This is a genomic window from Shewanella sp. NKUCC06_TVS (assembly GCF_019345515.1).
GTDB classification, from domain to species: domain Bacteria; phylum Pseudomonadota; class Gammaproteobacteria; order Enterobacterales; family Shewanellaceae; genus Shewanella; species Shewanella oncorhynchi.
This window is the reverse complement of the sequence record NZ_JAHKQX010000006.1, coordinates 173,014-230,684: the sequence shown is the minus strand read 5'-3', so window position 1 is coordinate 230,684 and position 57,671 is coordinate 173,014. Positions and strand designations below refer to the sequence as shown.

Genomic DNA, 57,671 nt, shown 5'->3' with positions numbered 1-57,671 from the left:
ATGTCTCGCAGTTGGCGGCAATCTTTGAGGCGAGTGTAATGCAAGGTTCTGGTGAGTTTTACTCCTTCGCCGAGCGCTCTGCATGGGCTTATATTGAAGGTGAGACCCGCAGCGAGAGTTATTGGCTTGAACGCTTACAGGGAACCACTATTTGGGTTGCCGAAACCGATAATATGCTGGTGGGTTTTATCAATCTTAAGATAGGCGCCGACAGCGATGTTGAAGCCGCTGCTGAAGTGGAATGTTTGTTTGTTCATCCAGAATATGCCCGTTCTGGGGTGGCTACCTCTTTGTATTTTGCGTTGTTTGAGGAAGTTAAAATCTTAGCGCTGAAACGATTAACGGTTGAAGCATCCTATCTCGCGCGGCCTTTTTTTGAGAAACAGGGATTTCGCAGTATTCGTCGTAATGAACATAAGCGTTTTTTGAATGCGACGGATAAAGCACAGGGCCAAGCTCAAGTGTTGGTTAACTTCAGTATGACGCTCGCCCTCTAACTCAGCTTATCAAGGTGCTGATCTGGTTAGCTAAACGAGGCCGTTAGCACTGCTTTATAACATCGCCTTATAACATCGCCATAGAAGCGCCAATAAAAAACACTGCCAAAGATGACTTGTGGCAGTGCTTCTCGGTGAGTGCTTATTAAGCTGGCATCTAATCACTTACTCAATCGTTTGCTTGGTAGTTTGCGAATAACGAATAACTAATAAATAGTGAAGCCGCATTATTTAATCGCTTTGTTAAATCATTTGTATTACGCGTTAGGCGACAAGTCGAACACCAATGCGGTAACTGGGCCGCTTGTCGCAGTAAAGTCGACACTCGCGAGTTGTGTCAGATGTGCGCCGTCCCCAGCCGTGAGTGTTGTGCCATTGATATCCAACGTACCTTCAATTAATTGAATATATAGATGACGATTTGCTTGAGCGGCGTTTCTACTCATCGTTACTTTTTCGCCTTCACTCAACACTAAACGATATAGGGTCGCATCTTGTTGCACTTTGAGCGTGCCATTTTCACCGTTTGGTGTCACCACGGCCGTCAGTGGTGAGCTTTGCTCAAATGCCTTTTGCTGATAACCCGCATCTATGCCTAAAGTATCTGGGCGGATCCAAATCTGTAAAAAGTGCAGCGGCTCGGTTTTAGAGGCATTAAACTCGCTGTGGTAAATGCCTTTACCTGCGGACATCAATTGAAACTCACCTGCGGGTAAGGTTTTGATATTGCCGAAGCTATCCTTGTGAGCGATAGTGCCGGATATTACGTAACTGATGATCTCCATGTCTTTATGACCATGGGTATCAAAACCTGCGCCGGGTGCCACTCTGTCATCGTTGATGACTCTTAGGGATGATATCCCCATGTGCTCTGGGTCATAATAGCTAGAGAAAGAGAAGGTATGTTGACTCTTTAGCCAGCCTAAGTCTGCTTGACCGCGATCCTGTGCTTTTCTTAATGTGATCATCTTGCTTCCCCCTTTATTTGATGCGGTTAGCGAATAGGTTATCTACAGCGAATTTGCCTGCACCTGATACCGTCAATGAGACTGTGGCTGCTAATAGGGCGAGACCAAATTCGTAGCCGTTATTGGCAAGGAACAGACCGTTGCCTATATGTACCGAGAAAATCGCCACAACCATAGTGAATGACAAGACGAGGGCCGTTGGGCGAGTCAGTAGGCCGAGCAATAGGAACAGGCCGCCGAAGAATTCACTTGAACCTGCCATCAATGCCATTAAGTAACCTGGTGTCAAACTAATGGATGCCATCCATTGTCCAGTGCCTTCTAAGCCGTAACCGCCAAACCAGCCAAACAGTTTTTGTGAACCATGGGCGATTAAGATGATCCCGATAGGAATGCGCAGTGCCAGTGGGGCAAAACTCGGGGCTGATTTCAGTGTTTTTGTGATCAGTGCTTTCATGGGATATTCCTCATTTCAAATTATTTAACGAATAGTTAAGGGTATTGTTCACTCAGTCTTAAGTCAGTTTGGCTGCAGTTCCGAAGAACTTCTCCATTGCTAAGCAGTGTAGACTTGACCTTTGGCAAAGAAAATCGGAACATTTTCAATTTCCATTTCAAATAATTTGAATATGAGGTTTATATGTTGCCATCTATTAGTCTTGATGGATTAATCGTGCTCGATGCCATTGATAAAAAAGGCAGTTTTTCCGCTGCTGCCGAGTCCTTGTTTCGGGTGCCGTCGGCACTGACCTACACAGTGCAGAAACTGGAAAGCGATTTAGGCACAAAATTATTTGAACGTAAGGGCCAGCGCGCCGAGCTGACCTTAGTCGGTCAACTTGTACTGCGCCAAGGCCGAGAAATCCTTGCGGCAACATCAAGGCTCGAAGAGGCGGTGCGTCAACTCGAGACAGGCTGGGAGTCTTCATTGACCTTAGCTATAGATACAGTGGTGCCGGATTTACCTCTGCTGCAGTTGATTGGTGAGTTTACTGAGCTGGGTAAGCAAGTGACTGTGAATATCAGCGAAGAGTCCTTAGGTGGTGGCTGGGATGCGCTCTATTCTGGCCGTGCCGATATCGCTATCGGCGTAACAGGGGAGTTGCCCAAAGGCCAATATCATGTGGTTGAAATTGGGGAGTTGGAGTTTGTATTTGCTTTAAATCCCGCGCACCCATTGGCGCAACATGCAGGTCCAATTCCGACCGAGGCATTGCTGCAATTTCCTTCTATTGTGGTGGCAGATAGTTCGACTGCCCTAGCACAGCGATCAAGTGGTTTATTTGATAGTCGCCAAGTGATCCGTGTGCCGAACATGCAGACCAAAATTAAGGCGCAGCAATTGGGATTAGGTGTGGGTTACATTCCAAAGCACTTGATCTTAGATGCGTTGGCGGCGGGAAGCCTAGTGGCTTGTCATGTGGAAATGCCGCGCCCAACTCAAGCTGTGTTTATGGCATGGCGTAAATATGCTGAAGGCAAGGCGCAGGATTGGTTTACTGCACGTTTACCGCAATGTGATTGGCAATTTTAAGCTCAGGTTTGGTTAGTGCTTTGTAAGCAGCCACTCACTTTGTTCCTCACAGCATTAATGCTTACGCCATGAGGAGCATAGCGCCTAACCTATACGTTGGCTGTGGCTGGTGTAATGCACATGCTGTGACAATAAATCAGACAGATTCGGTGAGCGATTCAAGAATCGAATAAAGGCCTGTGGCAAAGTCAGTGACTCCATCGACTCCTGCCAGCGGGCTTGCAGCAATGGAGAATAACCTTCTTTACCAGCGGCGGTATAAGATGTTGAAACTCCTACGTAAAGTGACTCAGGTTCAACGGGATACCATAGTGATTGGCTGTCCTGCTGCATCATCTCCAATCTAAATAAACGCTCACCCAGTGGGCGTCGCCCATCGTAGTAATACCGTAGGCCGTAAGTGTAGGGGAAGCTTCCAGCACCTGTACCACGGACACTGTTGTTGGTTGCCGCGTTAATCGCCGATTCGAGCGCTTGATAGAGGAACTGGCCTTGAATTTCATATTTAACTAATGGCAATTCGAAGGGCAGCAACTGCCCCATCACATCCGCTAGCGTCAACTGACCTTGGGCCACTGACTGGCGTACACCGCCGGCATTATGCAGAGCAAAGTTCACCCTAGGGTCGACCAGTTTGGCTTCTTGGAACATGCTGCGACTCACCCAAGGGGCTATTTCACTGCCGTGGGGCAGGGCTTTAGAGGGTAAGCGGGTATGGACTAAGTTCTTCGGCACCAGTGCTAACACTTTGTTTTCCATCTCTGCGATAGCGGGTTTGTAGATATCTCGGATCACGCCATCGATATCGGCATCGGCATCATCCCAAAAGATATTCGGATGCTGATTAAGCTGCTGGCGCACAGCTTGGTAATCTTGGTTATCGACTGCCGTGTTAGCACTTAAGATAAAGTGTTGATCTAGCATGAAGTAGTTGCCGCCTGTTAAGCTCAGCATTTTACCTTCAGCGTCAAATACTACCTCGGCCAAGCCGACGACTTCGGCATACTTACCCGCATGCACTATGGGCGTGTTATTGATGACTTCACCGTAGGGCAGGTTGCTCAAACCTAAGGCGCGAAAATCCCCCTGTAGCGTATGCGTGTGACCGCCGACGATAAGGCTAATACCATCGACTTCGGCCGCGAGGCGTTTATCCTGATCTAAGCCTAAGTGACTGAGCACGATAATATGCTTAATACCTTGATTTTTAAGGTGCTCAACCGTGCGCGCGGTAGTGGCGATAGCATCGACAAAATGGGTGTCGGGATCGGGACGAGCGATCTCTTTCATCTGATCTAAGGTAATACCGACAATGGCTAATGTCTTATCGTGGAAGGGCTTAAGCAGGTATTTCGCGCGTTTTTGCTCATGATCATAATCCAAGATATTAGGCAAACCCCGCAGACAACCGGGTTTGTTGAGATCTTCTTGGCTTAAATCCATATTGCCCGCAAGCAATGGGAAATCAATTTGCTTGGCAAACTCGGCAAGTCTGGCGTTACCTTCATCGATATCGTGGTTGCCAATGACCATAGCATCAGGTGCCAACAGATTGAGTAAGTGGGCGTTGGCCTTACCTTTAAAATGGCTGAAATACAGCGTGCCCTGGAAGCTGTCACCACCATGCAGGAAAATAAAAGGCGTATTAGTTTGTGCAGCGGTGTGACGCGCTTTTGTGATGTGATGGCCGATGCGGGCATAACCACCGCTATGGCTGGTCACATCTAGCTTATGTTGGCCTATGTTAAGGCTAAATTGGACGCGGCAGGGTTCAAAATTCGAATGGGTGTCATTAATGTGCGCGAGTGAGAGTGTGTAGCTCTGTGTCATAACTTACCTCTATTACGGCGGGTGAGTATATACCCAAGCAACCTGAAAATGCGAGTTTCAGAGGGTTCTGAGTCATCCGCATTCTAAAAGAATAAAGGGAGCTAGGCTCCCTTTATATTAACAAGCACTAAACTTGGTTAGCCTTCAGCCGGATTTGGCTTCGTCATCATCGGATGCGGCTTCAAAATCACCGTCATCGGATAGGCGAATGCCTTTTTGCTTCATGCGCTTAGTCCAAAGTTTACGTGCCAATTGCTGCATATCGGTCGCTGGGTCGTTTAGATCGACAATCTCTAATCCTAACATAGATTCGATAATATCTTCTTGAGTTACGATTCCTTGGCTACTGCCGTACTCGTCGACCACCATCGCAATTTGGGTGTTACGCTTAATCATACGCTCAAAAAGTGGCAGAATTTTTGCGGTTTCAGGCACCACAAATAAACTTCGTTTAAGTTCACCAATCGGTGCTTCTGGCGTGTAACGCTCTGCTAGCAATACATCGGTGCGGGTAATGTAACCAATCACATCATCATGATCTTGGTCGTAAACTGGAATTCGGGTAAAAGGCTTGTCGCGGTATTGGCGCACAAACTCATTTTGGGTGAGATCTATGGGCAAAGAAAACATCACAGTGCGTGGTGTCATGATCGCCGTAACTGGCATATCTCGCACCTTCAGCATTTGCGTCAGAATTTTTGACTCTTGCTCATCAAGCTCACCGGATTCATGGCCAATTTTGGCCATAGCACTCATCTCTTGGCGTATGTAGTGGCCTTCATCACCTTTGCCCATTAGGCGAGTGACTTGCTGTGACATCCAGATCAGCGGTTTAGTGGTACGCTTCATCCACAGCACGGCAACAGAAACACTTGGTGCGAGGCGACGCCAATGGTTTGCACCCAATGATTTAGGAATGATTTCTGAGAAAAACAGGATAATAAAGGTTAATACGCCCGAGAAAACACCTAACATATCGTCACCAAATACTTTAGCCGCTTGCGCACCTGCAACGGCGGCACCGACGGTATGAGCGATAGTATTTAGGGTAAGGATTGACACCAAAGGGGCTTCGACATTCTCTTTCAATCTACGCAAGCGCGCGGCTGCGGCACTGTCAGTTTGTTCGAGTGATGCGATATAACTTGGGGTAACCGATAACAGAACAGCTTCGAACACACTGCACAGAAAAGAAACAGCAACAGCGACAAGCACTATAATGATGAGGGTTAACATATAGGTGGAATTACAACTCCGTATTTTAGGCCAATATTAGCCCTTGGAGATTCTATCATAGGTGAATTGAGTTACTGGCTAAAATTTATTTGCGTCTGTATAATTCGCCGCCCTGTTGCAGGATCCGGTTTTTGGTGTTGAGGTTAGCTATATGAGTGAAAAGAAGATCAATTTATTAGACCTTGATCGTAAGGCGATGCGCGCATTATTTGCGGAAATGGGTGAAAAACCCTTTCGTGCCGATCAGCTCATGAAATGGCTATATCATTTCGGTGTCAGTGACTTCGAAGAGATGACCAACATCAACAAAGTGTTACGTCAAAAGTTGGCGGCCCGCTGCGAGATCGTTGCACCAGAAATTTCGAGTTTCCAAAAATCGACCGATGGTACGATAAAATTTGCAATCAATGTTGGCCAAGGCCAAGAAGTGGAAACGGTTTATATTCCTGAGGATGATCGTGCGACCTTGTGTGTATCTTCACAGGTTGGCTGTGCGCTGGAATGTACTTTCTGTTCGACGGGTCAGCAAGGTTTTAACCGTAACTTAACGGTTTCTGAAATCGTCGGCCAAATCTGGCGCGTGTCGCACTTTTTAGGATTTGCAAAAGACACGGGCGAGCGTCCGATCACTAACGTCGTGATGATGGGCATGGGTGAGCCATTACTCAATTTAGCCAATGTGATCCCTGCGATGGACATCATGCTCGATGATTTTGGTTTTAGTTTATCAAAGCGCCGCGTGACTTTATCAACCTCAGGCGTAGTGCCAGCGTTAGATAAACTGGGCGATGCCATCGATGTGGCACTTGCTGTCAGTATTCATGCTCCCAATGATGAGTTGCGTGACATTCTGGTCCCGATCAATAAAAAGTATCCGCTGGATGAGTTTTTAGCGGGTATTCGTCGCTATATTGCTAAATCAAATGCTAACCGCGGCCGCGTGACGGTTGAATATGTGATGCTAGATCATATCAACGACAGCACAGACCAAGCCCATGAGTTAGCTAAGTTAATGAAAGATACACCTTGTAAGGTAAATCTGATCCCATTTAATCCGTATCCTGGCTCGCCTTATGGCCGCTCATCTAATTCACGTATCGACCGTTTTTCTAAGGTTCTTATGGAATACGGTTTTACTGTCATCGTACGTAAAACCCGTGGAGATGACATCGATGCCGCTTGCGGTCAGTTAGCAGGTGATATTCGCGACAGAACGAAACGTTTAGCGAAAAAACGCATGCAAGAAAACCAGATTTCAGTCACAATGAATTAACTCTTTGTTTGCACAGATTTATAGGCTTGCCCATGAAGCATGGATTGCCAAGGTTTTCGTTGATTTTAAGCCTGTCGTTATTGATGGCAGGATGCGTCACTGAGCGTACTTATACTGGGACAGATATTCCTGTTTCGGAACGAAAGTTAGACAAAGTCGCCGCCGCAAGAGAGCGGATGCAGCTCGGTTTAACCTATTTAAATCGAGGTAGCACGGAACAAGCCAAATACAATCTTGATAAAGCATTAGAATATGCTCCAGAGCTCGAAGATGTGCATACCGCTCTGGCTTATTACTATCAAACCGTGGGCGATTTAGTGCGTACCGAAGAGTCGTACATGAATGCCATTAGTACTAAGGACGCCTCTGGCGATTCCATGAATAATTTCGGGGTGTTTTTGTGCCAACAAAAGCAATACAACAAAGCTGAAAAAATGTTTTTGGCCGCAATTGAAATGCCCAAATATACGCGCACTGCCTCAAGCTATGAGAACTTAGGTCTTTGTAGTCGCGAAGCAGGACAAGCAGAAAAGGCACGACAGTATTTTCAGATGGCGTTAAAGTATGACCCGAGACGCTCGGTGTCATTACTGGAGTTGGCAGAGTTAGAAGTCGATCAAGGTGATTTTATTCAGGCGCGAAACCAATTAGCGCGCTATCACCAAGTGGCTGAGCAAACTCCAGAAAGTTTAGCGCTCGGGATCAAAATAGAGCAGGCAGTGAATGATGATGCCGCTGTGAAGAGATTTGGTATTTTATTGCTTGCCAAATTCCCAGCATCACCTCAGGCCAAGCAATACAGAGTTAATTTGCATCAATGAAAGATCATGAAACCAATGCGCCAGTTGAGTCGGTAGCACCGCAATCAGTCGCGCTAGATGTCACGCTTGGTACTTTATTAAAAGCCGCCCGCGAAAAAATGGGCCTTAGTATTCAAGATGCCGCTGTAAAGCTGCATCTACGTCCTCGTATTATTGAAGATATTGAAGCTGACAATTTTACAAATATTGCCTCATCGACTTATGTACGTGGCTATGTGAAAAACTACGCGCGTATGGTCAGTGCCGATGCGGCTTTGATTGAAGCTTGTCTTGTGCAGCAAGTGCCAGTTGTGACTGAGCCTGCAATGCAAAGTTTTTCACGCAAAACCACATATCAAGCTCGCGATACACGTTTAACTTGGCTGAGTATTTTTATCGTCATAGTGTTACTCGGTTCGTTAGTCGTCTGGTGGATGCAAAAAACGACCTTGCTGAGCACTATTGATGTGTCGCAACCCACGGCTGAAGAGGTCGCAGCAGCGAATCAGACGCTGCCAGGTGATGTGTTATTGACCGAAACGGATGCCAGTCCTCGTTTGACTGAGATTGCCGCAAACGGCTCAATGTCTATCGATGGTCCAATTAAAGATACAGATGCAAGCACTATTGATGTCAGCACAGGACCAACGGACAATAATTATCCTCAGACCGTTGATACGAGTAATGAAGATGGCGGTTCAGCAATCGCAGCCACTACGACAACGCCATCGGTTCCGCAAACGACAGCTCCTGTGGTCCAACAGCCTGTTAGTGCAACGCCTTCACCGACCACAACATCAACGACCACTGCCACTGCAGCAAGTACTTTAGTTGCTGTTGCAGGACAATCGATTATAGATGTCCAGTTGACGGGTGATTGCTGGATAAACATTGTTGATGCTAAAGGTAAAGCGTTAGTCGATGGTGTTAAAGGCGCTGGCGCAACAGTGCAAGTGAGCGGTGTACCGCCGTTTAAAGTCATTTTAGGTGCGCCCCATGTAGCGACTTTAAGCTTAGATGGACAAATTGTTAGCCTAGCGGATTTCCCCAAGGGACGAGTCGCGCGTTTAACCTTGCCTAAAGCCTAACGACCGCGTAATGATCTGCAGCACGTACCGAAATAGAGCGTATTAAGCATGTATAATGAAACTCCCATAAAAAGACGTCCTTCCACCCGCATTTATGTGGGTAATGTACCGATTGGTGATGGGGCGCCGATTGCTGTTCAGTCAATGACCAATACTAAGACCACAGATGTTGAAGCGACAATTGCTCAAATTCGTGCCTTAGAGAAAGTCGGTGCCGATATAGTGCGTATCTCTGTACCCACTATGGATGCGGCTGAAGCCTTTAAGCTCATTAAGCAAGCGGTCAATGTTCCTTTAGTGGCCGACATTCATTTTGATTATCGCATTGCTCTAAAAGTTGCCGAGTACGGTGTCGATTGCCTTCGAATCAATCCGGGCAATATAGGCAATGAAGAGCGTATTCGTAGCGTGGTGGAATGTGCCCGTGACCATAATATTCCCATCCGTATTGGTGTGAATGGTGGTTCATTAGAGAAAGATCTAATGGACAAGTACAAAGAACCCACACCTGAAGCCTTGCTTGAATCAGCTATGCGCCATGTGGATATTCTGGACAGATTGAACTTTGATCAGTTCAAGGTCAGCGTTAAAGCCTCCGATGTATTTTTAGCGGTCGAATCCTACCGTTTATTAGCGAAACAAATTCGTCAACCCTTGCATTTAGGCATTACCGAAGCAGGTGGCGCGCGCGCGGGTTCAGTGAAATCGGCCGTAGGCTTAGGCATGTTATTGGCCGAAGGCATAGGTGATACCCTACGTATTTCCTTGGCCGCTGATCCGGTCGAAGAAATCAAAGTCGGTTTTGACATTTTAAAGTCGCTGCGTATTCGTAGCCGTGGCATCAACTTCATTGCCTGTCCATCTTGTTCTCGTCAAGAGTTCGATGTGATCAGTACAGTCAATGAGTTAGAGCGTCGCCTCGAAGACGTGACTACCGCCATGGATGTGTCTATTATCGGCTGCGTAGTTAACGGCCCAGGTGAAGCCTTAGTGTCGCACATCGGTTTAACTGGTGGGCACAATAAGAGCGGTTACTATGATGAGGGTGAACGTCAAAAAGAACGTTTTGACAACGACAACATTGTCGATTCCCTCGAAGCGAAAATTCGCGCAAAAGCCAGTCAAATGGCGAATCGTATTCAAATCAAAGATACAACTGAGTAATATGTACCCGCATTTGGGCATAGATTACGCCTAATGATGTTGAGCTAGGCCCCGAAACCGACGGGGTCGTTTTACGTTTTACGCTCAAAAGCCTATAATGCGTGACATTTTTATTAATTTAGCGAAATCGGACGAGTCGATACAGTGGCAAAACAGATCCAAGCGATTCGCGGAATGAATGACATTCTGCCAACTCAAAGTCCTCTATGGCAAAAAGTGGAAGCGGTACTACGTTCGAGCGTCAGTGCTTACGGTTACAGCGAAATCCGCACTCCAATAGTGGAAAATACCGATCTTTTTAAACGCTCTATCGGTGAAGTAACTGATATTGTTGAAAAAGAAATGTATACCTTCGCAGATAATAACGGTGATAGCTTAACGCTGCGCCCAGAAGGTACCGCGTCGACAGTGCGTGCAGGTAACGAAAACGGTCTGCTATATAACCAAGAGCAACGTCTTTGGTATATGGGTCCTATGTTCCGCCACGAACGCCCACAAAAAGGCCGTTATCGTCAGTTTAACCAATTTGGCGTTGAAGTGTATGGCATTGGCTCGGCTGATATTGATGCTGAAGTCCTAATGCTATCGGCACGTCTGTGGGAAAAACTCGGTATTAGCGAGCACGTCTCGTTAGAGCTAAATACCTTAGGTGATCCTGCTGAGCGCGCTGTTTATCGTGATGCCTTAATAGCGTTTTTAGAGCTGCATAAAGATGCGCTCGATGAAGACAGTAAGCGTCGCATGTACAGCAATCCGCTGCGAGTATTGGATTCAAAAGATCAAAATGTCCAAGCCATATTGGTTGATGCACCAGAGTTAATGGATTTTCTCGGTGAAGAATCGAAGACACATTTTTCACAATTACGTGAACTACTTGACGCTGTGGGTATCAAATACACCATTAATCCGCGTCTAGTACGTGGTTTAGATTACTATAATCGTACTGTATTTGAATGGGTTACATCTAGTTTAGGCTCACAAGGTACTGTACTTGCGGGTGGTCGCTACGATGGTTTAGTCGCCCAGTTAGGTGGTAAAGATACTCCAGCGGTCGGTTTTGCTATGGGCTTAGAGCGCATCGTCTTGCTGCTTGAAACCTTAGAGCTGACCAAAGATATTCCGCCAGAAGTGGATGTGTATGTCACTGCCATGGGTGATAGCTGTCTGGTTGAAGCCATCAAGGTCGCGCAGGAATTACGTAACGCACTGCCAAACCTTAAAGTGATGAGTCACTGTGGCGGCGGTAACGTGAAGAAACAAATAAAGCGTGCCGACAAAAGCGGTGCGAGTGTGGCACTACTGATAGGTGAAGATGAACTTGCCGAAGGTATGGTTACGGTTAAACATTTACGCAATGACATCGAACAACAACGGGTAGCTCGAAGTGCCTTAGGCGCATTTTTGGCTGAACTGATCAAATAAAGGGGACGTGCGCGTGGAAATTTATAGCACAGAAGAACAACAAGTTGATGCTATCAAGCAGTTCTGGAAAGATTACGGAAATTCAATTTTAATCGGTGCCGTAGTGGGTTTAGGCGGCCTATATGCGTGGAATTATTATTCTGACGTTAAAGTGGCGCAAGCGGAAGAAGCTTCAAAAGCGTTCCAAAATTTGACCACTAAATCTGCCGATGAAGCCGCAATGCTTGCAGGTGTTGCCGAGTTTTCTAAAAATCACGATCAAAAGGGCTATCAAGCCTTGTTAGAACTGATCGTGGCCAAAACTGCGGTAGAAGCGAAGGATTATCCAAAAGCGATTGATGCTTTGAACAAGGTGATTGCGGCTAAACCCGGTGCTGGTTTAGATGTGATTGCGACTTTGCGTTTAGCACGAGTACAAGCAGAGCAAGGTCAAATTGATGCAGCTCTAGCGACCTTAGATCAAGTAACAGATAAAGCTTTCTTTGCTCAGCGCGATGAGTTGAAAGGTGATTTATTAGTTCGTCAAGGTGAAGTTGAGAAGGCAAAAACAGCTTATCAAGCTGCCATGGACAATGGTGGTGTGGTGACAAGCCCTGCGCTTAAAATCAAACTTGATAGCCTAAATCAGGCATAAGGGATCCCTTGATGAAGTCTTGGTGCAAAAACCTGCTAGCCGCTGGATTAAGTCTGGCCATGTTATCCGCCTGTTCGTCGAGCGATGTTGAAGAAGAACCGGTAAGTGAGTTAACTGCCATTCAGGCGACAGTGTTTCCTGAAGTGAGTTGGAGCACCTCTGTCGGCAATGGTGTTGGTGATTATTATTCTCGCCTCGCCCCCGCCGTTAGTTATGGAAAAATTTTTGCCGCCGACCGTTATGGTGAAGTGGTTGCCTTCGATGAGGCCACTGGCGAGCGCGTTTGGACTAAAGATTTCAGCGAAGAGTTTCGTGATAACGCTTTAGCTAAAAATAAAGGTGCGCGTATTGCTGCTGGTGTGACTGCTGCGCGTAATAAAGTCTTTTTAGGTGGTGAAAGTGGGCTGCTTGCTGCACTGAACGCTGAAGATGGTCAAGTGTTATGGCATGTCGTTGCGGGCGGTGAATTACTGTCTGCTCCCACTGTGGCCGATGACGTCGTGGTGGTCAGTACCAGTTCTGGTTCACTCGAAGCGTTTAACGTCGATACTGGCGCTAAGCTGTGGGTGTATGAAATGCAATTGCCGAATCTAACCCTGCGCGGTACAGGTTCTGCAGCTTACGAAGCGGGTGGTTTCTTCATAGGTACCGCCGATGGCAAAGTGGCTGTTGTGATTAAAAACAATGGTCAAGCTGCGTGGGAACAGGCGATTTACAATCCAACGGGCGGTAACGAGTTTACGCGTATGGCCGACGTGGATATGACGCCCTTGATCCTTGGCGACAACTTATATGCAGTGAGCTACAACGGTAACTTAGTGTCGATGGAACTGCGCACGGGTCGAGTTGTGTGGACACGTAAGTATTCTAGCTTTAACGAGTTAGCATCAGCGGGCCTAAGCTTGTACTTAGTTGACGATCACAGCCGTATCTACTCAGTTGATAAACGTAACGGTTTGGAACTGTGGAGTAATTCTGAGTTAGCTAACCGCACTCTGACATCTCCGGCTGTATATAAAGACTATTTAGTTGTGGGTGATTTCGAAGGTTATTTACACTTCATCGATCGCAGTACAGGGACGATTGTGGGTCGTGTCCAAGTGGACAGCTCAGGATTATACAGCCAGCCGTTAGTGGTGGATGATAAAATCTATGTTCAAGGTCGCAGCGGAAAGTTGGCTGTTGTAACACTTCCATAGTTAAAAGTGTTATCCTTGCTGAGCCCCTGGAAGTGTGTTCCGGGGGCTTTTTATTGAAAAGTTTTTTAGAGGCAAAATCATGATCCCTGTAGTGGCCCTTGTTGGTCGGCCGAACGTCGGTAAATCCACCCTATTTAATCGTCTTACGCGCACGCGTGATGCGCTGGTTGCTGACTTTCCTGGCCTAACACGTGACCGTAAATATGGTCGAGCATTCTTATCCGGCTATGAGTTCATTGTGGTCGATACCGGCGGTATCGATGGCACTGAAGAAGGGATCGAGACGAAAATGGCTGAGCAATCCCTTGCTGCCATTGAAGAGGCCGATGTCGTTTTATTTATGACCGATGCGCGTGCGGGTTTAACCGCTGCGGATCTGTCGATTGCACAGCACTTACGTAGCCGTGAAAAAACCACCTTTGTGGTTGCTAACAAAGTTGACGGTATTGATGCTGATTCTGCTTGTGCCGAGTTTTGGTCTTTAGGTCTTGGTGAAGTTTACCAAATGGCGGCGTCCCAAGGACGCGGCGTGACCAATATGATCGAATACGCGCTGACCCCTTATGCCGAAGCGATGGGCATTGTGCGTCAAGGTGAAGACGAAGTTACTGAAGAGCGTGAATATACCGAAGAAGAAGCCGAAGCTGAGCAAAAGCGTCTGCAAGATTTGCCTATCAAGCTGGCGATCATAGGTAAACCTAACGTCGGTAAGTCAACCCTGACTAACCGTATTCTAGGTGAAGAGCGTGTCGTGGTATTCGATGAACCCGGCACTACCCGTGACAGTATTTACATTCCAATGGAACGTGAAGGTCGCGAATACGTGATTATCGATACCGCGGGTGTTCGTCGCCGCAGTAAAGTACATCAAGTCATTGAGAAATTCTCAGTGATCAAAACCTTGAAAGCAGTTGAAGATGCTAACGTGGTGTTACTTATCATCGATGCCCGTGAAGGTATCGCCGAGCAAGATTTGGGTCTGTTAGGTTTCGCGCTCAATGCGGGTCGCGCTTTGGTTATTGCCGTCAACAAGTGGGATGGTATCGACCAAGGCATTAAAGATCGCGTGAAGAGCGAGCTTGACCGTCGTCTTGGTTTTATCGACTTTGCCCGTATTCACTTTATTTCGGCGCTGCACGGTACCGGTGTTGGCCATTTATTTGAATCGATTGAAGAAGCTTACGACAGTGCTACACGCCGCGTCAGCACTTCTATGCTGACACGTATCATGCAAATGTCGCAGGACGATCACCAGCCACCATTAGTGAATGGTCGCCGTGTGAAGCTTAAATACGCTCACGCCGGTGGTTACAATCCGCCAATCGTTGTTATTCACGGTAACCAAGTGAGTAGACTGCCTGACTCGTACAAGCGCTACATGATGAACTACTTCCGTCGTTCGTTGAAAGTGGTGGGTACGCCAATCCAGCTACGTTTCCAAGAGGGTGATAACCCATTTGAAAACAAGACTGAAAAATTGACTATGAGCCAAGAGCGCCGCCGCAAGCGCGCACAAAGCCATATCAAAGACAGAAAAACCAAATAGTGTTTTTTACCAGACACATTTGAAACAAAAGGAACCTTAGGGTTCCTTTTGTGTTTTAAGACTATTTCAGCGTCATGTAGATTTATTCGAGCGGTTTTATTTGAGTGACGGTTGATATCACTTGTCCATGGCGCAAGCGGGTCTGCAAACTATCACCTATGGCCAGTTTATCGGCAGAGTCGACCACTTGATGGTGGATGTCAGTGGTAATGCTGTAACCACGGCTTAAAGTGGCAAGCGGGCTGACGGTTTCAAGCTGATGGGCCGCGTATTTCATCCGCTGTTCACTTTGGCTGAGTTTGTCCTGCAATGCATCCTGTAAGCGGCTCGCAAGATAACTTAGGCGGTTACCCTCAATGGCGAGTTTATGCTTGGGAGATTGCTGTTCAAGGCGGCTTGCGAGCAACTGCTGACGGCGGCTGAGCAGATGCAAGCGATTCGACAGCGCGGACTCCAGTCGTAATTGCATCTCATCGAATCTTTGTTCGAACTGCTGTAAAGTCCGTTTAGGGTCTTGGCGTTGCAGTCTGTGCTCTAGCAAACTAAGTCGTCTTTCTTGTTTAAGCTGATAATGTTTCGCGCTTTGTTGCAGGCGCGATAAGGCTGTGGCGAGTTTTTGCGCCTTATTATCACTGTCTTGTGATAATAGCTCCGCGCCCGCAGAGGGTGTTGGGGCGCGGATATCAGCAACATAATCACTGATAGTCGTATCAACTTCGTGGCCGACGGCGCTGACAATGGGCAGGGCGCTATTATAAATCGTATGGGCGAGGGCTTCGCTGTTAAAACACCACAAATCCTCAAGCGAACCGCCGCCGCGGGTGAGCAGTAATACATCGACTTCTAAACGTTGGTTGGCGATATTGATTGCCTGACAAATACTCTGCGCCGCGGTTTCGCCCTGAACTTGGGTCGGATAGATAATGACTTCAATCGAAGGATCGCGCCTTGCCAATACATGTAACACATCACGGATCGCCGCACCCGTAGGTGACGTAATAACGCCAATGCGTTGAATATTTTTGGGTAGCAATCTTTTGGTGTCGGCGGCGAATAATCCTTCGGCGGCGAGCTTCATCTTGAGTGCATCGAACTGCTGGGCGAGTAATCCATCTCCTGCGGGTAACATGGACTCAATTAATAATTGATAGTCACCTCTGGGTTCATACACGCTGATCGCGCCTTTGACCAGCACTTGCTGACCATTGATGGGCTTAAAGCTGACCGTTTGGTTACGGCCTTTAAACATGGCGCAACGGATCTGCGAAGAGTGATCTTTTAAGGTGAGATACCAATGACCTGAGCTGGGGGAGGAAAAGTTGGATATTTCGCCATTAAGCCAAATTTTACCCAGTTGTCCCTCGAGAATTTGTCTGACTTCACCATTGAGCCGCGAGACAGTATAAATGTTGTTTTTGGTGCCTTGCATCGAATAACTCAATAAAATGGGGATATTTACTATTTTCCATTTACCAGTGGCGATATGCAAGGTATAATCCCGCCGCAATATTTCACCTCTAAATCCTACTCAACTGGGGAGATGTTGCATATGCTACGTTTAATTAAAGAAGCGCTTACTTTTGACGATGTGTTGCTTGTTCCTGCGCATTCGACTGTACTCCCAAATACCGCCATTCTAAAAACTCGCCTGACCAATACCATTGAATTGAATATCCCACTTGTGTCTGCCGCTATGGACACAGTTACCGAAGCTCGTCTTGCGATCGCGATGGCGCAGGAAGGCGGCTTAGGCTTTATTCATAAAAACATGAGCATTGAAAAACAAGCCGAAGAAGTTCGTAAAGTAAAAATTTACGAAGCGGGCGTGGTTCAACAACCTGTGACTGTGACCCCATCAACGACCTTAGCCGATCTGAAAGTGTTAACACTGAAGAATGGTTTTGCGGGTTATCCCGTGGTCAACGAAGCCAACGAGCTGGTCGGTATCATCACTGGTCGTGACGTACGTTTCGTGACAGATTGGAGCAAAACGGTAGAAGAAGTGATGACGCCTAAAGCGCGTTTAGTCACTGTTGCCGAAGGCACTAAATTAGATGAAGTGCAAAAATTGATGCACTCACATCGTATCGAAAAAGTTCTTGTGGTTGATGATAACTATAAGCTGAAAGGCCTCATCACAGTTAAAGACTTCGAAAAAGCCGAACGTAAACCGAATGCCTGTAAAGATGAGTTAGGCCGTTTACGTGTTGGTGCCGCCGTAGGTGCGGGCGCTGGTAATGAAGAGCGTGTTGACGCTCTGGTTAAAGCCGGTGTTGACGTTTTACTTATCGATTCTTCCCACGGTCATTCCGAAGGCGTTTTACAACGCATTCGTGAAACGCGCGCTAAACATCCTGATTTGCAAATTATCGGCGGTAACGTTGCCACGGCAGAAGGTGCATTAGCCTTAGTCGAAGCGGGTGTTAACGCAGTTAAAGTGGGTATTGGCCCTGGTTCTATCTGTACGACTCGTATCGTGACAGGCGTGGGCGTACCACAAATTACCGCGGTATCCGATGCCGCTGCAGCCATGAAGAGCCTAGGTATTCCTGTGATTGCCGACGGCGGCATTCGTTTCTCTGGCGATTTAGCCAAAGCATTAGCCGCGGGTGCATCTTGCATCATGGCGGGCTCAATGTTTGCGGGAACTGAGGAAGCACCAGGTGAAACTGAGTTATATCAAGGCCGTGCGTATAAATCCTACCGTGGTATGGGTTCATTAGGCGCTATGTCTCAAGGTTCATCTGACCGCTATTTCCAATCGGACAATGCTGCAGACAAGTTAGTCCCCGAAGGTGTAGAAGCGCGTGTGCCTTATAAAGGTAAGTTGAAGGAAATCATCCATCAACATATGGGCGGCCTACGTTCTTGTATGGGATTAACGGGCTGCGCCACCATTCTAGAGCTGAATGAAAAAGCCCAATTTGTGAAAGTGACTTCAGCGGGCATGGGCGAGTCCCATGTACACGATGTGACTATCACTAAAGAAGCGCCGAACTACCGTTCAGGTTCTTAATCGTTTGATAAGAAGGGCGGCGTAAGCCGCCTCTTTATAAAGCGTATGATCCAATACTTAAAGCTGGCAGTCGCTGCTTTGAGCAATGTTAAAACAATAGATGAGATAAAGGTTACCCATGAGCGATATTCATGAGCACAAGATACTGATCCTCGATTTTGGATCCCAGTACACTCAACTGATTGCCCGTCGTATCCGTGAAATCGGCGTTTACTGTGAATTATGGGCTTGGGATGTTACCGAAGCCCAAATCCGCGAATTTGCCCCGAACGGCATTATTCTTGCGGGCGGACCAGAAAGTGTCACGGCTGAAAACTCGCCGCGTGCGCCTGAATACGTCTTTACCGCAGGTGTGCCGGTACTGGGCATTTGTTACGGCATGCAGACTATGTCTGAGCAGTTGGGCGGTAAAGTGATCCAAGGTGTGGGCGAAGGTGAATTCGGCTACGCTCAAATTGAAATGCTGACAGATTCATTGCTATTCAAAGGCATTGAAGATGCGGTTAGCAGTGACGGCAAACCCTTACTCGACGTATGGATGAGCCACGGCGATAAAGTGTCGGCTATTCCTGAAGGGTTTGTGGCGGTCGCTAAAACGGACACTTGTCCATTTGCCGCTATGGCAAACGAAGAGAAGCAATTCTTCGGCGTACAGTTCCACCCAGAAGTGACCCACACTCGCCAAGGTATGCGCATGTTATCGCACTTTGCCTTAGACATTTGTGGCTGTGCGGCTAACTGGAAACCCTCCTCTATCATCGAAGATGCGATTGAGCGCTTGAAGAAGCAAATCGGTGATGATGAAGTGATTTTAGGATTATCGGGCGGTGTTGATTCTTCTGTTGTGGCTATGTTGCTGCACCGCGCTATCGGCAAAAAACTGACCTGCGTATTCGTTGATAACGGTTTATTACGTTTGAACGAAGCCGAGCAAGTGATGGAAATGTTTGGCGATCATTTCGGCCTGAATATTATTCACGTTGATGCGGAAAACCGTTTCCTCGATGCGATGAAAGGCGAAGCCGATCCAGAGGCTAAGCGTAAGATCATCGGCCGCGTATTCGTGGAAATTTTCGATGAAGAATCGAAAAAATGCGCTAATGCCAAATGGTTAGCGCAAGGCACGATTTATCCAGACGTGATTGAATCTGCCGGTAGTGCCACAGGCAAAGCACATGTGATTAAATCTCACCATAACGTTGGCGGTTTGCCAGCCGATATGGCGCTCGGTTTAGTCGAGCCTCTGCGTGAACTGTTCAAAGATGAAGTGCGTAAAATTGGTCTTGAGTTAGGCCTGCCATACAACATGCTTTATCGTCACCCGTTCCCAGGCCCCGGTCTTGGTGTGCGCGTATTAGGTGAAGTGAAAAAAGAATACTGTGACTTGCTGCGCCGCGCCGATGCAATCTTTATCGAAGAACTGCATAAAGCCGATCTGTACAATAAAGTCAGCCAAGCCTTTACCGTGTTCTTACCTGTACGCTCAGTTGGCGTGATGGGCGATGGCCGTAAATATGACTGGGTTGTGTCACTGCGCGCAGTTGAAACAATCGATTTTATGACAGCCCATTGGGCACATCTGCCCTATGATTTCTTAGGTCGCGTATCAAACCGCATCATTAACGAAGTCGATGGCATTTCTCGCGTAGTTTACGATATCTCTGGCAAGCCGCCAGCGACTATCGAATGGGAATAAGTTAATTATTTGAATTAACGAATAAAAGGCGCCGAGTGCGCCTTTTTTGTTGTTTGATGGATTAACTTAGGTTGAATGGCTCAGCCGTGAAATATCTGTGCTTGACTGATATAATCCGGCTTTATTTTTTGCTAAAAGAGATAAGGTGTAAGTGGTGCAAACGCAACAAGACGAACAATCTCAGCAAGATGAACATTGGATGCAAGTCGCGATGCTGATGGCCGAGAAAGCTGAAGCCGAGGGCGAAGTGCCTGTGGGTGCGGTATTGGTCAAAGACGGTCAGCAGATTGCGACGGGTTACAATTTATCCATTAGCCAACACGATCCTAGCGCCCATGCGGAAATTTTATGTTTGCGGGAAGCAGGGCGTTTGGTCGAAAACTATCGTCTTTTAGATGCGACTTTATATGTTACCCTCGAGCCTTGCGCTATGTGTGCGGGCGCTATGGTGCATAGCAGAATTGCTCGTGTGGTATTTGGTGCTCGGGATGAGAAAACGGGTGCAGCGGGTACTGTGCTGAATTTGCTGCAACATCCGGCGTTTAATCACCAAGTTGAAGTGACATCGGGTGTGCTGGCCGATGCTTGTAGCGCGCAATTGAGTCGTTTTTTTAAACGTCGCAGGGAAGAGAAAAAAGCCCTGAAACAGGCTCAAAAGGCGCAGCAAGCTATTGGGTAAGTGACGATTAACGTGACAGGATTAATCCTGAGACTGAATAAAAGTAAAGAAGAGTTTTTGACGATTTAAAATACGGCGATGACGAATTTTTAGCAAAGTACGACGACGCGCAACGGTATTGTTGATGGTTTTTCTTCTCATATTGACCCCATTAATTGTTATTATCGATGCCCTACAGAGATTTATCTTAGGTCATAACCCAAGACAGTAGCAGTTGCACAGGAGTGCAGCAATAGCACTGGTCAGATAAGCTGAACTAAGCGATGTTTTTCATCGCAAATTTGAGTTAGGCTGATAAACCTTAATTCAGCTTGCCTGTTGCTTAGTATCTGACCTTGTTGAAGACATCTACGTACATCTTGAGTTTTTATGTTGGTGTTCTTGTTACGTAAAACTCTGTACTTGATATATAAGAAGTGAGTTGTTGGATTGTCGTTTGGCCCATGCACCTGAGCGCTAACGAGTTAAGCTATTTAGGTTGATCAGGGCTTAACGTTCCCGCTGGAAGTACGGGTTCTTCCACAGTAAGGTCGCTCGAGTCATCATCGGGGTCAGGTTGTTTCGACTGATTATCCACCCAGACTAACGTGTCATAGTAGCGACGGATGCTGTCGACGTAATGAACGGCTTCACTGCCTCGGGCGTAACCATAACGTGTTTTTTGATAATATTTACGCTTTTGCAGTAGCGGTAGTACCTTTTTTAAATCTCGCCAAGCATTGGGATTTAACTCCATCGATTCCGCAAGCTTACGTGCATCTTCAATATGGGCATATCCTATGTTGTAAGAGGCCAGCGCAAACCACATGCGTTGACTCTCGGGGATCGATTCTGGCAGGCGATTGATCATATCGTTTAAATACGCCGCGCCGCCGCGAATACTTTCTTCGGCATCGAGTCGGTTGGTGATCCCAATCTCTTTGGCGGTTGGCTGAGTCAACATCATCATGCCACGCACTCCTGTGGCCGAGCGGGCATTAGGATTCCAATGTGACTCTTGATAGCTGGTTGCTGCCAGTTTACGCCAATCTAAATTGCCTGCATGGGTTTCAAATAATTGTCGATAACGCGGCAATACTGTCTCAATGGCACGGATAAATGCGCGAGTATCAATATAATCGAAGCGTTTTACATGACCAAAGTATTTCTCGTTGAGATGATCCAGCGTACCGGCAAGCTTCTCTTGGTGCCAAAAGGCCAGCAATTTACTCATAAGTTCATCACTGTGAGTGGGAGGTAACAGCCAGATCACATCGAGTTTTTCTTCTAGCACAGGACCTGAGCGCAAGTCGGGCAAGTAGCGACGGTTGATCTGTACGCTGCTGGAGTCGGCGATAGTGTAGTCAATTTCTTTGTTGGCAATCATAGCCAACAACTCTTCACTGTCTTTGTCGGTAATTTGATCCCACACCAGCGTTGGATAATGCTTTTGTAACTGGGTCAAGGTCTCGACGAAGGAAGAGTCGGCGATAACGGTGATCTTGCCTTTTAAGTCGCTGATGTCTTTTGGAGTTGGCATGCCTTCGCGATACACCAACACTTGATTCACTCGGTATAGCGGTGGACCTAAGCGGAACTGTTCTCGCCTTGTGGGCGTTTCTGTCATGCCTGCAGCAATAATATCGATTTCATTCTTTTTGAGGGCTTCGTACAGCTCGATACGGTTTGTGTAGGGCACCATTTTTAAGGGCACATTTAAGTATTCGGCAAACAATACCGCCATATCGTAATCGAAACCGCTATCACCTTGGCCCGAGGTCATATAAATCTGTGGGCCGTAAAGTGTACCGACTCTTAGCTCAGTTAATTTTTTCGGCACGAATTCTGTTTCGTCCACGGTTACCTGCTGACAGGCAGTCAGTAGGGAACCTAAGATAAGAGCGAACAGAAATCGAGTCATTAAATGTACTTATAGTAAATAAAATCAATATTATAGATAGCGAGTTAACAGTGGGGCATTAGTGGTGAACTGGCTGACATTGGTGGGATTATATCCGTTTGTCTGCGATTTCGAAAAAAAATCATTCTGGGGGAAAGTACAGCCGACACAATACTGGGCTTTTTATATCACAGGAAACACTGTTTTGCGTAAGGTCGCAGGTGATTTGTGACAGACATTTCCTTATAATAGCGCCACCTCTGACCCCTGCAATAATAAATAATAAGGTGAATAGACGTGATGGAGATCATCCGCGGAGCCCCTGCACTCTCGACGTTTAGGGTGCAAAAGCTGATGGAGGCCTGCGAAAACGCGGCGCTTCCGGTACGACAAATCTATGCTGAGTATGTCCATTTAGCGGATTTGAGCGAGTTGCTCGACACAAATGAACGCCAGCAACTTGAAAAAATTCTCACCTATGGACCTGCGATAGAAGCTCATATCCCCCAAGGTTCACTCCTGTTTGTCACTCCTCGCCCCGGTACTATTTCTCCTTGGTCTTCAAAAGCCACTGACATCGCGCACAATTGTGGCCTTGGTAAAGTGAAGCGTTTGGAGCGAGGCGTTGCGTATTATGTCGAGTCAGATGCACTGACAGCGCCTCAGCAACAAGCCTTAAATGCGTTGCTGCACGATCGCATGGTTGAAATTATCCTTGATGATTTTACCAAAGCCGATGTGCTGTTCAAACGCACTGAGCCTGCGCCGTTTAAGAGCGTCAATATTCTTGCCGAAGGTCGCCGCGCACTTGAAGTGGCTAACACTGAATTGGGGCTTGCCTTAGCCGAAGATGAAATCGACTATTTAGTCGAGAACTTCGTCCGTTTAGGCCGTAATCCCCATGACATCGAATTGATGATGTTTGCTCAGGCGAACTCTGAGCATTGTCGTCATAAGATTTTTAATGCAGATTGGACCATTGACGGTGAAGTTCAGCCTAAGTCATTGTTCAAAATGATTAAGAACACCTTTGAAACCACGCCTGATCACGTGTTATCTGCCTACCAAGATAACGCCGCTGTGATGGAAGGTTCGGTTGCGGGTCGTTTCTTCCCCGATCCTGATGGGGTATACAACTACCACACTGAACCTATGCACATCCTGATGAAAGTGGAAACCCACAACCATCCAACCGCCATCAGCCCCTATCCTGGCGCCGCAACCGGTTCAGGTGGTGAAATCCGTGATGAAGGCGCGACGGGTCGTGGTTCTAAACCTAAAGCGGGTTTAACAGGCTTTAGTGTATCCAATTTAAAAATCCCGGGTTTTGTTCAACCATGGGAAGGTAACTATGGCAAGCCAGAACGTATCGTGAGCGCGCTGGACATCATGACCGAAGGCCCACTGGGCGGCGCGGCATTTAACAACGAGTTTGGTCGTCCGGCATTGGTCGGTTATTTCCGTACTTATGAGCAGGAAGTCAGCAGCCACAACGGCGTTGAAGTTCGCGGTTACCACAAGCCTATTATGCTAGCCGGTGGTTTAGGTAACATTCGTGAAGAACACGTACAAAAGGGCGAAATTACTGTTGGCGCTAAGCTGATTGTGCTGGGTGGGCCTGCGATGAACATAGGTCTGGGCGGCGGCGCCGCTTCGTCTATGGCATCGGGTCAATCGAGTGAAGACTTAGATTTTGCTTCTGTGCAACGTGAAAACCCAGAAATGGAACGTCGTTGTCAGGAAGTGATTGACCGCTGTTGGCAGCTTGGCGATAAAAACCCGATCCAATTTATCCACGATGTGGGCGCTGGCGGTTTGTCGAATGCTTTCCCTGAACTCGTGAATGACGGCGAGCGCGGCGGTTTGTTTAATCTGCGTAATGTGCCTTCGGATGAGCCTGGCATGAGTCCGCTGGAAATCTGGTGTAACGAATCACAAGAACGTTATGTGCTGTCAATTGCCCCTGAAAACCTCGCGCTATTTACTGCCATCTGTGAGCGTGAGCGCGCACCGTTTGCGGTGGTGGGTGAAGCGACGGCGGAAAAACATTTAACGCTTAGCGACAGCCATTTCGACAATAATCCTATCGATTTACCGCTCGAAGTCTTATTAGGCAAAGCGCCTAAGATGAGCCGCGATGTGGTATCGGCCAAAGCCGTATCGCCAGCGCTCGAACAAAACAAGATTGATGTTAAAGAAGCGGTTAAACGCGTACTGAGCTTGCCTACAGTTGCGGATAAAACCTTCCTTATCACTATTGGCGATCGCACAGTCACGGGTTTAGTGAACCGTGACCAAATGGTGGGTCCATGGCAAGTGCCTGTGGCCGATTGCGCGGTCACAGCGGCAAGCTTTGATACCTACGCCGGTGAAGCTATGTCACTGGGTGAACGTACACCGCTGGCACTGCTAGATTTTGGCGCCTCTGCTCGTATGGCGGTGGCTGAATCCATCATGAACATCGCTGGTGCCGATATCGGTTCATTTAAGCGTATTAAGCTTTCTGCCAACTGGATGTCTGCCGCGGGTCACCCAGGTGAAGATGCGGGTCTTTATGAAGCGGTGAAAGCCGTAGGTGAAGAACTGTGTCCAGAGCTGAGCTTGACCATTCCGGTCGGTAAAGACTCTATGTCGATGAAGACCGCATGGCAGCAAGATGGCGCGGATAAAACTGTGACGTCGCCTATGTCATTGGTTATCACCGCCTTTGGTGTGGTGCAAGATATTCGTAATACAGTGACGCCAGAGTTACGTACCGATAAAGGCGAAACGTCTTTACTGTTAGTGGATTTAGGTGCGGGCAAAAATCGTTTAGGCGGTTCTTGTTTAGCTCAAGTGTTTGGTGAGCTGGGTGATATAGCGCCGGATCTTGACGATGCTGCACTGCTGCGTGGTTTCTTCGAAACCATGCAAAATCTAGTCGCTAAAAAATCGGTTATCGCTTACCACGACCGAAGTGATGGTGGCTTATTCACTACCTTAGTAGAAATGGCTTTTGCCGGTAATACAGGCTTAGACATAGATGTAGAAGACTTGCAGGGCACTGATTTAGAACGACTCTTTAATGAGGAGCTCGGCGCTGTGCTGCAAGTGAGCCGTGACAATGCTGCGAAAATTGCCGCTCAGTTCGCTATCGCTGGCGTGCCTTGCCATGTGATCGGAACTCTAGCCGACGATCAACGCATCACCATTAAAGATGGCGCGCGTGAAATCTTCAGTGATACCCGTGTAGCGCTGCGTACTGTGTGGTCAGAAACCACGTATCGTATGCAAGCTCTGCGTGATAACCCAGCCTGCGCGCTTGAAGAGTTCAAACTTAAGCAAGACGAAACCGATTTAGGCTTAACCGTTAACTTAAGTTTTGATCCAAGCACTGATGTTGCCGCACCTTATATCCTTAAGGGCGCTGCGCCTAAGATGGCGATTTTGCGTGAGCAGGGCGTTAACTCCCACGTGGAAATGGCAGCAGCTTTTGATCGTGCTGGATTTGAAAGCCGCGACGTACACATGTCGGATATTTTATCTGGCCGTATCAGCCTAGGTGAGTTCCAAGGCCTAGTGGCCTGTGGTGGCTTCTCCTACGGTGATGTATTAGGCGCAGGTGAGGGTTGGGCTAAGTCGATTCTGTTTAATGAGCGAGCTCGCGATGAGTTTTCTCGTTTCTTTGAACGTGACTCAAGTTTCTCCCTTGGCGTGTGTAACGGTTGTCAAATGCTGTCGAACCTGAAAGAAATTATCCCAGGTAGCGAGCACTGGCCACGTTTTGTGCGTAACCGCTCAGAGCGTTTCGAAGCGCGTTTCAGCTTAGTTGAAGTGCAACAGAGCCCGTCGTTATTCTTCCAAGGTATGGCAGGTTCACGTATGCCAATTGCTGTATCTCACGGTGAAGGTTTGGCTGAGTTTGCTAGCCCTGAAGCGCTGGCGATTGCCGAAGCGTCAGGCACGATTGCGCTGCGTTTTGTCAATGGTAAGGGGGATATCGCGACTCAGTATCCACAAAACCCGAACGGCTCGCCAAATGGCTTGACTGGGATTTGTACCACAGATGGCCGCGTAACCTTGATGATGCCGCACCCCGAACGTGTGTTCAGAACTGTGGCGAACTCTTGGCATCCAGATGCTTGGGGTGAAGATAGCCCTTGGATGCGTATGTTCCGTAATGCGCGAGTGACCTTAGGTTAAGCGTTTAAAGTCAACGGCTTTTGCCTTTGTTGAGGGGCAAAAGCAGGGTAATGAAAGCGTAAAAAAGGAGCGATAATTTCGCTCCTTTTTTTATATATAAAATGCATTTTATGGAAGTGATTGTATTTCAAATTATTAACGCTTATTGCAAATAATCTAATGGACTAAAGTGGCAAAATAGCCACTTTAATCGGTAAATACCTATTAATAGGTATGTTGCGCATTTGATACGGGGCGTGGTGTTTTATGGGGTTCTGGAGTTGTTGGGGGATGCTAGGGTCTTAATATAGAAAAAGCCCCCAATCTCAGGGAGATGGGGGCCCGTTTTGCGCTAACAAAACTTCACATAAATGCAATTAATTTCACGAGTAATTCTGGGGATTATTTCAGCTCATTAGCTGTATAAAGTTCAACAAAAACACGCTTGTAGCTGTTAACCAGACGTTCAAATAATTTAGTCATATCGATATCTCCACACCAAAAGTTAGTACCTATGTGCGCGAAGTTGGTCTTGGCTGGGCTACGACACCAGTTCTACCAAATTGTCTCCTTAACACAGGACATATATTAAACAACTTAGGTTAGCTTCTCAAACGAGAAAAAATACAAATATTCATTATTAAAACTAATGCATTTTAGCCTGTTCGATTGTGATTTTTTATATTTATATGTATTTATATTTGATTTTAAAGGTTTTAAATTATGGTTCACTTAAATTTGTGACAATATTTTTTAGTTAATTTGTTGCAACATTATTTATTTGTTGGTTTTTTGATGATTAGAACTGATTTTTACTGTCTAGTTGGTAAAAGTATGACTTTATATCAATTAATAGCTGCTCACTACTCTTGTTTTTCTCGATTGTCAATCCTCTCTGGTGGGGAAGTGTGTGCCTCACCGCAAAACCCACCTAAACCCCTGAGTTTGATTGATTTGCATCAAAGCGAGGTGGTATAAAATAGCCACAAATGAAAATGAATAAATATCTTAACTATCTGATATTTATATCGATGAAATCATTTGATTGATTGAGTGGTAGGGTGTTGGTCTCAGTTACTTGCGATAGTGTGACTAGCGTCTCAATATGCAACAGATATTGGTACTTTTTAGCCCTTGCTGCTTCGAACTAATGCAAAAGATTAAATTTAACGGTTTATACTGTTGTCGCAGATATAAACACAAAATGAAAACTCACTATCCTACAAAGGCACTTGCTGTGATTGACGCGGGTTTTGTCATAGCAATTGGACGCACCAAGTAAGGAGTCACCGATGATTGTTGAAGAGGTTGTTGAGCTATCGCGGTTGCAGTTTGCGCTGACAGCCATGTATCACTTCCTATTTGTTCCCTTGACTTTGGGGTTGGCATTTTTGCTGGCTATCATGGAATCACTGTATGTGATGACAGATAAACAAATTTATAAAGATATGACTAAGTTCTGGGGTAAGTTATTTGGTATTAACTTTGCCTTGGGGGTTACCACAGGTTTGGCAATGGAATTCCAGTTTGGTACTAACTGGTCTTACTATTCGCATTACGTAGGGGACATCTTTGGTGCGCCTCTGGCTATTGAAGGTTTAATGGCCTTCTTCCTTGAATCTACCTTCGTGGGTATGTTCTTCTTCGGTTGGGATCGTTTCACTAAGCGTCAGCATTTAGTCGTGACTTGGTTAGTGGCCTTTGGTTCTAACATGTCGGCATTGTGGATCTTAGTGGCAAACGGTTGGATGCAAAACCCTGTGGGTTCAGTGTTCAACTACGAAACCATGCGTATGGAAATGACCAGCTTCGCTGAGGTTGTGTTTAACCCTGTCGCGCAGGTTAAGTTTGTTCACACCGTCGCTTCGGGTTATGTGGCGGGTGCCATGTTTGTACTGGCGATCAGTGCTTATTACATCCTCAAGAAACGTGACTTACCTTTTGCCCGTCGCTCATTCGCGATTGCGGCAAGCTTTGGTATGGCGGCGATTCTGTCGGTTATCGTGTTAGGTGACGAATCTGGCTATAAAGTGGGTGAAGCACAGCGCGTTAAGTTAGCAGCGATTGAAGCTGAGTGGCATACAGAGCCTGCTCCAGCGGCCTTTACTGCTGTCGGTTTTCCGAATCAAGAAACCATGAAAACAGATTTTGCAGTCAAAATTCCTTATGCGATGGGTATAGTGGCAACACGCTCGTTGGATGAAGAAGTGACTGGTATTCATGACTTGATTACTGAGCATGAAGTGCGTATCCGTAACGGTATGAAAGCCTATGCCATGCTAGTGAAACTGCGTGCGGGTGAAGAAACGCCTGAACTACGTGCTGCTTTTGAAGAAGCGAAAGTCGACTTAGGCTACGGTTTCTTACTAAAACGCTACACAGACAAAGTGGTTGATGCGACTGAAGAGCAAATTAAAGCAGCAGCTAAAGATTCTATCCCGAACGTAGCACCGATTTTCTGGAGCTTCCGTGTGATGGTAGGTCTAGGCTTTATCATGTTGTTCGTATTTGCTGCGGCATTCTGGCAAAGCACACGTCATCAAATTGCCGAGAAAAAATGGGTACTTAAAGCTGCACTTTATAGCTTGCCATTGCCTTGGATCGCGATTGAGTGTGGTTGGTTTGTGGCTGAGTATGGTCGTCAACCTTGGACGATTTCTGAGGTACTACCGACCTTTATGTCTGCGTCAAGCTTAACGACTGGCGACTTATGGTTCAGTATCCTTTCTATCACCTTGTTCTACACTGTACTGCTGGTGATTGAGATGTTCTTGATGTTTAAGTTTGCCCGCATTGGTCCGAGCAGTTTGAAAACTGGTCGTTATCATTTCGAGAACCTAGAAGCCTAAGCAGAGGATTTCATTATGTTTGATTATGAAATATTAAGAGTTATCTGGTGGGCTCTGATCGGCGTACTGTTCATCGGATTTGCGGTTACTGATGGTTTTGACATGGGTGTCGGTGCGTTACTGCCAATTATAGGCAAAGACGATACTGAGCGCCGTATCATGGTTAACACTATTGCTCCCCATTGGGACGGCAACCAAGTGTGGTTAATCACAGCAGGTGGTGCGTTATTTGCCGCTTGGCCTATGGTGTATGCAGTGTCTTTCTCTGGCTTCTATGTCGCCATGATGTTAGTGCTGTTTGCCCTCTACATGCGTCCAGTCGGATTCGATTATCGTTCTAAAATCGAAAATCCAAAATGGCGTAAGTCGTGGGACTGGGCTTTGTTTGCCGGTGGTTTTGTACCTCCGCTAATCATAGGCGTGGCCTTTGGTAACTTGTTACAAGGTGTGCCTTTTGAATTCGACGAGTTCCTACGTGCGACTTATCACGGTGGTCTGTTCGGCCTGTTGAATCCTTTCGGTTTGCTGGCAGGTCTTGTGAGCGTGAGCATGTTTATGATGCAAGGCGCTTCTTGGCTACAAATGAAGACTGACAGTGAGCTGCGTGTTCGTGCTGCGAAAGCCACGCAATTCTTCGCACTGTTAGTGGCTGTGTTGTTTGCTGCTGCGGGTGTGTGGTTAGCCAATGGTATTGATGGTTATGTAGTGACTTCAGTACTGGACCATAATGCGGTTTCTAACCCAGCTATGAAAACCGTCGCAATTGAAGCGGGTGCTTGGCTTGCCAACTATGACAAATACCCCATCACTATGCTGTTCCCTATCTTAGGTGTGGCATTGCCTCTGCTAGTGATTTTGGTTAGCCGCTTTAACCGTTCAGGTTTTGCGTTCCTATTCAGCTCACTCACTGTGGCTATGGTGATTTTGACTTGCGGTGCAGCAATGTTCCCATTCGTCATGCCATCATCACTTAACCCTAACGTCAGTTTGACTATGTGGGATGCAACAGCCAGTAAAATGACCTTAGGTGTTATGACTGCTGCTGCAGCGATTTTCGTACCTATAGTGTTGAGCTACACTGTCTGGACTTACTACAAGATGTTTGGTCGTATTGGCCGTAAGCATATTGAAGATAACAAAGCCTCACTCTATTAGGCATTAAGGAGCATCTGCTATGTGGTATTTTACGTGGATATTAGGGGTTTTGTTGGCCTGTTCTTTCGGGATTATCAATGCCCTGTGGCTTGAGAATACAGAGAACATGGACAGATCGGCAGAAGATGCCGAGTAACGTCTAAACTCGATTTAAAAACCTCGCATCAGCGGGGTTTTTTATTGAGATTTTTTGATCGGCGGAGGTTATTTTAATTAGAGGCAGAGCTAGGCTATCGTATTAGGCCAAGCAGTTAACTTCGCTGCAGAGTGGTGATGTAACTGCAACGAATAGGTCTGATATCATTGTTTTTGATTGTGCTCTCTGCAGATGCTTGCTCTGCATGGCTTAAGATATTTTCTCCATTACTCCATTACTCCATTACTCCATTACTCCTTTACGTCAGGATCCTAAATCAAAGTCCCAAATCCCTTTCTTAAATGTTGCTCCTATCGTTTTGATGTAGTGCTGTTATAAAAAATGCCGCCCAGTTAGGGCGGCATTTAACGTTTGATAAAGCACTAACTCTGTATCTAACCTGAACTCGGGATAACGAGTGTCGAAAAATCTAAATTTAACAAATGAAATCAATTACATAAAATTATTCGTTTAAAGCGAAAAATCTATTTCCTGACTGAATGCGCAGATTTTTGCGCATATCAAGGCGCTCTGTCGTACGCCATAGCGAGCTATGGTTAGACAGAGCAACGCAGAGAGGCCCGAAAAGATGCCTATTCAGCGGCTCTGCTTATCCCGAGCTCAGGTTATCTAAGTCCGTATTTGAGTTAGGCCTTAAACTGGCTTATTTGACGTTTTAAGGCGGCGGCTAAGGAAGACAGTTCATTGGCAGAATGCACTGTTTCAGTGGCACGGTGCTCGCCTTCGTTAGCGAGTTCGCTGATCTGATGTAAATTGTGGGTTATCTCTTGTGCAACACTGCTTTGCTGCTCAGTAGCCGAGGCAATATTGCGTGAGCTAATCGCGAGTTCGCCAATCCTACGGGTGATTTCCTTCAGTTGTTCACCCGTTGCTTCACCCTGTGCTGCAGATTCCATTCCTAATTGATGACTTTGGCTCATTTGTTCTGTGGTGCTTTTCACTTGAGTTTGCAGCTTTTCAATTGTTTGGCCAATTTCTACAATGGATGACTGGGTCCGCTGGGCGAGAGTTCTCACTTCATCGGCAACGACAGCAAAGCCTCGACCTTGATCGCCTGCGCGCGCCGCTTCAATCGCTGCATTTAATGCGAGTAAATTAGTTTGCTCGGCAATGCTGTTAATGACTTCGGTCACCTTGCTGATCGCTTCACTTTCATGGCTGACTTTTTCAACCGATTGATGACTGTTACTGAGTTGCTGACTGAGTTTGAGTAAATCCTGCACCACTTTAGTCTGTTGGTTTTGACCTTCTTTGGCTGCGGCATCCACTTGCTGGCTTTGAACTGCGCCATCTTGGGCATGATTAGCCACATCACGGATCGAGGTCGACATTTCTTCGATAGCAGTTGCGATTTGATCCGTTTGTAGCATTAGGGCTTGAGCTTCTTCACCATTTTGCTTCGCGATGCTCTGTGCCTTGGAGGCCTGTTGCTCTAGACTCATGACTGAATCCTGCAATGCAATAATCAATTGCCTGAGCTCTGAGGACATAGTTGATACGCTGGTCGTAATTCGATCCACTTCGTTTTGACTCTGTGGTTCTGATGGCGCTAAGTGATGGCTAAAATCGCCACTGCCTAAATTTTCCATATGCACTTGGAGGGCATGCAAAGGTTTGAGTGCGCGAATTAAGACAACTGATAATAGCGCTGTGATCAGCGCGATCCCTGTGATAGCAACGATGGCGTTGATGGTGAGCAATTGCATACTTTCTTCATTAAGCTCACTTGCCTTGACTTGACCCACTAGCACCCAATTCCAGCCCGTTACGGTTTGGCTATAGGCAAACATAGGCTCATTTTTACTATTGTTGTAATGGGATTCCGCATCATTTTGGGTGGCATACGCAACACTTAAGCCATCAAGCATACTTTCGGTGATGATGTCACCTGCGTTGAACTTAGGATGGGCGACTAACACATTGTCCGCTTTGCGTACTAATAGAAAATGGCCACTTTCTTCTAAGGTGATTCTGTTAACTGCTTCTTGTAATTGTTTTAAGGAACTGGTGATGTCGAAGCCAATATATAAGATACCAATAACTTTGCCCTGTGTGTCTTTCACTGGACGATAGACTGTCATGTAGTCTTTGCCGAAAAGTTTGGCATAACCTTCGTATTCATTACCGCTGATCAGCACTTGATAGCCTGGATGTGTTTTGCCAAGGGAAGTACCTAGTGCACGGCTGCCATCGGCTTTTTTGAGCGAAGTCGAAACTCGCATAAAGTCATCGCCATCACGCACGAATACCGTAGCGGTACCGCCAGTTAGATTAGCAAAACGATCGACTTTACTTTTTGATGAGTTCACTTGTTCTTGTTCATGCATTAGGGCTGGAGAGCCGACTCCCATCACATTGACAGTTTTATTTTGCAGACTAAATTGTCCAGGATACATTTCCTTAAAAACATCGGCGTTGCGTCTCGCAAGCTGCAGAAGACTATCGTACTGCAGCTCTAACATGTCTGAAACTGCACGCATTTCAGATTTCATGGCACTGATACCTTTATCTTCTAATACATTTGAAGCGGCTTTATAGGAGACGGTACTCAATACGCCAAAGATGAGAAGAGTAAGAATAAACGCGAGGGCGCCAATTTGTTTTGCAATAGGCCAATTTTTATAATTCATCGTAAGATCCTATAGGTAACGGTTACATCAATGTAGCCTAAGTTTTACTCTGTAGTCTTGATGTGGGTCTAAAACTTCTGCAATTTTAAACTCATTTCGTTGATATTTTTGCAGTTTTAGACTTGGACTCATCGGCTTATTTTGCAGAAATGTTAGTAGATAACATGTCCAAGTACTGGCTGTATTCTGAAGGTATAGACTAAGCTGCTTAAGGTGAATGGAGTTCATAGTGTTAGAACCACATTATAGGAGAAGTGTATATGCTAGGTGAGAATCATGCGTTGGTTTATGAGTTTCCTGATTTTGTCGATCAAATTAAGCATTTAAAAGTCAATAATACTGCCTTTGCGACCATGGCTAGTCGTTACCATGAACTCGATAATAAAATTAGGGCGCTGGAGTTAACAAAAGTGCCCACCGCCGATGAGCACTTTTTAGCGTTAAAATTAGAGCGATTAAACCTTAAAGATAAACTGTACCAATATCTAGTTCATGATGCGATTTGAGCTTGAATCGTGGATGGGGTGTTCGCTGTACGGGTTCTCATCAGCAGCAAATACATAGTTGGAACCCACACCAGAGAAAGTAAAGTCGTCAGCAGGGTGCCGCCCGCGATAGCAATGGCAAAGGGAGGCCAAAACCCGCCGCCAGCAATGATGAGCGGAATAAAACCGCCCACGGTGGTAATGGTCGTTGAGCTGATATGACGACCACAGCTGCTGACGGTAGAGACTATGGTTTCCATATCGCCGAGCCGAGCGCTCGGCATATCTTCTAGTTCGGCCAAGATCACAATCGCAGCGTTAATGGCAAGTCCCATTAATCCAAGTAGTCCTATGATGACTGGGAATCCAAAGGGATACCCGAACACAAACACGGCTAATAGGCCAAGTCCTGCCGATTGTATCGCGCTCAATAGAATAATCGCTGTGAGCCTAAAGGAGTTGAACGACAGCACTACAGTGGCTAGTAACAAGGTGACGACCAACATCATATTGGACAGTAAATTACCGACTGCTTCGTTACGCTTAGCGCTTTCCCCTCCAATTTCAATGCGATAACCCGATGGCAACGGTAATTGAGCCACTTTATCTTTGACATCATTAAGTACTTGGGCAGGTAATACCCCACTGACGATGTAGGCTTCTATGGTATTAACCCTTTGGCCGTTACGCCTTGGAATGGCGCCGCGGCTCACTTGTACTTCATTGTGGGCGAGGGCGGATAATGCAACAGACTCACCCGAAGGTGTCATTAATTGAATTTCAGAAAGGCGGCTCACCTGCTCGCGACTGTCATCAGTAAGGCGAACTCGTACGGGTAACGATTCTGTTTGCTCAAGCACGCTGCCACCGATAACGCCTGTGGTTGACATTTGGATCTGTTTGGCAATGTCCGTCAGGCTTAACCCACTCATTAGACTGGCATCTTCATTTACCTGTAGCCACAGCTTAGGCGCACCGGCACTTAAGGTTGCACGTGTGTGAAGTACGTCCGGCGTTTGCGCGAGAATATTACGAACGTCGTCGCCCAATGATCGCAAAGTATCTAGATTCGGGCCGAAGATCATTAACTCCACTGGTGCATTAAAGGGCGGGCCTTGCTCGAGTTTTCGTACTAGTACTTGCGCTTCGGGAAAAGCGTTATCAAATTGCTGTTGTAATTCGGGGATTAACTCATTGGCACGCTCAAAGTCAGTCACTTTTACCATGGCCTGTGCATAGTTAGTCGCCCCTTGTTGGCGCTGCGTCAGGTTGTAATAAAATGAGGGCGTATTGCCGCCGACCACCCAATCGACTTGAGTGATCCCTGTGACTGCGTGGAGTTTTTTATCCATCAACTGCACTTGGTTCAAGGTGTTTTCTAAACTCACATGGGGCGCAAGATAAATTTCCATTTGGAACATGTCCCTGTCCGATGGCGGAAAGAATTGCTCTGTCATCTTACCCGAGGCGAAAAACCCTAATACTGGTGTAATGCCGATAAGTAGCGCGCTAACGATAGGGCGTTTAAGGGCAATTCTCAGGCTCGCTTGAAAATATTGGCTCACTAGCGGGAGGTTGATCCCGTGTTGATACCAGACATCCTGTTTACCTTCATGACTAAAACGTCCCGCGAGCCCTGCAATTAACGTATGGGAAATCACGTAAGAGCCCAGCAGCGCAAACATCACTGACATGGCAATGCCACCGACAAATTCCCCCGCAGCACCGGGCATGAGTACTATGGGGGCAAAAGCCAAAATAGTGGTGATAGTCGATCCCGCTAAGGGCAGCCAAAGGTGGTGTAAGGTTTCGCTCACTGCGGCTAAACGGCTCATTCCTTGCTGACGCCTTTGCGATATGGCATCGACAATCACTATCGCATTGTCCACCATGATCCCAAGGGCGACGACGAGTCCTGTCACCGACATTTGATGTATCGGCAGGCCGATATATTTCATGCAGGCCAAGGTAAACAGCGCTGTGAGCGGCAATGAAATCGCCACTATGATGGCGTTTCTTAAGCCTAGGGTGAGGAGTAATACCAGCAAGATGATGACAAATCCTTGCAGCAGGTTAACCACTAGCCCGCCAAGTCGTTCGCTGGTGTAACTGTTTTGCTCGAATAGCCATTGGATTTGGATATTGGCGGGGACTTCGCGATTGAGTTCGTCAACGACGTTATTGACTTGTGCTTGCCAAAGATCAACACGGGTATTATCGATCATTCGTACTGCAACCATTACGACTTGTTCACCATCGACTAACGCTATGCTATCCGCTGGGGTTTGAGCTTGGCGAGTCACTGTTGCTATGTCGCCGAGGCGAATAATTTGCCCTTGGCTATCAATTTTAAGCGGCACTTGGCGAATACGGGTTAAAGAATTAAGCTCGCCGGAGACTTCAACTAAGGCACGAAATTCACGATTATTGATTTCACCGGCAGCAATTTTACTGTCGGCGCCACTGAGAATATGGGCGATGGACGCAGGAGAGAGCTGTAACTGGCTCATCTTGTTACCATCAAGCTGCACTAGCATTTCTTCGGTCGGTGCGCCGTAAAGTTTGACAAAATCCGTGCCCGATAACAGCCTGAGCCGACTCTGTAATTCTTTTGCGTAGCGGTTTAGCATGTCGACTTGTACGGGCGTATTACTATTCCACACTAAACTTAAGATGGCGGTGTAGGCATAACCAATTTGATCATCGAGTGTGGGAGATTGTATGCCCTCAGGTAAATTAATTTTCGCATTGGCCAATAAATCCCGCGCTCGAGACCATACGGGAGCCGTTTCTTTAACTGTGTCTTTCAATTCTAACTGTATAACTGAAATCCCTGGTCGAGAGGTTGATTGGATCAACTTAATTTCTTCCAAACGTCTGAGCTGGTTTTCAATGACTTCAGTCACTAAGGCTTCGACCCGCTCGGCTGAGGCGCCAGGATAAGGGGTGATCACAGAGGCGAAACGGTTAGTTATGTGGGGATCTTCAGTACGCGGTAGGCTCGATATCGCACCAAAGCCTGCGACAAGTAATAGCGCAATAACGAGGCTGACTAAGCGGCCGTTTTCAACAAAGGCTTTAATCATAATTACCTCGTGACTGCAGTAATGGGAGATACAGTTTGGCCTACGACCAGCTTATGCAGCCCTTGGCTGACATAGATTTCATTAGGCTGAATCGCGCCTTGAATGTAGGCCATGTCTTGGGTGGTGTAGAGGATTTCCACATCGCGGCGCTCTATGATGGATTGCTGTTCATAGTTTGCGATGACATAGAGATTCCATAATCCGCGAATACCATCCGTCAGTGCGGAAATGGGTACCCAATAGCCCGGTTGCGGGATTTGCTGTTGTTGATGCAGATACGCAATTTCACCGTTAATCACACGGGCATCTTGGGGTAGGCTTATTCTCAGTTGCAGGGTACGACTGACGGGATTGACTTCAGCGCTAATACCGGCAATTTCAGCAGGAAAGGTTTGATCTTGCACGCTGACTTGCACTTGCTGTTTGGTGTGAAATTGTTCTGCTAGCGCAACAGGAACACCAATATAAGCTTCAGGATTGATGTTACCCACTAAGGTGAAGATAGGACTGCCCGCGGCAATCACTTCGCCAAGATTATGTAGCCTTTGGCTTATGGTGCCGTCAAAGGGCGCCACTAAGATGGATTTATCGAGCTTAAGTTGATTGGCATGCTGTGAGGCAAATAGGCGGTTTTTCGCTGCGGCTAAGCTATTTAATTGTGAGCGGTTTTCATCTAATAGCTGCTCAGAGACATAGCCCGATTTTTTCAATTCTTGATTACGTTTTAGAGTGCTGGTGGCCAGATCAACATCGGCTTGGGTTTGTGCCAGACTTGCTTGGATCTCTTGACGCTCGGCTTCGAGTAGCCGGGTATCGAGAACGGCAAGTATTTGTCCTTGCTTAACTTTACTCCCAGAATCGACCTGTAAATTGTTTAACTTCCCCGCTAGTTCAAAGCCTACACCTGTGGTATTACCTGCACGGATGGTGCCAGTGAAGGTCTGAAAGTGTTCATAACTTGGGGTCTGGATCAACGCTTGGCTTGTGACTGTGGGTAGCGTGGCTGTCGTAGCGTGTTCGGTGACTTCCTTTTGACAGGCGGATAATGTGGCTAAAGCAAACACGCAGACGCTAAGAGTGCGCCAAGAAAGTCGGGCAGTTCGATCCATTTTAAAGGCTTCCGCTGTAAGTTAAACGTTAATACTATGTAACTAGACTTGCTAGTCTAGTTGTGCGAAACTAGACTGTCTAGTCTATTTTGTGCTTAACTAATGCCAATTAATTATGTCTATCTATTTGAGAGTTGATATGACGCATTCCTCTGAGACGCAATTACCTTTGAGCCGTAGTGAACAAAAACGTCAGCAAGTCCTTGTGGCAGCTATTGATTTGTTTTGTCGTCAAGGTTTCCCTCATACCAGTATGGATGAGGTTGCAAAGCTTGCGGGTGTGTCGAAACAAACCGTATATTCCCATTACGGCAGCAAAGATGAATTATTTGTTGCGGCAATTGAATCTAAGTGTGTTGGCCATAATCTTAACGATGATTTGTTAAGTGATCCCACTAAGCCGGAATCGGCATTAACCCAATTTGCCTTGCAATTTGGGGAGATGATCGTCAGTCCTGAAGCTATTACTGTATTCAAAGCCTGTGTGGCGCAATCCGAAAGTCATCCTGAAGTGTCGCGATTGTTCTTTGACGCTGGCCCTAAACACATAGTGGGCTTATTGGCGAATTATTTAGTCGCTGTAGAGGCGTTAGGGCAATATCGATTTGGTAATGCTCACCATAGTGCAGTGCGTTTATGTTTAATGCTGTTTGGTGAGCTAAAACTTAAATTAGAATTGGGGTTAGCGGCCGATGAGCTTTTTGACGACAGGAATCATTATATATTGGGTTGTGCTGACATGTTCTTGAGGGCGCATCGGGTAGAGTAAAGGCTTGTTTGTTTCAAAGGTATTAGTTTGTATCTTCATTTTGAAAGTGTGAACCTTTTTATTCAATAGCGCGTATTATGCACAAAAATTTATCCATTATTTTAAATGCAAGGAGCTAGCGTGGCTAATCGAAAACTCGCACCATTAAGCGTAAAACAGCGGTTGCTGAAAGGCAGTTTGTTATTGTTACCGTTAATGAGCTGTGCCGCTATTGCAGCGGATAAACCTTCGCAGGAATACAAACCTTTTAGATTAAGTGTCACGCAGATCAGCACCCAGAGCGCCGAGGTGGCCAATGGCAATACTGAGCTACAAAGGGACAACTTATTACTGAATGCTGGGATGAATGTGTCGCTGGATAAGCAATGGTCGCTAGGCTTTCGTGTGGGCTATGACAGACTTGATTATGACTGGCGTAACATCACGCTTACTGGCGCAAACAATGTCGCACCGCTGTTTGGCACCGACGGACAGAATTGGGATCATATTAATCGTTACCGTGCCGGAGTGTCGTTAAATTATCGCATGGATAAACATTGGGCCTTCTTTTTAGCGCCGCAGATCCAATATGCCTACGCCGATACTGCATCGGCTAGCCAAGCTCAGAGTTACGGTATTGTGGCATCGGCCATGTATGCATTTGATTCGGGAAACATGATTGGCTTTGGGGTCGCGTATCTTAATGATATCGATGAAGTTCGCACTGTGCCTTATCTGGCCATGCGTTGGCAGATAGATGAACATTGGACACTGGCTAATCCATTCCAAGCAGGTTTTAGTGGTCCAGCAGGACTAGAGCTCAGTTATCAATTCAATCCTGATTGGAATATTGGTTTGGGTAGTTCACGTCGTACTGAGCGATTCCTTATTGAGGATGATGATATTGCTGTAGAAACGAACGAATGGGTGAGTTATCTGCGTGGCGGTTGGCGAGCAACGCCTGCTTTAACCGTAAATCTCTATGCTGGTTATTACTTTGATGGTGAGTTAGAAGTGACAAATCAAGCCGCGCTTGAAATGGATAACCAAGGCGCAGCGGCCTTGGATATCGAATTCAAATTCTAACGTTAATGTCAGTTATTTGCCCAGCATGGCCTCTTTGAGGCTTTTCTGGGCTGGCTTATCACCTAGCCAAATTTTTAACAATGCTTGACGGAACATTTCACCTTCGATGGTGGCTTGTTCCTGACCATTTTTATAGGCTGTCACGCCACGGGCTTTATTGGCGACTAAGGTAAATTGGTCACCTTCTTTAATTTCTTCCTTAAACAGCGCCATAAAGGTATCTATCTGCGATTGAATATCGGCGGTGTTTTCTGCCGTCGCTTGCTCAAAACCTTCAGTGATCGCATCGCGCATTTTTTCTGAGGTGATCATGCCTGAGGTAATGTTAAGACGTATCGCTGCAACTGGTGCATCAATAACCGCTGCTGTGCTACTCAATGCTGCTGGCAAATACAAACTGCCTACATACAAATCCATAAAGAACTTACTGCGAACGCCCGCGCCATTGAGCTGTAATGTTTGGCTATCTAATGTCACTGTCTCGGCGACTTGCACTCCTGAGACTTCTTTGGCCATTAATGTGTGGGGTAATAACAGCGCGCTTGCTAGGGTAAGAGTGGAGAGTAACTTCATAATACACCTCGTTTTTCTATTTTAATTATTGGATTTTAAGCAGATTTTTATGAGTATTTACAGCAAAAAGTTGACCCCAACTTCTCAAATACTCGGCACCGAAAACGGATGTTAATCTAAAGAAGAGGGGAGAGATAGGCTAATTGTGCTTACGCATCATTCGAAAATGGCTAATATGGCATACTCATCATTAAGTATGAGCATGCCAACAAGATGACTCCTCGCGCTAAACTATTGCGTAAAAGTGTTGGCGTAAAGCTATCGATGGGAAATCATCAGCGTTAAGCGCCTTGTATAAATTATCCGCGAGTGCCTAGCTTGTACTGACCACTCTGTTCGAACATCACCGCTTGTTTCTGTTTTGGCGAGATCAAAATGGGACCGTCGTCAAAGAAAAGAAAACACTTCCAATTGCGGACGAACACATCCCAACGAGTTTCAATAATCTGATATTTTTCATAGCAAAAATACACCGGCGTCTCATCGGGCCATTGTATAAACTCAGCTAACATGGTGGGTAAACTGCTATCTTCACTATCCCAAGCGCTCTGCCAATGATCTGTTTCCACCCAAGCATCAGCCTTCGCCGCCCAGTCTCCCTTAGTAAATTGCTCCGCACGACTACTCTTGTTGCTGATCCATTGGTTCCAGATTTCCATCGCACTTTTATCTGTTAACGGCAGGATGTGCGCCTTGTCCTCGTCGGTGACAGGCAAGTCTTTGTGGTTGAAAATCCACTTACGGCGGTAAGTTTCTAAAGGTATATAGGTATGAGCCAAACAAAATCTCCTAGGATATGCAGATGAGCAATGCTGAAACGAGGCTAATTATACGGTCTAGCGAAGTAATAGTGAAATCACCGAACACGAATATGCGAGTTCGGTGATCTTGAGCTTGTTATTGCGAGACGTTCATTAGTCTTGCGAGTTCAGATAAGTAATCACGTGCCACTTGATTATCGGGATCGGCATTAATTGCATTAGAAAATGCAGTATGTGAAGCTTCTATTTGATTGATTTCAAACATGAATAACCCAAGTTTTATCCATGTTTGTGTATCTGATGGATACTTCTCTAGGTAATCTAGGTAGACATTAACTGAGTCTTGAATCTTGCCTTGGAGTTTTAAAATATGTGCATACTGAGGCATGTACTCATCACTATAAGCCAAAATTTTGACTAGAGTTGCTGTTGCAAGCTCAAGGTTACTTAGTTTGAGCGCCAGTAAAATAATATGCTTTAACTCCATCTCAGTACAAAGTTCTTCAGGCAGAGCAAGTAAAGCATCTAATGCCTGTTGTGGCTGTTGTTCAAGGCTGAGTTGGAATGATAAGGCGAGGTGATACAGCCTTTTAGCTTCATTGTCAGATTCAATTAAGGGGAATAAGTTTTGGACTGTAAGTGATAATCCATAACTATTTTCATTCGAGTTTAGTCCCATAATTTTTTTATAGACGCGTTCCATTCCAGAGGCTTTATTTAGCGTATCGATATAAGCTTTTCGTACTTGAGTGATATCTTCTTCAAATTTATCTTTTAATTGTGAAAAAATAAAATTTTCATGCGAGTCAGATAATGCAACTTTATGGTTTTTGCACCATAAGAAAACTCTACCAGGTTGATGGTTTTCTAGCCAGACAGGGGCGAGTGGAGCTAATGAGCTAGAATCAATTTCTAATATTCTAAAAACTATTTTTTTGTAAGATTTTATTACTAGTTTAAGAATGTTATGGCAGGTCGTATTAAATGCATCATAGTAATTTATAGTCATTTTATTAATGTGTGATTGAGTCCAATTTTCTGTTTCTCTTGTAGTTAGAAACTTTGAAAACTCAAGATATCCATAGGTTTTAATTAATCTTGTTAGCTCTGGGTACTTTGAGTTTATACTTTTTTCAATCTTATTGACTTCATCAAGTATGACATCAGAGTTCAATGAGTTTAAATTGAGTTTTTTAGATAGTGCTAACGCTTTCTTTGTTAGCTTTAGTAGCTTGGTGAGATCGTCTTTAGCTTTTTTACATTCATCTAATGTTTGTTCTAAGTCAATTTTTTTATTTTTGGTGTCGCACTTTTCTAGGCAAGAAATTATTTTACTACCAAGTTCATCAAGAATAATATTTTTAGTAGAAATATGAGAAATGCCTTCGATTTTTGCAGCATTTTTTGACAAATTTATAAAGTCAACATTAGGATATTTTTTAGCCTCAGATGCTAGTGACTCCATCGCATGGACAAGCTGTATTGGAGTTTCAGCTTGGTAGCCTGCATAGGTTTCGACCCATTTATTATTATGTCCTAAATTAGGGCCTAGATTAGCTTCAACTGTTCCGTTTGCATGAGTGTATCCAGATCTTGAGTAACAATAATCAACACCACTTAATAGTATTTTTTTGAACCCCATCTCAACAGCTAGGCGAATCGAACTATTAGTAACTGTCGGCCCGACAGTAATGATGTTGTCGTGATCCTTTTTGCCACTCCATGGATATCGTTGACCTAGATATATACTTTGTCCTTGCCATTGTGAAAGTACTTTTGGACTAACGTGGTAAGAGTTTACTAGAAGTGTGTTTTCACTTAATGCAAAAATTTCTCGACTAACATCAAAGCTAAACTCTTGTGGATCAACGCAAGTGATAATATCAACTGAAATAGAGTGTTTAGCTAGCTTACCTGCAATACGCGACACTGCAATAATGAAAAGATTGTCACTGTTCTTTATTATCCAATCAATATGCTCATCAAGTGAGGGGCCGCCAGCAACAACCAAGCAAGTCTTCCCTTCAAATTTGTTTCTAAGAAGCTTTGCAGGTGTGTGATTGTCTGGGATATTCTCTAGTTGAGTCTGAAAGAATATTTTTTGGGTGAATAAAATCCTATGATTAAAATATTCATCTTGGACTTTGTTTTCTATTCTGCTAAATAGTGAGTTATAGGATTCTAGGTGTTGGGATGTGACACCAAGAGAAGCATAAATCTCATACTCTCCTTTAGCGAGATATATTTTTATATCCTCTTGTTCTAACTGCTCTAGAAAATCAGTTTCATTTACTACCTTAAAGTTTTTTTGCTTAGTTGACGGGATATCTATAATTAATAATGGTAGCACTTCATCCAATTCGATAAATATAAATTTAGACCCTAAAGCGATTTCCTGTTCTAATGCATAACTTGCTAGCAGTCCTGAGTCCATTCCAATAATAATATTAAGCTTATCTTTAATCGAAAATGCCTTTTTAAACTTATTGTTATAAATTGTTTTTGAGTCAAGATTTTCAAAAGTATGGCGATTTATGCTAGGTAAATAGTATTCATTAAATCGACTTATTGCGAAACTATTCAATATTTTGTTCATTAGTTATACATTCCTATTGGTCGGCAAGTAAGTCAATACGAGCTCTTATCTTATATGCCAAGGCAAAAAATTGCTCAGGTAGAAAACAGCAATAAATGCGCCATGTTATTTTTTTGACAGTTTATATTGACATTTAGCCCTCAGGTGTTGATTGACTAGTTAGAAAGGGCTGACTTGATGCAATAAAGTCGAAATTAGCCTATAAAATCATGTAAATTTTACGAGTAACTACCTATACTAATAGAGCTTTATAGGTGAGTAAACTACGTTCTAGTAATGATTTTATGCCATGTTGGCTTGTTTTTTGCTTTGATTTAATTGCTTTAGCAGTAAATCGTCAATTGTATAGGTTGCTACGGTTACATTATCAAGATGGAAAGCTAAATTGAGCCACTGGGGAGGCCCTATGTTTGATAACAAAACAATTTTAATTACAGGTGGCACTGGGTCATTTGGGCAGAAATACACAAAAACAATTTTAGAAAGGTATAAGCCCAAACGGTTGATCATTTTTTCCAGAGATGAATTGAAGCAGTTTGAAATGCAGCAGATATTTAATGCTCCCTGTATGCGTTATTTCATTGGAGATGTGCGTGATGCCGACCGCTTAATGCAAGCATTGCAAGATGTCGATTATGTTATCCATGCAGCAGCATTAAAACAGGTACCTGCTGCAGAGTATAATCCTATGGAATGTATCAAGACAAACATTTATGGTGCAGAGAATGTTATTAAGGCAGCTATTGCCAATAAAGTAAAAAAGGTGATCGCCTTATCGACAGATAAAGCTGCGAGTCCAATTAATCTTTATGGTGCGACAAAGTTGGCTTCTGATAAGTTATTTGTTGCAGCCAATAACATCGTAGGTCCTGGGAAAACACGCTTTGCTGCCGTCAGATATGGAAATGTCGTAGGTTCTCGTGGTTCCGTCGTTCCTTATTTTAAGCAGTTGATTGCTAATGGTGCTTCATCTCTTCCTATTACCCATCCCGATATGACACGCTTTTGGATTACACTCCAAGATGGTGTTGATTTTGTTCTTAAAAATTTCTCTAGAATGCAAGGTGGAGAAATTTTTGTACCTAAGATCCCTTCAATACGAATTTCCGATTTAGCGGATGCTTATGGTAATGGATTACCACATGAGATCGTAGGTATTCGTCCTGGTGAAAAAATGCATGAAGTTATGTGTCCAGGTGATGATTCTCATCATACGATAGAATTCTATGATCATTTTGTTATCACACCATCAATTAAATTTTTTGGTCGTGAAAGTGATTTTACAGTTAATGCTTTAAATGAAGTTGGCACTTTAGTTAATTCTGGCTTCGAATATAACTCTGGTAGTAATGTTCATTTTTTAACAGTCGAAGAAATATTAAAACTAGATGAGGAGTCATGTTCATGATTCCATATGGAAGGCATGATATTAATCAGGATGATATCGATGCTGTGCTTGCGGTATTGAAATCAGATTACTTGACACAAGGTCCAGTCGTTCCTGTGTTCGAACAGGCTGTGGCACTGGCTGTTGGTGCAAAATATTCAGTAGCAGTAAATAGTGCTACCTCAGCATTACATATAGCCTGTCTTGCATTAGGTGTAGAAAGGGGGGATTTAGTCTGGACATCTCCTATTACGTTTGTCGCATCAGCAAATAGTGCGCTTTATTGTGGCGCTGAAGTAGACTTTGTTGATGTGGCTCCCTATACCGGTAATATGTGTCCTAAGGCTCTGGCAACAAAACTGCTTCTTGCTGCAGAGGTAGGAAATTTACCAAAGGTGGTTATTCCTGTTCATCTATGCGGTCACAGTTGCGATATGCAGGCCATTTCGGCACTCGCTGATGAATACGGATTTAAGGTTATTGAGGATGCTTCACATGGAATAGGCGGTAGCTATCAGGGTCATAAACTTGGCAGCTGCGAATATTCGGACATTACAGTTTTTAGTTTCCATCCGGTGAAGATTATTACCAGCGCCGAAGGTGGCATGGCAATGACTAACTGCGCAGAGTTGGCAGCAAAAATGGCTCTCTATCGGAGTCATGGAATAACCAAAGTACCTGAAATGATGCTTAGGCCTGATGAAGGGGACTGGTATTACGAGCAGCATTTACTTGGGTTTAATTATCGAATGACGGATTTACATGCTGCTCTGGGACTATCACAAATGAGTCGTCTAGATAATTTTGTGACTAAGCGAAATCAATTGGCTGATATCTATGAGCAAGAACTAGCAGGTTTACGACTGAATGCTGTTGACCCTATACCAGATTCTATCAGCGCTAGACATCTCTATATGGTACGGCTGCAACATGCGGATCAACGTCGTATAGTTTTCGATACAATGCGTCGTAATGATATTCAAGTGCATGTGCATTATTTTCCTGTACATTTGCAGCCATTTTATATTGCTCTTGGTTTTCAGACTGGCGACTTTCCTAATGCTGAACGTTTTTATGAAGAAATTCTCACACTTCCTTTATATCCCACATTGGACCGGTCTGAATTGCAATATATCGTAGCTACGCTTTTTACTTGCATAAGTTAATCTATGCTAGCCAAGTACCATTTCGGCAGCCTCTGGCTGCGAGTAGCATATATCAACTTAAATTTTGTATGGTTCTAGACACTATTGTTCCAATAGCCGTTGAATATCTTCCATCAGATTTATCATACCTGCGTGGTCGTTAAATACTCTGCTTGCTTCTTTTTGTAGTTTTTGTCTTGCGTTGCAATCACTCAATAAAGCTTCAAGTTTTGAGATTGCATCAGGAAGGGAACTACTCGTAAGGCAGCAGTGCTCTTTGATAAGCAATTCGAGTTCTACGCTATCACACAAATGTTGTGTCGGGAGTAATATGCTAGCAGCACTTGAGAAGATGGATTCGAATAGTGACAAGCCATAGCAAGTTAAAATAATTTCTGACTCTGCGATTAACTCATGAAGATCATCGGGATCTGTCAGTACGCTTATTGTTGAACTTAATGGCAATAAGGGGGGGGAGGCCAGTGGTCCTTGTACCCAAATAATAGGCCAATCAGTACAAAGTGTTGATAGTAGCGTGGGTAAAATGGTGCCGTAAGCAAGTGCATCACTGCCACCTGTTAATACAAGAATTTGGTGTTTCTTTGTTTGTTGGGGCATTGAAGAAAATAGATAGTTTTGCCAGCCGACAGAGACCTTAGGATGCTGAAATGATTTATTGAAGCTAGGGATAAATAACCAATCAAGCTCATTTATAATTGATATGAGTTTATCTATCCCTACAATTTTAGTATTTTTATCTCTGAGTGGCTGGAGTGTCTTTCTAAGTGCTGGAAGTGAAATAAAGTCTGGATGTAGATCAAGTAGAATGAGTGGATTTGGATCCAAAATCATGGCTGTTAGCAACTCATTTTCATTCTTATACCAGTGAAGTCGAGGTGATGTTTTTTCAAGTTGTGGTCCTTCATATTGGACGTGTACTATGGCCCCAATTCCAAGATACTCTTGCAATGCATCGGCAATCGATTTGGACCGCTTGTAATGTCCCAAGCCAATAGAGGGTCCTAGATGACAATAGATACTGGCCTTTGCGTACAGTTTATCTGCCGCTTTCTGTTTCACATGATTGTTGATAGCCGCTAGCATTGGATCTTCTAATAACTGTTGTTGCACCCATGCTAGGCTGACGATGGTGTCTACAGTATGGATCTTGTACCAACGGCGATATACTTCTTCCATAAAGCGATAGTCGGCTTGAGTATCTACTGATATTCGGTGTTTTATCTGCGAATAATTTGCGCTATCGGTAATACTTAAGCAGTCAAGCACTGGGGTGATTCTGTCCGCGTAACCCACGTGCTCCCTCGACATGGCACATTGGCTTACAGACATCAGTTTTTCCCATCCTTTGCGACTGTAAAATGCCATGCCTTCGTGAATAGAGATGACTCCATCATGGAGTTTGATGCTGTCTTTGCCCGAAGCCTTAAGCCTTGTCAGGGCATGATCGATAAAATCAGGAGCAATGAGTGGGCAGTCACCGCAAATATAGATAATAAAGTCAGGTGCTTGTCTTTGGATTATGTTATCGAGTCGTGCCATTAGATCGTTAACATCTCCTTCAAAAGGATGGCAACAAATTTGGTGGGTATGTGCCCAATTTATGAGAGGTTTATTAAAATCATCAGCAGTGGTAGCCAGTTCAAAACTATTAACCTCTTGGCACAATGCTAGGCGGCGCCATAACTGTTCAATTAGCGGCTTCCCTGCGAGCTCTAATAAGTGTTTGCCTGCGAGACGACTAGAGTTAAGGCGAGCACCAACAATTGCAAGGGCTTTAGACATGACAAGGTCTCATGGTTGGGGTGATACAGATGGCAAAGTTGAGTAAATGCCCCCCAGATTTTAGGGTTTCATCAGCTTCAGCAAGGGAAAACCACAGACGGTTCAAATATTGATTGTTAATTTTTTTACTTGAGATCATTGGCAGTGCTGCACAGTTGGCAGGGTTCCAACTGATGTGTATTCCCCGAGTCTTACTGCCAAAGCTGATGGTACCATTTGTAGCGCCTAGTGCACTTGAGGAGGATACGATGGAAGATACTGCGGCTCCTTGATCCATGTCATCAGTAATTTGGAAAAACTCATCTTGGTTTCCACCTAAACGTGTTTGGTACCATGCGCGTTGTTCGCAGTCTAATAAAGTCATAAAACCAAGACGTACCGAGGCTTCGGGCCTATGGCTGTCCTCAAAACAAAACCCAGTGTATAAGCTTTCGCTATCCAGTTTATACCATTTAATTAGACCGCCACTGTTTAGCGATTGTTTACAAAAGATAATAAGGCAGCTATCCAGTTCACCTAGTTGATATTCAACTAGGTTGAGATCGGTCACCCTGTCTCTATCACGAAAGCGCTCGAGTAATAAATGGTTGCTATAAAAATCAGCTCCATAGCTGATATGATCGAAATAGCCATGTGAAAGAGTGCCTATAATGGGTTCAAACCCTTGACTGGAAAAGGCTAGAGTATCAATAGCAAGACCTCTATTACCATTGAGAGTTAGGTATAGATAAGGTGTTCGGATATGCAGTCTGCGTCGTTCCGCATCGTAATCTAGTATTACATCTGCTCTGGGAATCCATGGAGCGAAAGTTGGTGACTTTGAGGATGGTGTCGTTAGCTTTAGCGCGTTATAGCGATTTTTTGTTAGATGGGTTCTAAGATCGCTGGCCCAAAGACGGCAAAGGTTTCGCCATTCACTATCATCTGCATTAGGCTTAATTTGGAGTGAGGCGAGGTGTTTATAACATTGGGTATTCAGCAACAGATCGTTGCGCCCGCTTAATCCCCAACGGCACAGATTATATTTGGCTTGTTTTTTTACCGAGACGGGATGATGGGCATTAGTCAATTTCAGTGGTTTGCTCGGCTGCCAAAGCGACAAAAGGCTGGATGGGCATACCCATCGATACTTTTTCATTTCTTTAATAGCATTAAATAATGTTTTAACTCGCTGCCATTCACCTGTTACTTCATTGGCTTCTGTTAGGTAGCGCCCTGGACGAAAATCAAATACCTCAGCATCGCTGCCATACACGGGAAAAGCGATTGTGCCGGGTTTAAGTACTTTGAGCAGATAATTGAGGTAATCTTCCTGTGTTAGTTCTCCATGAACATAACGCTGAAATTTTTGAAAGGCTATAGCGTGGTTCCAGATAACTTTAATTTTTCGGCCGCTCGCGCTTACTAGTGACTGAGGGCGCTCAAGTAACTCAGTGTGCCAGTCAGGATTGTGGGAGAAAGGATTGTCCCACTCTACAACCACTGCTTCGAAACCTTCATCAATATATATATCTAAGAGACCTGCTGAGACCGCCTGCTCATTGAGATAGGCAATATTGGGTTTAATTCCTAGCTCCTGCTGGTAGTAGTCTTGGCCAAGTCTTAAGTTGATTTGGTTTACCTTGGCAGGAATAAGCGGACCAATGATCTGACTATCGCCACTGGCTACTAATTCGCACTTGCCTAATAATAATAATGACTTGAACGCATTGATCCATTCAGGATCTACAGCCTTAATTGCTTCGAGGGTATTTGCTGTCATTTCTAAGCCAAGGGCTACGTCATCTTGGGCTAATTCCAGTAAGGGCCAGTAACAACGTTTAACTACCTCGCCATGCTTCTCATTTTCAATGGATGAGAAGGCAAGGTTTAAGTGGAAAACCGTATACAGGGCAATGGATTGATCCTTTGGCATTTTTTCACTTACCCTTTAATTATTTAGCCAATAATGATAATTGAGTTTAAAAAATTTCAGAAGCAATATATGTACCGCTAGTGAGTAATCAGATGCTAAAATCTTAGCAGCTACAGGGAGTTTGTTACAACTTCATATTAATTGGCTTGAAATTTGCTGATTCTTGGAAAAGCCAAATTAGTGACGCCGTCCATTTGAGGAATAGAGATGCATCAAAAGACTTCTGAACAACACATCGGACATCTTGTCGATGATGTTAATGGTTTCCAAGTGATTGAATGTCAAAGTTGCGGTTTCAAGCACGTGCACCCTCTTCCTACTCTAGATGAACTTGAAAACATATATAGGCACGAATATTACACTACGAATAAGCCTATGTTTATTAAGGAAAGTGGTGAGGATAATTCTTGGTGGGATCAGGTTTATGCTGATCGTTATGAAACATTAGAGTATTTCTTAACGGATACATCACGACGTATTTTGGACGTGGGATCTGGCCCAGGGCATTTTGTTAATTATGGTCGACGGCATGGATGGACTGCATTGGGAATCGAGCCGTCAGCGCAGGCGTGCGAGCATGCAAGAGGTTTAGGAGTAGAGGTTGTTGAGAGTTTTTTTAATCAAGAGACAGTCAATATTCTCGGAAAATTTGATGCAATTCACGCCAACGCTGTCCTTGAACACATACCAAATCCTAGAGAAATGTTGTCACTATGCAGAGAAGCACTAGTACCCGGTGGTATTTTGTGTGTTGTAGTTCCAAATGACTATAACCCATTTCAGGAAACGCTTAGATCTTATGAAGGTTATCGCCCTTGGTGGGTTGCTCCTCCACATCACCTTAATTATTTCAATTTCGAAACCTTAGGTAATTTGCTTGCTTCTGTCGGCTTTGATGTTGTCATGAAGGAAACAACCTTTCCAATAGATATGTTTTTGTTAATGGGTGACAATTATGTTGAGTCACCGGAACTAGGACGTGCTTGCCATAAAAAGCGTATGAGATTCGATACCCAGATGTCGAAGGCTGGTAATAATCAAGTCAAAAGAGATTTTTATCGAGCGCTTGCCAGCGTAGGTATGGGGCGAGAAGTTGTCCTTTTTGCCAAAAAATTATAGATAATATGCCATGTAGGGGTAGATATGAGTAATATCAAAGTATTGATTCAGGCAAGTTCTCGCTCTTGGGCTGGAGGTAGAGATATTTGCATGGGATTGGTTGACGGTGAAATTGCCATTGTAAGGACAATTAAGCGTGCATTGACTGCATTTCCCGAGGCTCAGTTTTGTTTAGTTGCCCCAGAATTTGATCGTGGCGGCGAGCTAAAAGGGATTGTTGATGAAATTGCCGATAAACGATTGCAAGCATTTTATGGATTTGATGAAAGCCCTCTCAGACGTATGGTTGCTGCATCAAGCGAGTTGAATGATGATGATTTCATTGTCCGAGTGGATGGTATTCATTTCTGCTTCGATACTAATCTTAGTCAACAGATGGTTAGTCTCGCACAAAAAAATAATCTTGATTGTATCAAGCTACCTGCTGACTTTCCTGTTCATTTTAGCTCTGAAGTCTTTCGTGTCGGCGCACTTCGGGTGCTGGTTACAATTCTTGATAAACCTGAGTTAGCAAAATTTCACGTTCATCCTAAAACTTATTTTGAACTCAATCGATATGATTATAAGTTTGAACATCTCGAGTCCTTACCTCAATACACGGATGACTATTTAAGAGAGTGTAGGCAGTTGGCACAAGCTATCTATGAGATACCACGTCAAGAAGTGAATAATCATCGGATTGCTTCGGGTGACAGGCTTGGTTATCACTATCAATTAGCGCTTAAATACCTTAAGTCCAATATGAAAGTATTGGATATAGCTTGTGCTGATGGTTACGGTGTTCGAATGATGTCGACATCTCTTGCCACGGTGCACGGAGCTGATCTAGATCCAGAAAGTGTTGCTTACGCTAAAGCTCATTCATCTCAAAAAAATGTTGAGTTTTTTGTTGAAGATATTACTGACATGTCCTTCGATGATGATAGTTATGATGCAGTTACCAGTTTCGAGACATTAGAACATGTGTCTGAAGAGGCTTGTTTGAAAGAGCTACAACGTATCATTAAACCTGGCGGCATGTTAGTTCTAAGCACACCGCAAAACAGTTATGGTCATATTCCAGTGAATTCTTGCCATATAGTCGAATATAGTTTGGATTATCTTCTGAACTTAGTTGGACAGTATTTTCACATTGTTAAAGTGATTGGTATTAAGGCTGGCATTATACACGATGATGCTGATCCCTATGGCACCAATACTGTTCTTGTTTGTATAAAACCTATTCGTTAATTTTTAAGGATTTTTTATGGCAGCCATTGATTATATTGAGTTTGTAGGCTCTCCAGCTGAACTTAAAAAATTGCCAATTGAAGCTCTGGATGGACAGGCCGAAAAAATACGTTGTTTTTTGATAGATAAAATATCTGCCACCGGTGGTCATATTGGTGCCAACCTTTCAGTGATTGAGCTAACCTTGGCAATTCATTTTGTTTTTAATTCTCCTTTTGACAAAATTATTTTTGATACTGGTCACCAAGGATACACCCATAAGCTTTTAACTGGGCGCCGTGCCGCATTTGACTCCCTTAACACTTATAAGGGGATGAGTCGTTTTATCGCTAGGGAAGAAAGTGAGCACGATACTATCGACGCCTCGCACGCTGGTACATCAATTTCATTGGCGACAGGTATCTCTGCTGCGCTTAAAAGCAAAGGAAGTAGGGACTTTACAGTTTCAGTCATCGGAGATGGTTCTCTAGTTGAAGGAATGGCATTTGAGGCTCTAAACTTTGGCAGTGTAGATCGGGATGCCAAACTTATTCTTGTGGTGAATGATAACGAAATGGCAATAGCACCGTCAGTAGGCGGTGTTAGGCAGCTCACTATTGGTGATAATTGGCAAGAAAAATCCCAACACTTTTTTGAAAGTTTAGGTTACGGCTATTTGTCTGTTGCAAATGGTCATTGCACAAAGTCTCTTGTTCAGGCTCTTAAGAATGCAAAGACTCTTGGGCGTCCTACAGTAGTGCATATCAAAACTCTAAAAGGAAAGGGGTTAGATTGCGCAGGTTCTCATCCCTATAAAATGCATTTTTCAATGCCTTTTAATCCAATGACTGGTGAAGGTGCGTCACCTACAGTTGCTGGAAAGACATTTGCGGTTGTTTTTGCTGAAAAATTAGCTGCACTTATGGCATTGGATCCTGATATTCATGTTATCACTCCTGCAACACCCTATGCTTCGTCTTTGGATGGTTTATTTGCCTTGTTCCCAGGTCGAGTCATAGATGTTGGAATGGCGGAGCAACATGCTGTTGGAATGGCTTGTGGTATGGCGCTTGAGGGATTAAAGCCTGTAGTATGTATGCAAACAACCTTTATGCAAAGGGCCTTCGATCAGTTGTTGCATGATGCTTGTTATATGAATTTACCCATCACTGTACTGGGCGTCAGGGCTGGTTTTGCGGGATACGATGGCTCTACTCATCATGGGATTTATGATATTCCGTATTTAAAATCATTCCCGAATATGCAAGTAGAATATCCGATTAATAGTATCGAGGCGCAGAGATTGTTGGAAAGGCGTTTAGTTTCGCCTGTGGGTCCCATGGTTATTTTGCATCCCTATGAGCCTTTAAGTACTTCAGAGCCTGATACTGGAGTTCTTAGCAAGGGGATGTCTATCGCCGCCAAAGGTAAAAATGGTTATATTATTTGTCTTGGAAATACTTTGGCAAAGGCTTGGGAACTCAAATCACTATTGGCAAATTTAGGTAAAACGTTTGGTATTATTTGTGTTCAGAGCATCAAACCTTTTCCTGTAAATGGCATTCTCGATTTGTTGGTTCCTGGAATGGACATTATCACCCTTGAGGAGAGCGTATTAGCGGGGGGCTTTGGTTCTGTATTACTTGAGACCATAAGCGATTCAGATATTAGTCTCAGGGTTTTTAGAAGTGGTGTCGAAGATAGTTTTATAAGGCCAGGAAGTAAGCAAGAATGTAGTGATGAAGCTGGTATTACTGTAAAACAGATAGTGGTGAAAATCCAGCAGCGTTGGATCGAATATCAAGAGGAATAACGAGTGGGTAGACTCACAGGTAAAGTGGCGCTTATCACTGGTGCATCACGAGGGATCGGTGCAGGTATTGCTGAAGCTTTTGCCAGCGAAGGCGCTGATTTAATCATTAATTATCGTACAAATGATGAGGCGGCTTTTCGTGTTGTTAGTAAGCTTAAGAATTTGGGGCGTAAAGTGGTCGCGATCCGTGCTGATGTTTCTAAGCGAAGTGAGATCCAAAATTTGATACACCTAGCGCAGATTGAGTTCGGTCGCATTGATATTCTGGTAAACAATGCTGGTATTAACCAAAGAGGCTGGTTTGATGAAGTAACTGATGAGGCCTGGGATATGATAATGGGGACCAATCTCAAAGGCCCCTTTATGTGCTGCCAGGAAGTGTTTCCTTTGATGAAGGCTAATGGCGGCGGCAGAATTATCAATATTTCTTCTGTTGCTGGTCAGTATCATGGACCGAAGACTGTGCATTATGCGGTATCAAAGGCTGGGTTAAATAGCCTGACTAAAGTACTTGCACGTTATGGCGCTGAGTATAATGTTCTTGTTAATGCAGTGGCGCCAGGATTGGTTAGAACAGATCAAACTGCTGATGAAATAGATTCCCCTGCAGGAGCTAGAGTGCTAGATATGACTTTGTTGAAAAAAGCGGGAAGAATTGAAGATATTTCAAGTGCCTGCGTATTTTTAGCATCGGATGAACAACAATATATGACAGGGCAAATTCTTGCGGTTAGTGGAGGAGCAATTCTTGACAATTGAAGTAAAAAATCTCCTACTTTTAGGTGCGAGTGCCGATCAAGTTTTTGCCATCAAGACAGCAAAGGCGATGGGTTTGCATGTCATTGTTGTAGATGGGAATCCCAATTCTCCAGGATTTGCGCTTGCCGATCAGTATGCGATTGTCAGCACAAGAGATTTACCAGGGCTTAAAGCTTTTGTTGATCGATTACAAATAACTGTTCACGGTGTGGCGGTAATGGGTAGTGATATTTCTCAGTATGTATCTGCTCTTGCCGAGTATCTTTCAGTGCCTTGTATTCCTTTGGGAACTGCCCTGATTACAACAGATAAACTTCTTATGAAACAACATTTTGCTGAAAAAAATGTTGCTATCCCTTGGTTTTCTGCCGTTGAGAGTTTTGAGCATTTATGTATTCTGGTGGCCGAACGCGGTCTACCTTTAGTGCTAAAACCAGTAGATCGGTCTGGTGCCCGGGGAGTGTTTCTTTTGAAGGAGGGCATGGATATAGAAGCTTTATATCGGCGTTCAATAGAAGAATCGTTTAGTGGGCAGGTTATCATCGAAGAGTATCTACAAGGACCGCAGGTTAGTACCGAAACGCTTTTTTATCAAGGAAAAGGATATACTGCGGGATTTGTTGATCGTAACTATGAGATGTTGGATGTTTTTGCCCCCTATATTCTCGAAAATGGCGGTTGGCAACCAAGTCGTTTATCCAAATTACAGCGAATTGAAATCGAGAAACTTATTGATGATGTTGCTAAGGCATTAGATATTGAAAACGGAGTCATCAAAGGTGACATTGTTTATACTGAGACAGGAGCAAAGGTTATCGAGGTTGCAACTCGACTGAGCGGTGGTGATTTTTCTGAAAGTCTTGTTCCTTTGGGGCTGGGAATTAACTATGTACGCACTGCGTTAGAAATTGCACTGGATATTAAGCCTGACTTTGAGGCCTTAATCCCAAAACAAAATCAATTTGTTGCTAATCGATATTTTTTCCCTGAAAAAGGTCAACTCATTGGAATTCATGGAATTGAACAAGTTAAAATTCAGAGTTTTGTCAAAAAGCTAGAGTTTTTTATTAATGTAGGTGAAAAAATACAACCTATTTGTAGTCATGCGGATAGGGCTGGTGTTTTTATCGTCACAGCGGATTCTTTAGAAGAGCTAGAGAAGCGAGTATCGTGGGTTTACAAGACTATTAAGTTTGACATTAGCTAAAGCTATAACTAAACACCTTGTATGGTACTCGGTGTTTAGTTATGAACGGTGAATGATTGGCTAAAAATACGGCCTGATGTGTTTGAGTGGACGTAATCCATCAAGGGGATCCGCTCGCCATTCTCTATCTGAGGCTTCACTAGCAACAAATTGTTTTTCTGGTTTGCCATCAATCACATTGGCTAATTTTATACCTTGGATTACGGGTGCTATCTGTTGTGGCAGCCAACAATGTCCTGAAGCATATTCATCGCCTTTTTCATCTAAATCTAAATGAAACTCTATGACATCGGCTCGCCATTTGTGTACAGCTCGGTTAAGTACCGCACTAGAGACAGTATGATCAGACCAGCCAACGTTAACTTGATAGCGGTTTCTAAAGCTTTCTAATACCGCAAGATTACATTCATTCTCAGGAGTTGGGTATGCCGATACGCAATGGAGCAAGGTGATGTCTTTCGCGCCATTTTCTTTTAGCGTGAGTACCGCTTGATCTATCTCTTCTAAAGTAGCCATGCCAGTTGAAAGAACAACAGGTAATCCCGTTTTTGCACAGGCTACTAGTAGATCCGTCCATAACAATTCGTAGGAGGCAATCTTATAAAAATCGACATAGGGTTCAAGTTCTGCCACTGCATCTAAGTAGAATGGTGTACAAGAAAACTGAATGCCATATTTATCACAGCTTTGTTTTAATTCAGGCAAAAAACTGACTGGGAGCTCCCAATCTTTGCGCTTTCTATGCGTTTCACTTTTAGCCAGAATCTCGGGAGCGAAAAGTTGCTCTATTTGGAAAAGCTGAAATTTTACGGCATCGCAACCAATGTCTGCAGCAGTTTTGATAAACTCAATGCAACGCTGTAAGTCTCTATGATGGTTGCTGGAGACTTCAGCGATAAAAATAGGTGAATGTGTAGTCATAGTTACTCGCAAATGGCTCGGTATAGTCTATTAACGGCAAGTCTCTGGGAAGCTTGATGCCCTGTTTCTCTTGCTTTATCAGACTAGTTCTATTAGTTCATACTCTAAATAATCGGCAAGGCTTAACCAATCGTGTTGCTCTTGTGCCTGAAGCATAGCAGGCAATATTTGCTGAAAAGTCGAATTAAGGACAAGTTCTGGGCAGTTTTTTTCTATTTTATCAAGACATAACCGTAACTCTACTGAAGCCTTTGCTTCTTGACCTAGTCTAAATAAACCTGCCGTTTGCCGCAGTGAATCTTGTAGGCTTAAGCTCATAATATGAGGTCCTTATACTGAGAACCGCGAATTTTAGCGCCTGATAAACTCGCTTGGTAAAATTTTACATCTGGATGTTTAGCGATATAGCGTTCCAAGTGTCTGAGATATGCTCTTAGGTTTAGATCCGTCGCTATCCGCTGACCTTTGCCATTGATCAACCAGTGTTTCGCTTCCTTCACTTTCTGAATAATCGCATTAACCCATATTTGTTCTTT

At 44.7% G+C, this 57,671-nt stretch carries 44 protein-coding genes (2 of these 44 only partly in view); 27 read left to right on the top strand and 17 right to left on the bottom strand.

Annotated elements, in window-relative coordinates:
- Window positions 1-497, top strand: partial view of a GNAT family N-acetyltransferase gene (locus tag KO531_RS09180; RefSeq protein WP_219250965.1) — the 3' portion only. 28 nt of this gene lie to the left of the window's left edge; the window shows 497 of its 525 coding nt (coding positions 29-525); the start codon falls outside the window, past its left edge; its stop codon occupies window positions 495-497.
- A 257-nt stretch (window positions 498-754) separates the two neighbouring features.
- Here KO531_RS09180 and KO531_RS09175 read toward each other — a convergent pair whose 3' ends face one another.
- Entirely contained in the window at window positions 755-1,465 is a 711-nt protein-coding gene (locus KO531_RS09175) for a pirin family protein (RefSeq protein WP_219250964.1), read from the bottom strand.
- A 13-nt stretch (window positions 1,466-1,478) separates the two neighbouring features.
- Window positions 1,479-1,922 carry a DoxX family protein gene (locus tag KO531_RS09170; RefSeq protein ID WP_219250963.1) on the bottom strand — a complete coding sequence of 148 codons (444 nt, stop codon included), beginning with the start codon at window positions 1,920-1,922 and terminating at the stop codon, window positions 1,479-1,481.
- A gap of 183 nt (window positions 1,923-2,105) precedes the next feature.
- Between KO531_RS09170 and KO531_RS09165 the strand changes: the two genes are divergently transcribed.
- Window positions 2,106-2,999, top strand: coding sequence for a LysR substrate-binding domain-containing protein (locus KO531_RS09165; RefSeq protein WP_168824535.1), 894 nt, complete (start codon window positions 2,106-2,108; stop codon window positions 2,997-2,999).
- Window positions 3,000-3,083: 84 nt separating this feature from the next.
- Here KO531_RS09165 and KO531_RS09160 read toward each other — a convergent pair whose 3' ends face one another.
- Together KO531_RS09160 and KO531_RS09155 are read right to left on the bottom strand one after the other, a co-directional pair.
- Entirely contained in the window at window positions 3,084-4,829 is a 1,746-nt protein-coding gene (locus KO531_RS09160; protein WP_219250961.1) for a bifunctional metallophosphatase/5'-nucleotidase, read from the bottom strand.
- Window positions 4,830-4,973: 144 nt separating this feature from the next.
- Window positions 4,974-6,065, bottom strand: coding sequence for a hemolysin family protein (locus KO531_RS09155; protein WP_028761257.1), 1,092 nt, complete (start codon window positions 6,063-6,065; stop codon window positions 4,974-4,976).
- A 151-nt stretch (window positions 6,066-6,216) separates the two neighbouring features.
- Between KO531_RS09155 and KO531_RS09150 the strand changes: the two genes are divergently transcribed.
- The 8 genes from KO531_RS09150 (at window position 6,217) to der (ending at window position 15,191) form a co-directional block, all read left to right on the top strand.
- Entirely contained in the window at window positions 6,217-7,338 is a 1,122-nt protein-coding gene (locus KO531_RS09150) for a bifunctional tRNA (adenosine(37)-C2)-methyltransferase TrmG/ribosomal RNA large subunit methyltransferase RlmN (protein ID WP_028761256.1), read from the top strand.
- A gap of 32 nt (window positions 7,339-7,370) precedes the next feature.
- Window positions 7,371-8,159 carry a type IV pilus biogenesis/stability protein PilW gene (pilW, locus tag KO531_RS09145; RefSeq protein WP_131523673.1) on the top strand — a complete coding sequence of 263 codons (789 nt, stop codon included), beginning with the start codon at window positions 7,371-7,373 and terminating at the stop codon, window positions 8,157-8,159.
- The gene (locus tag KO531_RS09140; protein WP_219250960.1) at window positions 8,156-9,226 is read left to right on the top strand and encodes a RodZ domain-containing protein; all 1,071 of its coding nucleotides are present in this window, start codon (window positions 8,156-8,158) and stop codon (window positions 9,224-9,226) included. The genes pilW and KO531_RS09140 overlap by 4 nt, the downstream gene beginning before the upstream one ends.
- A gap of 48 nt (window positions 9,227-9,274) precedes the next feature.
- Window positions 9,275-10,390 (top strand): flavodoxin-dependent (E)-4-hydroxy-3-methylbut-2-enyl-diphosphate synthase, encoded by a 1,116-nt coding sequence (ispG, locus tag KO531_RS09135; protein WP_105251894.1) that lies wholly within the window; start codon window positions 9,275-9,277, stop codon window positions 10,388-10,390.
- A 144-nt stretch (window positions 10,391-10,534) separates the two neighbouring features.
- Window positions 10,535-11,812 (top strand): histidine--tRNA ligase, encoded by a 1,278-nt coding sequence (gene hisS / locus KO531_RS09130; RefSeq protein ID WP_219250959.1) that lies wholly within the window; start codon window positions 10,535-10,537, stop codon window positions 11,810-11,812.
- A 13-nt stretch (window positions 11,813-11,825) separates the two neighbouring features.
- Entirely contained in the window at window positions 11,826-12,446 is a 621-nt protein-coding gene (locus KO531_RS09125; RefSeq protein WP_212601107.1) for a tetratricopeptide repeat protein, read from the top strand.
- Window positions 12,447-12,457: 11 nt separating this feature from the next.
- Window positions 12,458-13,645, top strand: coding sequence for an outer membrane protein assembly factor BamB (bamB, locus tag KO531_RS09120; RefSeq protein WP_028761250.1), 1,188 nt, complete (start codon window positions 12,458-12,460; stop codon window positions 13,643-13,645).
- 79 nt (window positions 13,646-13,724) lie between these two features.
- Entirely contained in the window at window positions 13,725-15,191 is a 1,467-nt protein-coding gene (der, locus tag KO531_RS09115) for a ribosome biogenesis GTPase Der (RefSeq protein ID WP_006082478.1), read from the top strand.
- An 82-nt stretch (window positions 15,192-15,273) separates the two neighbouring features.
- Here der and xseA read toward each other — a convergent pair whose 3' ends face one another.
- Window positions 15,274-16,620, bottom strand: coding sequence for an exodeoxyribonuclease VII large subunit (xseA, locus tag KO531_RS09110; RefSeq protein WP_219250958.1), 1,347 nt, complete (start codon window positions 16,618-16,620; stop codon window positions 15,274-15,276).
- A gap of 120 nt (window positions 16,621-16,740) precedes the next feature.
- On the opposite strand from xseA, the gene guaB reads away from it, so the two are divergent.
- The 3 genes from guaB to tadA all read left to right on the top strand — a co-directional run bounded on the left by guaB (window position 16,741) and on the right by tadA (window position 20,582).
- The gene (gene guaB / locus KO531_RS09105; RefSeq protein ID WP_006085677.1) at window positions 16,741-18,207 is read left to right on the top strand and encodes an IMP dehydrogenase; all 1,467 of its coding nucleotides are present in this window, start codon (window positions 16,741-16,743) and stop codon (window positions 18,205-18,207) included.
- Between the two features lie 118 nt (window positions 18,208-18,325).
- Window positions 18,326-19,903 (top strand): glutamine-hydrolyzing GMP synthase, encoded by a 1,578-nt coding sequence (gene guaA, locus KO531_RS09100; protein ID WP_028761248.1) that lies wholly within the window; start codon window positions 18,326-18,328, stop codon window positions 19,901-19,903.
- A 151-nt stretch (window positions 19,904-20,054) separates the two neighbouring features.
- The gene (gene tadA / locus KO531_RS09095; protein ID WP_081729095.1) at window positions 20,055-20,582 is read left to right on the top strand and encodes a tRNA adenosine(34) deaminase TadA; all 528 of its coding nucleotides are present in this window, start codon (window positions 20,055-20,057) and stop codon (window positions 20,580-20,582) included.
- Window positions 20,583-21,051: 469 nt separating this feature from the next.
- Here the strand turns inward: tadA and mltF are convergent, their stop codons facing one another.
- Window positions 21,052-22,482 (bottom strand): membrane-bound lytic murein transglycosylase MltF, encoded by a 1,431-nt coding sequence (gene mltF / locus KO531_RS09090; RefSeq protein ID WP_219250957.1) that lies wholly within the window; start codon window positions 22,480-22,482, stop codon window positions 21,052-21,054.
- A 279-nt stretch (window positions 22,483-22,761) separates the two neighbouring features.
- Here mltF and purL point away from each other — a divergent pair, with 279 nt between their 5' ends.
- The 4 genes from purL (at window position 22,762) to cydX (ending at window position 30,762) form a co-directional block, all read left to right on the top strand.
- Complete coding sequence (purL, locus tag KO531_RS09085) at window positions 22,762-26,643, top strand: phosphoribosylformylglycinamidine synthase (protein WP_219250980.1); 3,882 nt, start codon at window positions 22,762-22,764, stop codon at window positions 26,641-26,643.
- Window positions 26,644-27,914: 1,271 nt separating this feature from the next.
- Window positions 27,915-29,471 carry a cytochrome ubiquinol oxidase subunit I gene (locus KO531_RS09080; RefSeq protein WP_212601103.1) on the top strand — a complete coding sequence of 519 codons (1,557 nt, stop codon included), beginning with the start codon at window positions 27,915-27,917 and terminating at the stop codon, window positions 29,469-29,471.
- A gap of 15 nt (window positions 29,472-29,486) precedes the next feature.
- Window positions 29,487-30,626, top strand: a complete 1,140-nt coding sequence (gene cydB, locus KO531_RS09075) for a cytochrome d ubiquinol oxidase subunit II (RefSeq protein WP_028761243.1) — start codon at window positions 29,487-29,489, stop codon at window positions 30,624-30,626.
- A gap of 19 nt (window positions 30,627-30,645) precedes the next feature.
- Window positions 30,646-30,762: a cytochrome bd-I oxidase subunit CydX gene (gene cydX / locus KO531_RS09070; RefSeq protein ID WP_011788717.1), complete on the top strand. Its 117-nt coding sequence runs from the start codon at window positions 30,646-30,648 to the stop codon at window positions 30,760-30,762.
- Window positions 30,763-31,409: 647 nt separating this feature from the next.
- Here the strand turns inward: cydX and KO531_RS09065 are convergent.
- On the bottom strand, window positions 31,410-33,413 hold the full coding sequence (locus KO531_RS09065) for a methyl-accepting chemotaxis protein (protein ID WP_219250956.1): 2,004 nt from the start codon (window positions 33,411-33,413) through the stop codon (window positions 31,410-31,412).
- 260 nt (window positions 33,414-33,673) lie between these two features.
- Between KO531_RS09065 and KO531_RS09060 the strand changes: the two genes are divergently transcribed.
- Entirely contained in the window at window positions 33,674-33,919 is a 246-nt protein-coding gene (locus KO531_RS09060; RefSeq protein ID WP_105251903.1) for a DUF465 domain-containing protein, read from the top strand.
- Here KO531_RS09060 and KO531_RS09055 read toward each other — a convergent pair.
- Window positions 33,904-36,984 (bottom strand): efflux RND transporter permease subunit, encoded by a 3,081-nt coding sequence (locus KO531_RS09055; protein WP_219250955.1) that lies wholly within the window; start codon window positions 36,982-36,984, stop codon window positions 33,904-33,906. The two genes, KO531_RS09060 and KO531_RS09055, sit on opposite strands and share 16 nt — an antisense overlap.
- A 2-nt stretch (window positions 36,985-36,986) precedes the next feature.
- Window positions 36,987-38,093 carry an efflux RND transporter periplasmic adaptor subunit gene (locus tag KO531_RS09050; protein ID WP_219250954.1) on the bottom strand — a complete coding sequence of 369 codons (1,107 nt, stop codon included), beginning with the start codon at window positions 38,091-38,093 and terminating at the stop codon, window positions 36,987-36,989.
- A 139-nt stretch (window positions 38,094-38,232) separates the two neighbouring features.
- On the opposite strand from KO531_RS09050, the gene KO531_RS09045 reads away from it, so the two are divergent.
- The gene (locus KO531_RS09045) at window positions 38,233-38,862 is read left to right on the top strand and encodes a TetR/AcrR family transcriptional regulator (RefSeq protein WP_219250953.1); all 630 of its coding nucleotides are present in this window, start codon (window positions 38,233-38,235) and stop codon (window positions 38,860-38,862) included.
- A 120-nt stretch (window positions 38,863-38,982) separates the two neighbouring features.
- Window positions 38,983-39,927: a DUF6268 family outer membrane beta-barrel protein gene (locus KO531_RS09040; protein ID WP_219250951.1), complete on the top strand. Its 945-nt coding sequence runs from the start codon at window positions 38,983-38,985 to the stop codon at window positions 39,925-39,927.
- 12 nt (window positions 39,928-39,939) lie between these two features.
- Here the strand turns inward: KO531_RS09040 and KO531_RS09035 are convergent, their stop codons facing one another.
- From KO531_RS09035 to KO531_RS09025, 3 genes are all read right to left on the bottom strand, one after another.
- On the bottom strand, window positions 39,940-40,500 hold the full coding sequence (locus KO531_RS09035; protein WP_219250950.1) for a chalcone isomerase family protein: 561 nt from the start codon (window positions 40,498-40,500) through the stop codon (window positions 39,940-39,942).
- Between the two features lie 299 nt (window positions 40,501-40,799).
- Window positions 40,800-41,279 (bottom strand): DUF2947 domain-containing protein, encoded by a 480-nt coding sequence (locus tag KO531_RS09030; protein WP_028761235.1) that lies wholly within the window; start codon window positions 41,277-41,279, stop codon window positions 40,800-40,802.
- A gap of 118 nt (window positions 41,280-41,397) precedes the next feature.
- Window positions 41,398-43,857, bottom strand: coding sequence for a 6-hydroxymethylpterin diphosphokinase MptE-like protein (locus KO531_RS09025; RefSeq protein ID WP_219250949.1), 2,460 nt, complete (start codon window positions 43,855-43,857; stop codon window positions 41,398-41,400).
- Between the two features lie 406 nt (window positions 43,858-44,263).
- Between KO531_RS09025 and pseB the strand changes: the two genes are divergently transcribed.
- Both pseB and pseC read left to right on the top strand, forming a co-directional pair.
- Complete coding sequence (pseB, locus tag KO531_RS09020; RefSeq protein ID WP_105251911.1) at window positions 44,264-45,265, top strand: UDP-N-acetylglucosamine 4,6-dehydratase (inverting); 1,002 nt, start codon at window positions 44,264-44,266, stop codon at window positions 45,263-45,265.
- Window positions 45,262-46,410, top strand: a complete 1,149-nt coding sequence (pseC, locus tag KO531_RS09015) for a UDP-4-amino-4,6-dideoxy-N-acetyl-beta-L-altrosamine transaminase (RefSeq protein ID WP_168824500.1) — start codon at window positions 45,262-45,264, stop codon at window positions 46,408-46,410. Before pseB ends, pseC begins: the two co-directional genes overlap by 4 nt.
- A gap of 81 nt (window positions 46,411-46,491) precedes the next feature.
- Here pseC and KO531_RS09010 read toward each other — a convergent pair whose 3' ends face one another.
- Together KO531_RS09010 and KO531_RS09005 are read right to left on the bottom strand one after the other, a co-directional pair.
- A complete protein-coding gene (locus tag KO531_RS09010; RefSeq protein ID WP_131523688.1) occupies window positions 46,492-48,192 on the bottom strand; it encodes an acylneuraminate cytidylyltransferase in 1,701 nt (566 codons plus the stop codon).
- Window positions 48,185-50,107 carry a glycoside hydrolase gene (locus KO531_RS09005; protein WP_219250947.1) on the bottom strand — a complete coding sequence of 641 codons (1,923 nt, stop codon included), beginning with the start codon at window positions 50,105-50,107 and terminating at the stop codon, window positions 48,185-48,187. Before KO531_RS09005 ends, KO531_RS09010 begins: the two co-directional genes overlap by 8 nt.
- A 207-nt stretch (window positions 50,108-50,314) precedes the next feature.
- Between KO531_RS09005 and KO531_RS09000 the strand changes: the two genes are divergently transcribed.
- The 5 genes from KO531_RS09000 to KO531_RS08980 are packed head-to-tail and all read left to right on the top strand — an operon-like array spanning window position 50,315 to window position 56,214.
- Complete coding sequence (locus KO531_RS09000) at window positions 50,315-51,226, top strand: class I SAM-dependent methyltransferase (protein WP_168824496.1); 912 nt, start codon at window positions 50,315-50,317, stop codon at window positions 51,224-51,226.
- A gap of 24 nt (window positions 51,227-51,250) precedes the next feature.
- Window positions 51,251-52,456, top strand: coding sequence for a class I SAM-dependent methyltransferase (locus tag KO531_RS08995; protein WP_168824494.1), 1,206 nt, complete (start codon window positions 51,251-51,253; stop codon window positions 52,454-52,456).
- 16 nt (window positions 52,457-52,472) lie between these two features.
- Window positions 52,473-54,248: a 1-deoxy-D-xylulose-5-phosphate synthase gene (locus KO531_RS08990; protein WP_168824492.1), complete on the top strand. Its 1,776-nt coding sequence runs from the start codon at window positions 52,473-52,475 to the stop codon at window positions 54,246-54,248.
- Window positions 54,249-54,251: 3 nt separating this feature from the next.
- A complete protein-coding gene (locus KO531_RS08985) occupies window positions 54,252-55,007 on the top strand; it encodes a 3-oxoacyl-ACP reductase family protein (protein WP_131523693.1) in 756 nt (251 codons plus the stop codon).
- Entirely contained in the window at window positions 54,997-56,214 is a 1,218-nt protein-coding gene (locus KO531_RS08980) for an ATP-grasp domain-containing protein (protein WP_131523694.1), read from the top strand. The genes KO531_RS08985 and KO531_RS08980 overlap by 11 nt, the downstream gene beginning before the upstream one ends.
- Window positions 56,215-56,274: 60 nt before the next feature.
- Here the strand turns inward: KO531_RS08980 and KO531_RS08975 are convergent, their stop codons facing one another.
- The 3 genes from KO531_RS08975 to KO531_RS08965 form a co-directional block, all read right to left on the bottom strand.
- A complete protein-coding gene (locus KO531_RS08975; protein WP_168824490.1) occupies window positions 56,275-57,135 on the bottom strand; it encodes an N-acetylneuraminate synthase family protein in 861 nt (286 codons plus the stop codon).
- A gap of 78 nt (window positions 57,136-57,213) precedes the next feature.
- Window positions 57,214-57,453 (bottom strand): hypothetical protein, encoded by a 240-nt coding sequence (locus KO531_RS08970; RefSeq protein ID WP_105251922.1) that lies wholly within the window; start codon window positions 57,451-57,453, stop codon window positions 57,214-57,216.
- On the bottom strand, window positions 57,450-57,671 hold the final stretch of the coding sequence (locus KO531_RS08965; RefSeq protein WP_168824488.1) for a 6-hydroxymethylpterin diphosphokinase MptE-like protein. The gene runs 1,107 nt beyond the window's last position; 222 of the gene's 1,329 nt are visible here — the last part of the coding sequence; its start codon lies off the right edge, out of view; the stop codon is at window positions 57,450-57,452. Before KO531_RS08965 ends, KO531_RS08970 begins: the two co-directional genes overlap by 4 nt.

Excerpts from the sequence above, each read along its gene's own strand:
- KO531_RS09175 (WP_219250964.1), bottom strand. The coding sequence starts at position 1,465 with ATGATCACATTAAGAAAAGCACAGGATCGCGGTCAAGCAGACTTAGGC.
- KO531_RS09170 (WP_219250963.1), bottom strand. The coding sequence starts at position 1,922 with ATGAAAGCACTGATCACAAAAACACTGAAATCAGCCCCGAGTTTTGCC.
- KO531_RS09165 (WP_168824535.1), top strand. The coding sequence starts at position 2,106 with ATGTTGCCATCTATTAGTCTTGATGGATTAATCGTGCTCGATGCCATT.
- KO531_RS09160 (WP_219250961.1), bottom strand. The coding sequence starts at position 4,829 with ATGACACAGAGCTACACACTCTCACTCGCGCACATTAATGACACCCAT.
- KO531_RS09155 (WP_028761257.1), bottom strand. The coding sequence starts at position 6,065 with ATGTTAACCCTCATCATTATAGTGCTTGTCGCTGTTGCTGTTTCTTTT.
- KO531_RS09150 (WP_028761256.1), top strand. The coding sequence starts at position 6,217 with ATGAGTGAAAAGAAGATCAATTTATTAGACCTTGATCGTAAGGCGATG.
- pilW (WP_131523673.1), top strand. The coding sequence starts at position 7,371 with ATGAAGCATGGATTGCCAAGGTTTTCGTTGATTTTAAGCCTGTCGTTA.
- KO531_RS09140 (WP_219250960.1), top strand. The coding sequence starts at position 8,156 with ATGAAAGATCATGAAACCAATGCGCCAGTTGAGTCGGTAGCACCGCAA.
- ispG (WP_105251894.1), top strand. The coding sequence starts at position 9,275 with ATGTATAATGAAACTCCCATAAAAAGACGTCCTTCCACCCGCATTTAT.
- bamB (WP_028761250.1), top strand. The coding sequence starts at position 12,458 with ATGAAGTCTTGGTGCAAAAACCTGCTAGCCGCTGGATTAAGTCTGGCC.
- der (WP_006082478.1), top strand. The coding sequence starts at position 13,725 with ATGATCCCTGTAGTGGCCCTTGTTGGTCGGCCGAACGTCGGTAAATCC.
- xseA (WP_219250958.1), bottom strand. The coding sequence starts at position 16,620 with ATGCAAGGCACCAAAAACAACATTTATACTGTCTCGCGGCTCAATGGT.
- guaB (WP_006085677.1), top strand. The coding sequence starts at position 16,741 with ATGCTACGTTTAATTAAAGAAGCGCTTACTTTTGACGATGTGTTGCTT.
- guaA (WP_028761248.1), top strand. The coding sequence starts at position 18,326 with ATGAGCGATATTCATGAGCACAAGATACTGATCCTCGATTTTGGATCC.
- mltF (WP_219250957.1), bottom strand. The coding sequence starts at position 22,482 with ATGACTCGATTTCTGTTCGCTCTTATCTTAGGTTCCCTACTGACTGCC.
- purL (WP_219250980.1), top strand. The coding sequence starts at position 22,762 with ATGGAGATCATCCGCGGAGCCCCTGCACTCTCGACGTTTAGGGTGCAA.
- KO531_RS09080 (WP_212601103.1), top strand. The coding sequence starts at position 27,915 with ATGATTGTTGAAGAGGTTGTTGAGCTATCGCGGTTGCAGTTTGCGCTG.
- cydB (WP_028761243.1), top strand. The coding sequence starts at position 29,487 with ATGTTTGATTATGAAATATTAAGAGTTATCTGGTGGGCTCTGATCGGC.
- cydX (WP_011788717.1), top strand. The coding sequence starts at position 30,646 with ATGTGGTATTTTACGTGGATATTAGGGGTTTTGTTGGCCTGTTCTTTC.
- KO531_RS09065 (WP_219250956.1), bottom strand. The coding sequence starts at position 33,413 with ATGAATTATAAAAATTGGCCTATTGCAAAACAAATTGGCGCCCTCGCG.
- KO531_RS09060 (WP_105251903.1), top strand. The coding sequence starts at position 33,674 with ATGCTAGGTGAGAATCATGCGTTGGTTTATGAGTTTCCTGATTTTGTC.
- KO531_RS09055 (WP_219250955.1), bottom strand. The coding sequence starts at position 36,984 with ATGATTAAAGCCTTTGTTGAAAACGGCCGCTTAGTCAGCCTCGTTATT.
- KO531_RS09050 (WP_219250954.1), bottom strand. The coding sequence starts at position 38,093 with ATGGATCGAACTGCCCGACTTTCTTGGCGCACTCTTAGCGTCTGCGTG.
- KO531_RS09045 (WP_219250953.1), top strand. The coding sequence starts at position 38,233 with ATGACGCATTCCTCTGAGACGCAATTACCTTTGAGCCGTAGTGAACAA.
- KO531_RS09035 (WP_219250950.1), bottom strand. The coding sequence starts at position 40,500 with ATGAAGTTACTCTCCACTCTTACCCTAGCAAGCGCGCTGTTATTACCC.
- KO531_RS09025 (WP_219250949.1), bottom strand. The coding sequence starts at position 43,857 with ATGAACAAAATATTGAATAGTTTCGCAATAAGTCGATTTAATGAATAC.
- pseB (WP_105251911.1), top strand. The coding sequence starts at position 44,264 with ATGTTTGATAACAAAACAATTTTAATTACAGGTGGCACTGGGTCATTT.
- pseC (WP_168824500.1), top strand. The coding sequence starts at position 45,262 with ATGATTCCATATGGAAGGCATGATATTAATCAGGATGATATCGATGCT.
- KO531_RS09010 (WP_131523688.1), bottom strand. The coding sequence starts at position 48,192 with ATGTCTAAAGCCCTTGCAATTGTTGGTGCTCGCCTTAACTCTAGTCGT.
- KO531_RS09005 (WP_219250947.1), bottom strand. The coding sequence starts at position 50,107 with ATGCCAAAGGATCAATCCATTGCCCTGTATACGGTTTTCCACTTAAAC.
- KO531_RS09000 (WP_168824496.1), top strand. The coding sequence starts at position 50,315 with ATGCATCAAAAGACTTCTGAACAACACATCGGACATCTTGTCGATGAT.
- KO531_RS08995 (WP_168824494.1), top strand. The coding sequence starts at position 51,251 with ATGAGTAATATCAAAGTATTGATTCAGGCAAGTTCTCGCTCTTGGGCT.
- KO531_RS08990 (WP_168824492.1), top strand. The coding sequence starts at position 52,473 with ATGGCAGCCATTGATTATATTGAGTTTGTAGGCTCTCCAGCTGAACTT.
- KO531_RS08975 (WP_168824490.1), bottom strand. The coding sequence starts at position 57,135 with ATGACTACACATTCACCTATTTTTATCGCTGAAGTCTCCAGCAACCAT.
- KO531_RS08970 (WP_105251922.1), bottom strand. The coding sequence starts at position 57,453 with ATGAGCTTAAGCCTACAAGATTCACTGCGGCAAACGGCAGGTTTATTT.